40 protein-coding genes and 1 pseudogene (1 of these 41 cut by a window edge) are annotated in these 43,366 nt (G+C 69.9%); 15 read left to right on the top strand and 26 right to left on the bottom strand.

All coding sequences use genetic code 11. The features are described 5' to 3' along the window. Positions 1-94: 94 nt before the first annotated feature. Positions 95-1,096 (bottom strand): stage II sporulation protein M, encoded by a 1,002-nt coding sequence (locus tag ACIQ6S_RS05870; protein WP_397607536.1) that lies wholly within the window; start codon positions 1,094-1,096, stop codon positions 95-97. Beyond that, positions 1,089-1,796 carry an RDD family protein gene (locus ACIQ6S_RS05865; protein WP_397607535.1) on the bottom strand — a complete coding sequence of 236 codons (708 nt, stop codon included), beginning with the start codon at positions 1,794-1,796 and terminating at the stop codon, positions 1,089-1,091. The genes ACIQ6S_RS05870 and ACIQ6S_RS05865 overlap by 8 nt, the downstream gene beginning before the upstream one ends. 155 nt (positions 1,797-1,951) lie before the next feature. Between ACIQ6S_RS05865 and ACIQ6S_RS05860 the strand changes: the two genes are divergently transcribed. Beyond that, complete coding sequence (locus tag ACIQ6S_RS05860; protein WP_397607534.1) at positions 1,952-2,470, top strand: hypothetical protein; 519 nt, start codon at positions 1,952-1,954, stop codon at positions 2,468-2,470. Between the two features lie 15 nt (positions 2,471-2,485). Here ACIQ6S_RS05860 and ACIQ6S_RS05855 read toward each other — a convergent pair whose 3' ends face one another. From ACIQ6S_RS05855 to fliE, 8 genes and pseudogenes are all read right to left on the bottom strand, one after another. Then, positions 2,486-3,346 (bottom strand): polysaccharide deacetylase family protein, encoded by an 861-nt coding sequence (locus ACIQ6S_RS05855; RefSeq protein WP_397607533.1) that lies wholly within the window; start codon positions 3,344-3,346, stop codon positions 2,486-2,488. A 26-nt stretch (positions 3,347-3,372) separates the two neighbouring features. Then, on the bottom strand, positions 3,373-4,620 hold the full coding sequence (locus ACIQ6S_RS05850; RefSeq protein ID WP_397607532.1) for a flagellar hook-length control protein FliK: 1,248 nt from the start codon (positions 4,618-4,620) through the stop codon (positions 3,373-3,375). Beyond that, complete coding sequence (fliJ, locus tag ACIQ6S_RS05845; RefSeq protein ID WP_397607531.1) at positions 4,617-5,063, bottom strand: flagellar export protein FliJ; 447 nt, start codon at positions 5,061-5,063, stop codon at positions 4,617-4,619. The genes ACIQ6S_RS05850 and fliJ overlap by 4 nt, the downstream gene beginning before the upstream one ends. Then, a pseudogene (locus ACIQ6S_RS05840) lies at positions 5,060-6,417 on the bottom strand (FliI/YscN family ATPase); the annotation flags it as partial. The pseudogene ACIQ6S_RS05840 and the gene fliJ, both read right to left, overlap by 4 nt. Before the next feature lie 3 nt (positions 6,418-6,420). After that, positions 6,421-6,996: a FliH/SctL family protein gene (locus ACIQ6S_RS05835; protein WP_397607530.1), complete on the bottom strand. Its 576-nt coding sequence runs from the start codon at positions 6,994-6,996 to the stop codon at positions 6,421-6,423. Beyond that, entirely contained in the window at positions 6,993-8,000 is a 1,008-nt protein-coding gene (gene fliG / locus ACIQ6S_RS05830; protein WP_397572254.1) for a flagellar motor switch protein FliG, read from the bottom strand. The genes ACIQ6S_RS05835 and fliG overlap by 4 nt, the downstream gene beginning before the upstream one ends. Then, the gene (fliF, locus tag ACIQ6S_RS05825; protein ID WP_397607529.1) at positions 7,993-9,762 is read right to left on the bottom strand and encodes a flagellar basal-body MS-ring/collar protein FliF; all 1,770 of its coding nucleotides are present in this window, start codon (positions 9,760-9,762) and stop codon (positions 7,993-7,995) included. The genes fliG and fliF overlap by 8 nt, the downstream gene beginning before the upstream one ends. Before the next feature lie 16 nt (positions 9,763-9,778). Next, the gene (gene fliE, locus ACIQ6S_RS05820; RefSeq protein WP_397607528.1) at positions 9,779-10,171 is read right to left on the bottom strand and encodes a flagellar hook-basal body complex protein FliE; all 393 of its coding nucleotides are present in this window, start codon (positions 10,169-10,171) and stop codon (positions 9,779-9,781) included. 110 nt (positions 10,172-10,281) lie between these two features. On the opposite strand from fliE, the gene cls reads away from it, so the two are divergent. Both cls and ACIQ6S_RS05810 read left to right on the top strand, forming a co-directional pair. Continuing rightward, positions 10,282-11,751 carry a cardiolipin synthase gene (gene cls / locus ACIQ6S_RS05815; protein WP_397607527.1) on the top strand — a complete coding sequence of 490 codons (1,470 nt, stop codon included), beginning with the start codon at positions 10,282-10,284 and terminating at the stop codon, positions 11,749-11,751. A gap of 61 nt (positions 11,752-11,812) precedes the next feature. Then, the gene (locus ACIQ6S_RS05810; protein WP_397572251.1) at positions 11,813-12,058 is read left to right on the top strand and encodes a hypothetical protein; all 246 of its coding nucleotides are present in this window, start codon (positions 11,813-11,815) and stop codon (positions 12,056-12,058) included. Here ACIQ6S_RS05810 and ACIQ6S_RS05805 read toward each other — a convergent pair. Together ACIQ6S_RS05805 and ACIQ6S_RS05800 are read right to left on the bottom strand one after the other, a co-directional pair. Next, positions 12,007-12,117 carry a DUF2256 domain-containing protein gene (locus tag ACIQ6S_RS05805; protein WP_397607526.1) on the bottom strand — a complete coding sequence of 37 codons (111 nt, stop codon included), beginning with the start codon at positions 12,115-12,117 and terminating at the stop codon, positions 12,007-12,009. The genes ACIQ6S_RS05810 and ACIQ6S_RS05805 overlap by 52 nt on opposite strands. Before the next feature lie 37 nt (positions 12,118-12,154). Continuing rightward, complete coding sequence (locus ACIQ6S_RS05800; protein ID WP_397607525.1) at positions 12,155-15,019, bottom strand: diguanylate cyclase; 2,865 nt, start codon at positions 15,017-15,019, stop codon at positions 12,155-12,157. A gap of 94 nt (positions 15,020-15,113) precedes the next feature. On the opposite strand from ACIQ6S_RS05800, the gene ACIQ6S_RS05795 reads away from it, so the two are divergent. Further along, positions 15,114-15,902 carry a pyridoxine 5'-phosphate synthase gene (locus tag ACIQ6S_RS05795; RefSeq protein WP_397607524.1) on the top strand — a complete coding sequence of 263 codons (789 nt, stop codon included), beginning with the start codon at positions 15,114-15,116 and terminating at the stop codon, positions 15,900-15,902. Between the two features lie 96 nt (positions 15,903-15,998). Here the strand turns inward: ACIQ6S_RS05795 and ACIQ6S_RS05790 are convergent, their stop codons facing one another. The 12 genes from ACIQ6S_RS05790 to dnaA all read right to left on the bottom strand — a co-directional run bounded on the left by ACIQ6S_RS05790 (position 15,999) and on the right by dnaA (position 30,035). Continuing rightward, positions 15,999-16,439, bottom strand: coding sequence for an ExbD/TolR family protein (locus ACIQ6S_RS05790; RefSeq protein WP_397607523.1), 441 nt, complete (start codon positions 16,437-16,439; stop codon positions 15,999-16,001). A 3-nt stretch (positions 16,440-16,442) separates the two neighbouring features. Beyond that, positions 16,443-16,859 carry a biopolymer transporter ExbD gene (locus tag ACIQ6S_RS05785; RefSeq protein WP_297865588.1) on the bottom strand — a complete coding sequence of 139 codons (417 nt, stop codon included), beginning with the start codon at positions 16,857-16,859 and terminating at the stop codon, positions 16,443-16,445. A gap of 32 nt (positions 16,860-16,891) precedes the next feature. Next, a complete protein-coding gene (locus tag ACIQ6S_RS05780) occupies positions 16,892-17,554 on the bottom strand; it encodes a MotA/TolQ/ExbB proton channel family protein (protein ID WP_397607539.1) in 663 nt (220 codons plus the stop codon). Positions 17,555-17,731: 177 nt separating this feature from the next. Continuing rightward, positions 17,732-18,394: an energy transducer TonB gene (locus ACIQ6S_RS05775; protein WP_297865587.1), complete on the bottom strand. Its 663-nt coding sequence runs from the start codon at positions 18,392-18,394 to the stop codon at positions 17,732-17,734. A 104-nt stretch (positions 18,395-18,498) separates the two neighbouring features. Further along, positions 18,499-19,782: a tetratricopeptide repeat protein gene (locus tag ACIQ6S_RS05770; RefSeq protein ID WP_297865586.1), complete on the bottom strand. Its 1,284-nt coding sequence runs from the start codon at positions 19,780-19,782 to the stop codon at positions 18,499-18,501. A 160-nt stretch (positions 19,783-19,942) separates the two neighbouring features. Then, the gene (locus ACIQ6S_RS05765) at positions 19,943-20,914 is read right to left on the bottom strand and encodes an alpha-L-glutamate ligase-like protein (RefSeq protein ID WP_397607522.1); all 972 of its coding nucleotides are present in this window, start codon (positions 20,912-20,914) and stop codon (positions 19,943-19,945) included. Between the two features lie 3 nt (positions 20,915-20,917). After that, on the bottom strand, positions 20,918-22,534 hold the full coding sequence (locus ACIQ6S_RS05760; RefSeq protein WP_397607521.1) for a UUP1 family membrane protein: 1,617 nt from the start codon (positions 22,532-22,534) through the stop codon (positions 20,918-20,920). A gap of 85 nt (positions 22,535-22,619) precedes the next feature. Next, on the bottom strand, positions 22,620-23,414 hold the full coding sequence (locus tag ACIQ6S_RS05755; RefSeq protein WP_397607520.1) for a lysostaphin resistance A-like protein: 795 nt from the start codon (positions 23,412-23,414) through the stop codon (positions 22,620-22,622). Next, positions 23,414-25,879, bottom strand: a complete 2,466-nt coding sequence (gene gyrB, locus ACIQ6S_RS05750; RefSeq protein ID WP_397572241.1) for a DNA topoisomerase (ATP-hydrolyzing) subunit B — start codon at positions 25,877-25,879, stop codon at positions 23,414-23,416. Before gyrB ends, ACIQ6S_RS05755 begins: the two co-directional genes overlap by 1 nt. A gap of 256 nt (positions 25,880-26,135) precedes the next feature. Beyond that, positions 26,136-27,230: a DNA replication/repair protein RecF gene (recF, locus tag ACIQ6S_RS05745; RefSeq protein ID WP_397607519.1), complete on the bottom strand. Its 1,095-nt coding sequence runs from the start codon at positions 27,228-27,230 to the stop codon at positions 26,136-26,138. 123 nt (positions 27,231-27,353) lie between these two features. Then, a complete protein-coding gene (gene dnaN, locus ACIQ6S_RS05740; protein WP_397572239.1) occupies positions 27,354-28,454 on the bottom strand; it encodes a DNA polymerase III subunit beta in 1,101 nt (366 codons plus the stop codon). Positions 28,455-28,688: 234 nt separating this feature from the next. Then, positions 28,689-30,035, bottom strand: a complete 1,347-nt coding sequence (gene dnaA, locus ACIQ6S_RS05735) for a chromosomal replication initiator protein DnaA (protein ID WP_397572238.1) — start codon at positions 30,033-30,035, stop codon at positions 28,689-28,691. 178 nt (positions 30,036-30,213) lie between these two features. Between dnaA and rpmH the strand changes: the two genes are divergently transcribed. The 4 genes from rpmH to mnmE all read left to right on the top strand — a co-directional run bounded on the left by rpmH (position 30,214) and on the right by mnmE (position 34,144). Further along, a complete protein-coding gene (gene rpmH, locus ACIQ6S_RS05730) occupies positions 30,214-30,354 on the top strand; it encodes a 50S ribosomal protein L34 (protein ID WP_297865578.1) in 141 nt (46 codons plus the stop codon). A gap of 32 nt (positions 30,355-30,386) precedes the next feature. Continuing rightward, positions 30,387-30,884, top strand: coding sequence for a ribonuclease P protein component (rnpA, locus tag ACIQ6S_RS05725; RefSeq protein WP_397607518.1), 498 nt, complete (start codon positions 30,387-30,389; stop codon positions 30,882-30,884). Between the two features lie 4 nt (positions 30,885-30,888). Further along, entirely contained in the window at positions 30,889-32,655 is a 1,767-nt protein-coding gene (gene yidC, locus ACIQ6S_RS05720) for a membrane protein insertase YidC (RefSeq protein ID WP_397607517.1), read from the top strand. 100 nt (positions 32,656-32,755) lie between these two features. After that, positions 32,756-34,144: a tRNA uridine-5-carboxymethylaminomethyl(34) synthesis GTPase MnmE gene (mnmE, locus tag ACIQ6S_RS05715; protein WP_397607516.1), complete on the top strand. Its 1,389-nt coding sequence runs from the start codon at positions 32,756-32,758 to the stop codon at positions 34,142-34,144. Between the two features lie 39 nt (positions 34,145-34,183). Here the strand turns inward: mnmE and phhA are convergent, their stop codons facing one another. Then, entirely contained in the window at positions 34,184-35,074 is an 891-nt protein-coding gene (gene phhA, locus ACIQ6S_RS05710; RefSeq protein ID WP_397607515.1) for a phenylalanine 4-monooxygenase, read from the bottom strand. Between the two features lie 126 nt (positions 35,075-35,200). Here phhA and ACIQ6S_RS05705 point away from each other — a divergent pair, with 126 nt between their 5' ends. The 5 genes from ACIQ6S_RS05705 (at position 35,201) to ACIQ6S_RS05685 (ending at position 40,797) form a co-directional block, all read left to right on the top strand. Continuing rightward, on the top strand, positions 35,201-35,647 hold the full coding sequence (locus tag ACIQ6S_RS05705) for an Lrp/AsnC family transcriptional regulator (RefSeq protein WP_397572233.1): 447 nt from the start codon (positions 35,201-35,203) through the stop codon (positions 35,645-35,647). An 81-nt stretch (positions 35,648-35,728) separates the two neighbouring features. Beyond that, a complete protein-coding gene (locus tag ACIQ6S_RS05700; protein WP_397607514.1) occupies positions 35,729-36,406 on the top strand; it encodes an ABC transporter ATP-binding protein in 678 nt (225 codons plus the stop codon). Then, on the top strand, positions 36,390-38,327 hold the full coding sequence (locus tag ACIQ6S_RS05695) for an HlyD family secretion protein (RefSeq protein ID WP_397607513.1): 1,938 nt from the start codon (positions 36,390-36,392) through the stop codon (positions 38,325-38,327). Before ACIQ6S_RS05700 ends, ACIQ6S_RS05695 begins: the two co-directional genes overlap by 17 nt. Beyond that, a complete protein-coding gene (locus tag ACIQ6S_RS05690) occupies positions 38,324-39,544 on the top strand; it encodes an efflux RND transporter periplasmic adaptor subunit (RefSeq protein ID WP_397607512.1) in 1,221 nt (406 codons plus the stop codon). The genes ACIQ6S_RS05695 and ACIQ6S_RS05690 overlap by 4 nt, the downstream gene beginning before the upstream one ends. After that, on the top strand, positions 39,541-40,797 hold the full coding sequence (locus ACIQ6S_RS05685; RefSeq protein ID WP_397607511.1) for an ABC transporter permease: 1,257 nt from the start codon (positions 39,541-39,543) through the stop codon (positions 40,795-40,797). Before ACIQ6S_RS05690 ends, ACIQ6S_RS05685 begins: the two co-directional genes overlap by 4 nt. A 3-nt stretch (positions 40,798-40,800) precedes the next feature. On the opposite strand, the gene ACIQ6S_RS05680 is transcribed toward ACIQ6S_RS05685, so the two are convergent. Further along, positions 40,801-41,592 carry a rhomboid family intramembrane serine protease gene (locus ACIQ6S_RS05680; protein WP_397607510.1) on the bottom strand — a complete coding sequence of 264 codons (792 nt, stop codon included), beginning with the start codon at positions 41,590-41,592 and terminating at the stop codon, positions 40,801-40,803. Between the two features lie 87 nt (positions 41,593-41,679). On the opposite strand from ACIQ6S_RS05680, the gene ACIQ6S_RS05675 reads away from it, so the two are divergent. Both ACIQ6S_RS05675 and ACIQ6S_RS05670 read left to right on the top strand, forming a co-directional pair. Beyond that, on the top strand, positions 41,680-42,828 hold the full coding sequence (locus ACIQ6S_RS05675) for a GGDEF domain-containing protein (protein WP_397607509.1): 1,149 nt from the start codon (positions 41,680-41,682) through the stop codon (positions 42,826-42,828). A 101-nt stretch (positions 42,829-42,929) separates the two neighbouring features. Beyond that, positions 42,930-43,366 carry the start of a diguanylate cyclase gene (locus ACIQ6S_RS05670; RefSeq protein ID WP_397607508.1) on the top strand. The gene runs 718 nt beyond the window's last position, so only the first 437 of its 1,155 coding nucleotides appear in the window; its start codon is at positions 42,930-42,932; the stop codon falls past the right edge of the window.

Below are 43,366 nucleotides of genomic sequence, written 5' to 3'. Positions count from 1 at the left end.
CCCGACCCAGACTCGCGCGTGTTGGCGTGCCAAGGCGATGCCGAGATCGACGGCCTCCCAAGAGGTGCGCGCGCGCAGCGCGATGCCGAGGCGGTCAATCCGCATCGCTGCGCCCTCGCCCGCCCATCGCGAGCCACCAGAAGATGGCCGCCCACAGCGCCGCCGCCAGCGGGAAGCGCACGAGATCCGGCAGGTCCGACTTCGACGACCAGAAGGCCTCGATGAAGGCCGCCAGCAGCAGCATCACGAACACGCCGAGGCAGAGCTTGGCGCCGTCGCGGCCAGCCTCGACCAGCGCATCGCGGCGGCGCAGCCGGCCCGGCGCGATCAGCGATAGCCCGATGCGCAGGCCCGCGCCACCGGCGATGACGATGGCGGTGAGCTCCGGCGCGCCATGGGTGACGACGAAGCGCCAGAAGGTGTCGCCGTAACCGGACACGTGCAGGTGCCCGGCGACGCCGCCGATCATCACGCCGTTGAACACCATCACGTACAGCGCGCCGAGGCCCGCCGGCAGGCCGGACGCAAAGCTGCGGAAACCAATGCTGATGTTGTTCATCACGTAGTAGCCGAACATCTGGAAGTCGCCATCGGCACCGCGATCGCGGCCGAAGCGCTCGGCGGCTGGGTCGTAGATGGCCTCCATCTGCGCCAGCATCGAGGCGTCGAACAGCAGCCACGCGGCGTCCGGGCGGTACTGCAGCAGCGTGAACACGCCCACCAACGGCACGAGGAACAGCGCCGCCGAGAGCGCCATGCAGCCGGCGTGCTTGCGCACGAGGCGCGGGAAGCCGGCCAGCACGAAGTCCCAGGCCGCGCGCCAGCGCGGGCGCGGCGGGCGATACAGCTGGCGGTGGCCGCGTTCGACCAGCCCCTGCAGCGGCTCGACCACGGCCGGGCTGTAGCCGCGCTGCTTCGCCAGCGCCAAGTGCTGGCACACGCGGCGGTAGCGCGCGGGGAAATCGGCATCGGCGAGCACGCCCGCCTCGGGCGGCGGGCGCTTCAGCGGCGCATCGGATTCGCGACGGTCGAGCCAGTCGGCGAGCTGCGCCCATTCCCCAGCGTGGTGGGCGACGAAGGGCTCCTGCCTACGCATCACCCGCGCTCCGTCCAGCCAACCAGCGCGCCGCCGCCAGCACGCGCTCGCGCGCCGCGTCGCCCTGCAGGCCGGTCACCGGCGAGAGGTGCTCGCAGAGTTCGTTCTGCCGCGCCACGCTCAAGGCACGGCTGCGCTCGCCGAAGGCCACCAAGGCCTGCTGTTCCTCGACACCCAGCGGCACCGGCCAGCGCTGCACCTCGCCGGGCGGCAGCACGCTCGGGCGGCGCGGCGGATCGACATAGACGACGACGGTGTCAGCCACGAGATCGCCGAGGCGGCGCGAATGCGCGTCGGCCAGCATGCTCACCAACCCCGCGCCGTAGAGCACCGGCAGCATGTCGACCGTGCGCAGGAAGTTGCGCGTGATCGAAGCCAGCCAGCCCACCGGCGCGCCGTCGCCGCGCAGCACGCGCAGGCCCAGCGCACGCTTGCCGGGCGTCTGCCCGTGCCAGAGCACTTCGAACAGGATCGGGTAGCCCCAGGTCAGCACGAACAGCAGCAACAGCATCACGCCGGCGCCGGTCTCGCCAGCGATGCCGAGCACCGTCGCGGCGCTGAAGTACACCGTGCCGCGCACGGCGAGGTCGATCAGCCAGGCCAGCGCGCGCGGCACCGCACCGGCGGCGCGCAGCACCAAGGCCACGCCTTCCGGCGTTTCAACCTGGCGGAGGGTGTCGAGCGGGGGGGCTTCACTCATCGCGGCGTCCGGGGCGATGAGGGAGCGGGAGGGAGCGGGCGGTCCATCGAAAGCGGAGTGGGGGGGTCGTCGGGACTGTAGCAGCCAGCCCGCCAACGCGCAGGTCTGGGGCACACTGTGGCGCCTTCGCTTGCTGCCGCGAGATCCTGCCGCCCATGAGCCCCGAGCATTACGTGGAACGGCTCGCACCGTTCATCCTCATCAGCGAGGTCGATGACGGGCGAGCCTTCGCCGAGCACATCTTCCAGCGCAAGTTCCGCCAGTCGGCACCGGATTTCCCGCATCACATCGTGGCGTTCTACCGGCACACCGAGCACCACCTCGTGCCCCTGTCCTACGTCCACTTCCGCCCTTGGCGCGACAACTTGATGCTGGCTGGCGGCGGCTGCACCGATGGCCGCGGCTTCGCGCTGATGAGCGAGGCCGAGCGCGCGCTCGTGAACGAGGCGGGCGGCCTGTTGGCCCACACCCAGCTGTTCGGGTTCCGGAAGTTCGCCGACCGCTGCGACGCCTTCGGCGGCTATTGCGGCGACGCGCGGGCTTCGCAGGTGCATGCCAGCGTCGGCTACGAGACCACGCATCACCCGCACCTCATCGTGAAATGGCACAAGCCGCTGAGCGAAGAACGCCGCGCGGCCATCGTCCGCGAGCTTCACGCCATCGGCCCGTTCTAGCCGACCCTTGGCCGATCAATCGGCCGTCAGCAGGGCCTCGAGCTCCGCGGGGCTTTTCCAGTGCCAGCGGCACACGGAACGCGGCAATGCCCAGCGGTCGCTGTCGGGGCGCACGCGGCCGGTCTCCGTCGTAAACGCCGCTTCAAGGCCCAGTTCCGGGCCGCGGCGCGGCAGATAGGTCGACCGCAGGAACTCCGGCACATGGCCGAAGGGATAGGCGAAGCAGGTCGGCCGCTGCCCCAGCGCTTCGGCGAGGAAAGCCTGGGCCTGCGCGATCTCGTAGTCCGCCTTGGCCTCGTCGTCCACGGCGAAGAAGTCGCCGCGCGAAAGCGGCAGCGCCTCCTCCGGCGGCAGGATGGGATGGTTGTGGTCCCAGCTGTGGTTGCCGAACACCATGTGGCCGGTGCCCTGCGCCGCCGCCCACCAGTCGCTGTCGAGGTCGTTGCGGTCGAACAGGCAATGGCGGTCCATGGCGGCGCGCGCCTCGGGTGAGGCGATCAGGAAGCTGGTGAGGCTGGCCTGGGAACGCGAGGCCGGGTCTTCATCGATCCAGGCCTGCAGAACACCCAGCAGCGACGGTTGCGGGCCGTGGGCGCCGTACTCGCGGCCGGGCAGCGCATCGAACGCGGTGCCGTCGTCGCAGGTGAGGGCCACGGCGCCATCCAACGTCGACCAGTCGCGACGGCCGAGCAGTGCATCGACGACGGTCTGCAATGGCAGCACGCGCAAGCCCAAGTGCGCGATGACCTCCAAGTCTTCGCGCAAAGCGACGTGGTCGTTCTGGGCGTAGTCCGGGCCGTCGATCAGACCGGCATGGTAAGCGAGGATGTGCATGGGCAGTGCGCAGAACGGCTTCAGCCCGGATTGTAAGGGCATAGGGCTCGATGACCCCCGCCCCAATGTCAGGCGTAGAGATCCAGAACGCCCCGACCGACTCGACCCACGATCACGTTCGACTCGCGCTGGGTGCCGGCAAGCACGATCGCGTCGCCCTCATCGTCGCCTGCGAAGCCATTCGCACTCTTCGGCGCGTCCTCGTTCGACGACTGCGCGTGCTTCTGCCCGACGTCGGCCTGCCCCAGCTGCAGGCCCTGCTGCGCGAGCATTTCGCGCAGCTTCGGCAGGGCGTCCTGCAGGGCCTGGCGGGTGTCCTGCTGGGTGGCGGTGAAGCCGAGCTCGACGCGATCGCCGTCGAGCTTCAAACGGATCTCGACCGGGCCGAGGCCATCGGGGCTGATGCGCAGCGTGGCTTCGCCGCCCTGCTGCTCGGCGATCCACTGCAGGCGCGCGCCCACCTCTTCGGCGAAGCGCGGTGAGGGCAGCGGCACCGGCGCCGGGAAGGCCTGGGCGAGATCAAGCTTGTGCAGAGCCGGCGTAGGCGACGTCGGCGCAAGCGGCGCGGCGTCCGGCGCCCGCTCGAGGCCCAGCGTTTCAGTGAGGGCGGTGAGCGCCGACGTATCGCTGTCGTCGGCCACGGGCAGGCGCAGCGTGGCCGGCTGGCGCGCCAGCGCGGCAGCCAAGGCATCGGGGCCGGCGGCGTTCGCGAGAGGCATGGGCATCGCGGCGGCGGCGCCCACCGTGGATGCCACGCCTTTGTCGAGCGCGAGCCCGGTGGCGGGCGAGGGGCTGGCGCTGTCCGGCAGGCGCGAATCGACGGCTTCGGGGAGCAGGGCGCTGAGCGCAAAACCACGCGCCGAGGCCAGCGTCGATGCCGCGGCCTGCGCGCACGCTTGGGCAGCGAGCACGGGGCTACCGGGAAACAGTGAGGACAGGCCCGGCGGCGGCCAACCGGGTGCCGGCGCCGCGGCGTCCAGGCCGGCATCGCTGGGCGTTGCCGGACTCGCGCTCGCATCCAAGGTGGAAAGTGTCGTCGCCAATGTCGTGGGGAGCGCCGTCGCGATCGCAGCGGCCGCAGGAAGCGTCGGTACCGGCACTTCGGGCAGCGCCTGCAGGACAGGCATCGCGCCCTCGAGCGCGCTGGCGGCGAGCGCATCGAGGCTCGCCGCGGCTTCATCCAGCACGGCAGCGAAGCCGCCCGTCGCGGCATCAATCGTTGCGCCGGTGCCGTCGGCCAGCGGCCCATCGGCAAGGGCGGGCATCGGCGTCGTCGAAGGCGCGCCGAGCGCGGCGGAGAAACTGGGCAGCGTCATGGCGTGTCCTTGGTCTGGCGTTCGCGGTGCGCGCGGGCACCGAGGTCGTCGAGCACGCTCTGGTCGCGGCGCTCCTCGGCCTTGAGCTCGACGCTGCGGTAGCTCGCCGAAAGCTTCTCCAGCACCAGCTTGTCGCGGCTGGCGAGCAGCAGGCGCGTGCGCTCGATGGACAGCGCCTCCTCGCTGGTGGCGATGTGCTTCTGCTGCGTCACCACCGCGTCGTCGATCTTGGCGAGGAAGGCGGCGCGGTTGAGCAACTGGCTCGCCGAGACGGCGGTGCCGGGCACCGGCGGGGCTTCGTACTCACCGCGGAAGCGTTCGAGATCCCCTAGGCGCTGCGCCTGCTGCTGGTGCGCCTGCACGCGCTTGGCGAGCTCCTTGGCGAGCGCGTCCTCGCGGCTCTCGGCACGGCGGATCAACGGGTCGAGGCGCTTGGAATTCACGGACTGGCCTCCAGCAGCTGGGCCAGCGCGGCCTTGCTCGATTCGAGACTGGCGCCTTCGTGCACGTCCTGGCCGAGGAAGGCTTGGATGGCGGGCCAGCGGGCGATGGCTTCGTCCACCAGCGGGTCGGCGCCGCGCTGGTAGGCGCCGATGGCGATCAGGTCGCGCTGCGCGGAATACGCCGCCATCAGCCGCTTCAAGCGGCGGATGCGCTCGCGGGTGGCGAGGTCGGCGATCTCGGTGACGACGCGCGACACCGAACGCTCGATGTCGATGGCCGGGTAGAGGCCGGAATCGGCGATGCGTCGATCGAGCACGATGTGGCCGTCGAGGATGGCGCGCGCAGCGTCGGCGATGGGTTCCTGCTGGTCGTCGCCTTCGGTCAGCACGGTGTAGAACGCGGTGATCGAACCGCGCCCGGCCGGGCCCATGCCGGCGCGCTCCACGAGCGCTGGCAGTCGCGCGAACACCGACGGCGGGTAGCCGCGCGTGGTGGGCGGCTCGCCGATGGAGAGGCCGATCTCACGCTGCGCCTGGGCGAAGCGCGTCAGCGAATCCATCAGCAGCAGCACGTTCAAGCCCTGGTCGCGGAAGTGCTCGGCGATGGCGGTGGCGCGCAGCGCGCCATGGATGCGCGCCAGCGGCGGACGATCGGCGGGCGAGGCGACGACGACGGCGCGCTTCAGGCCGGCGGGGCCGAGCGTGCTCTCGACGAAATCGCGCACTTCGCGACCACGTTCGCCGATCAGCCCGACCACGACGACATCGGCCTGCGTGTACTTGGTCATCATGCCCAGCAGCGTCGATTTACCCACGCCGGAGCCAGCGAACAGGCCGACGCGCTGACCACGGCCGATGGGCAGCATCGCGTTGATCGCGCGCACGCCGACATCGAGGCCCTGGGTGATCGGTTCGCGAGCGAGCGGGTTCAGCGGCACGCCGGTGAGCCCGGTGTAGCCGTCGGGGCGCGGCTGCGGCCGGCCGTCGAGCGCATGGCCATCGCTGTCGATGACGCGGCCGAGCAGGCCCTCGCCCACCGCCACGCGCCCGCGCGCCCAGCCCGGCACCACGCGCGCGCGCGGCAGCAGGCCGTGCAGGTCGGTGGTGGGCATCAGGAAGGTCTTGTCGCCAGCGAAGCCGACGACTTCCGCCTCGACGAACTGGCCCCCCTGGGCTTCGATGCGCACGGCGGAGCCGAGCGGCACTTCGCAGCCTTCGGCTTCCAGCGTGAGCCCGACGGCGCGACGCAGCACGCCTTCGCGCACAGTGCCCAGGCGATCGAGCTGCGGTTCGAGCGTGGACAGACGCGCCGCGAGCCGAGCGTCGCGCGAGGCCAGCAGTTGGCCGGTGGCGGTGCTCATGCGCCGCTGCCCATCGGATTGAGCACGGCCGCGAGCGCCGCCTGCAGGCGCGAATCCGTGCGTGCGTCGATGCGCACGCCGTCGCCATGGATGCGCACGTCGCCGCGCGCCAGCTGCGCGTCGGTGATGACGCGGGCATCCGGCCACTGCGGCAACCAGGGCTGCAGCACCTTGGCGTCCTCGGGATGCACGCGCAGTTCGATGTCGCGCTGGCCGGGGCCGACCGCATCGATGGCGGTGCGCACCAGCTGCGCCAGAAGCTCCGGATCGGCCTCGTAGGCGCGGCCGATCAGCGCACCGGCAATGCGCACGGCCATCTGCCCGAGCGCTGCATGCACCTCGTCATCGAGGCGCCCGAGCGGCCGTGCCATGGCTTCGACGACGCCTTCGATCTGCGCGACCAGCTTGCGCACCTCGGCCTCGCCGGTCTTCATGCCTTCGCGGCGACCGGCCTCGAAACCTTCCTTGCGCGCGGACTCTTCGATGCGCTGCAGCTCGTCGATCGAAGGCGGCTTGGGCGGCGGCGGCGCGTCGAGCGCCGGCACGCGCCAGAGGGCGGCGGCGTCGCTCACACGAACTCCTCTTTCGCACCGCCGAGGCTGATGGTGCCTTCGTCAGCAAGACGCCGGACGATGGCGAGGATTTCCTTCTGAGCGCCCTCGACATCGCTGAGCTTGACCGGGCCGCGATCGTCCATGTCCTCCTTGAGGATGGCGGCGGCGCGCTGCGACATGTTCTTGAGCACCTTCTCCTTGACCTCGGGCGAGCCGCCGCGCAGGGCCAGCGGCAGGCGGTCGCCGGGCACTTCGCGCAGGATGGCCTGCATCGACTTGTCGTCGACGCCGGCGAGGTCGTCGAACACGAACATCAGGTCCTGGATCTGGTCCGACAGCGCCTGGTCGACCTTGCCGATGGCGCCGAGGATGATCTGGTCCTGGCCGGTCTCGACGAAGTTGAGGATGTTCGCCGCGGTCTTGATGCCGCCGATGGTGGTGGCCTTGCTGTTCTGCGAACCCGCGAACTGCTTCTCCATCACCTCGTTCAGCTCGTTCAACGCTACGGGCGGCACGTTGTCGAGCGTGGCCACGCGCAGCACCACGTCGGCACGAACGCGCTCGGGGAAACTCTTCAGCGTCTCGGCAGCCTGGTCGGGCTCGAGGTGTGACATGACGATCGCCATGATCTGCGGATGCTCGTTGCGGATCAGGTCGGCGATCGCGCGCGGGTCCATCCACTTCAGCATCTCCATGCCGGAGCTGTTGCGCCCGAGCAGGATGCGGTCGATGACGCTGCCGGCCTTGTCCTCGCCGAGGGCCTGCACCAGCACCTTGCGCACGTAGTCATCGGCACCGACGCCGACCGACGTCTGCTTGTCGAGCGCCGTGGCGAACTCGCCGACCACGGCCTCGATCTGCTCGCGCGAGACGGCACCGACGCCGGCCATGGCCTGGCCGACCTTCTGCACTTCCTTCGCCGACATGTGCTTGAGCACCTCGGCGGCTTCGACCTCGCCGAGCGAAAGCATCAGGATCGCGGCCTTCTCGACGCCGCTGAATTCGCTCTTCTTGTCAGGCATCGTTCGCCATCCATTCCTTCACGACCTGGGCGACGCGGCGCGGATCCTCTTTGACGGCATTGCGCGCGTACTCGATCTTGCCTTCGATGCTGGTCGGCGGCGCGAATCCGGCGCCGGCCTGCCCGGGCAGCGCGAGCGCCGTGCCGGGAGCCCCCGGCGGCAGCGCAGCCTGCCCCGCGGCACCGGCGCTGCCGGGCAGCAGCGGGGTGCCATCGGCAGCATACGCCGGGCTGTTCTCGTCGGCGTTACGGACGGGAACGGCCAGCAGCTGCTTCATCGCCGGGCGGATGACCATGAAGATCAGCAGCAGCACCAGCAGCGCGCCGATGGCGATGCGGCCGATCTGCCACACCAGCGGGTTCTCCCAGATCGGGGTCGCGATGTCCTCGAGCGGCTCGGGCACGACGAAGGGCGCGTTCACCACGGTGACGACGTCGCCGCGCTGCTCATTGAAGCCGACGGCCTGCTTCACCAGCGCCTCGATGCGGCCGATCTCATCGGCGCTGAGCGCACGGAACGGCGCGGGCTCGCCCTCGGGGGCTTCTTCGCCTTCCGCCAACGGGGCCGGCACGTTCGGCACGTTGTCGAGCACGACGGCGACGGTGATGCGCTTCACGCGGCCCACCGGCTGGCGGGTGTGGGTGAGGGTGCGGTCGAGTTCGAAGTTGCGCGTGCGGCTGCTCGCCGCCTCGCTCGCGCCGCCATCGACCGGCGCGGCATTGCCGGCGGCCGCAGTGGCATCGGCCGCGCCGGTCGCGGGGTCGGCGGCGGGGTCCGCCGGAGCGGCCGCATCGGGGCCCGGCGGCGTGTTGCTGGTGGCGCCCGGCACGCCGCGGTCGGCGGCCTCGGCACGGCGCTCCTCGCTCACCTGCTCGCTGCGCAGCTGGCCGGATTCCGGCGTGTAGATCTCGCGCGCTTCCTCGACGGTGGCGAAGTCCATGTCGATCGCCACTTCGCTGCGTACGCGGCCCACGCCGACCAGGGGTTCGATCAGGCTAGCGACCTTCGCCGACAGCGAGGATTCCTTCTCGCGCGTCAGGGCGAACTGCTCCGCGCTGATGGCGTTTGCGGAATCCGGGGCGTCGCGGGTGAGCAGGCGGCCGGATTCATCGACGACGGTGACGCGATCCGGCGTGAGGTTCGGGATGCCGTTGGCGACGAGATGCTGGATGGCCTGCACTTCGTCGGGCTTCATGAAGCGGCCGGGCAGCAGGCCGATCACCACCGAGGCGGCCGCCGGCTGCTGCTGGCGCGTGAATGCCGAAGGCCGCGGCAGGGCGAGGTGCACGCGCGCCTCGCGGATCGGCCGCAGCTGCTTGATGGTCTTGGCGAGCTCGCTTTCGAGCGCGCGCTGGTAGCGTGCGGTTTCGACGAACTGGCTGACGCCGAAGCCGGGATCGCGCTCGATCAGGGCCATGCCGGGGCCATCACTGCCGCTCAGGCCCGCGGTGGCCAGCGCCATGCGCGCGTCCTGCAGGCGCTCACCGGGCACCTGCACGTCGCCAGTGGCGGCATTGATCTCGACGGGGATCTGCGCGCCGCGCAGGGCATCGGCGAACTCGGCGGCGGTGGCCGCATCGACGCCGCTCTGCACCGTGACGAGCGCCGGCTTCTGCAACCAGAAGAAGGCCCACAACCCGCCGGCGATCGCCAGCGTGAGCAGGCCCATCGTCCACAGCTGGCGCATCAGGCCGGCCTGGCCGATCTGGGCGATCAGGCCGGGCGGGGGCGATGGGGATTGCGGGACGACAACGGCATTCATGGGTTCGGTCCGTGCCTTACAGCGGCATGTTCATAACGTCTTGGTAGGACTGCACCAACCGGTTGCGCACCTCGACCGTGGCCCGGAAGGCGACGCTCGAGGCCTGGGCGGCCACCATCACGCGGGCGAGGTCGGCTTTCGGATCGCCGCGCTCGAAGGCGGCCTGCAGGTCGCGGGTTTCGGCCTGCAGGCTGTTCACTTTCTTCAGGGCGTTGCCGAGGGCGTCGCCGAAGCTCGGCGCACCGACCCCGGCGGCTCCGCCGGCGCCAGCGGGCGCATTCGTTCCCCCGACGCCGCCGACACCACCGACACCGCCAGCGGCACCCAGGCCGCCGCCCGGCAGGGCTTGGCCCACCTGGCTCTGGTAGCTGCGGATCTGGCTCAGGACGGAGGAGATGGCGTCGGACATGGGAGCGGGCGTCGGGCCACGGACGGTCAGGTGCCGGGAAGGGTGCAAGCCCCGTGCCATGGCCCGGGGCGGCCCACCGGCGGGTTTCCGCCGCATGCGACCATGCGCGCATGGATGCGTTCGCCCAGCCCCCCGTCGTCGATGCCGCGCTGGCGACGCTCACCCGCACGCTGGGCACCCTCGAGGGCTGGTTGACGTCGCCGTGGCTGGGCCTGGCCTGGCTCGGCTACGTGCTGGTGCTCGCCGCCTGGATCATCCGCCAGCGTCGCGAGCCGGTGGCGACCCTCGCCTGGCTGCTGGCCCTGGCTTGGCTGCCCGTCCTCGGCTGGGCCGTTTACTGGTGGCTGGGCCCGCAGCGCATCCACCGGCGCAAGCTGAAGCGCCTGCGCGCCCGGCTGGCGCTGGCGGCAGCGCGCCTCCCGCCCTGCGGCGACCCCTCTGAGGAAGGCCAGGAACGGCTGATCGAGGCGGCCACCGGCCACGCGCCCACCCGCGCCACGTCCATCGACCTGCTGACCGGGGGCGAACGCACCTTCGACGCGCTGTTCGAGGCCATCGAGGCGGCCCGCGAGTCGGTGCACCTCGAGTACTACATCTACGAGCCGGACAGCGTCGGCACCCGCCTTCGCGACCTGTTGGCGGAACGGGCCCGCGCCGGCGTGCAGGTGCGCCTGCTCATCGACGGCCTCGGCTCACGGAAGTGTTCACCGCGCTTCCTGCAGCCGCTGCGCGAGGCCGGCGCCGAGGTGGCGTGGTTCCACCCGCTGAAGCTTGGCCACGTGCTGTGGCGCCCCACGCTGAACCTGCGCACGCACCGCAAGATCGCCGTCATCGACGGCCGCACCGGCTTCACCGGCGGCGTGAACATCAGCGACACCCAGAGCGAGCGCGCGTCCGCCGCCGCCTTCCACGACCTGCACCTGCGGATGGAAGGCGAAGTGGTGCGCGCGCTGCAGCTGGCCTTCGCGGAGGACTGGCACTACGCCACCGGCCGCACGTTCAGCGAAGCCATGCACTGGCCGCCCTTGCCGATCGGCGACGTGCGCTGCCAGCTCGTGCCGTCCGGGCCCGACAACCCGCTGGCCCCGATCCACCGCGTGCACGTCGAAGCCCTGCACAACGCCAAGCGCCGCGTCTGGCTGATGACGCCCTACTTCGTTCCGGATGCCGCCGTGCTGCTGGCGCTGACGTCCGCCGCGCTCAGCGGCCTCGACGTGCGCCTGCTGCTTCCGCGCCGCAACGACAACCGCCTGGTGCGCGCGGCCGCGCGCAGCTTCTACCCGGAGCTGCTCGAAGCCGGCGTGCGCGTGTTCGAATTCCAGCCGCGCATGCTGCACGGCAAGGCCCTGCTGGTGGACGACGAGATCGCCCTGATCGGCAGCGCCAACGTCGACCCGCGCAGCTTCTGGCTGAACTTCGAGCTGTCGGTGCTGGCCCGCGATGCCCGCGTCGCGGCGCGGCTGGCGGCGCGGATCTCGGAAGACCTCGAGCAATCGAAGGAAGTGCCGCGCGGCTGGCAGCCGTCCGGCCTGCAGGCCTACACCGACAGCGCCGCGCGACTGCTCGCCCCACTGCTCTGAGGGCGAAGGGCATCGGCGGCGCGCGCTAGACTCGGCGCCGAATCCCCTCGGAGCGCCGACGATGGCGTGGTTGATCCTGCTGGCCGCCCTGGCCTGTTTCGCGATGGCGGTGCTGCTGCCGGTCGGCACCGGCGTGGTGCTGCTGCTCCTGCTTGCCGCGCTGGCCTTGCTGCTGCTCGGCACCACGCGCCTGCTGCGCGATCGCGCCGAGGCCACGGGCCGCGCGCAGTCGCGGATGCTGGACGACGCCGAAATTCAGCGCGTGCGCGAGGCGCTCGACGCGCGGCGGCAGGCGTCCGAGCAGTAAACGACGCGATCCCAGTCGCGATCCCATTTCTTCCGCCAGTCGAAGGGGCGCTGGCACACCGGACAGACCTTGCTCGGCCGGGCCGGGCGGCGCGACTCACGTGTCGGCACAGACCACCCGGTTGCGGCCCTGGCGCTTGGCCTCGTAAAGCGCTTGGTCGGCGCTCCGCATCAGCGAGGAAGGCACGTCCGTCGCGCTGGGCCAGGCCACCGCCACGCCGACGCTCACCGTGACCCCCGTACGGGCGCGCTCCACCGCGTCGCGCAGCAGCTCCGCACGACGCGCCGCGGCTTCCAGCGTCGCGCCCGGAAGCAGGAGGGTGAATTCCTCGCCGCCGTAGCGGGCGAGGATTTCCACCGGCACGCTCAGGTCCGTGCGCAGCAACGCCGCCACTTCGATGAGCACGCGGTCGCCCTCGAGGTGGCCGTGGTGGTCGTTGTAGCGCTTGAAGTGGTCGACATCGATCATCAGCGCCGCCAGCGGCAGGCCCTGCTCGGCGCAGCGCGCCCACTCGCGGCCCAATGCCTGCTTGAGGGCGCGCCGGTTGTGGGTGCCGGTCAGCGGGTCTTCCACGGCCATTTCGGCGAGGCGCACGTTGGCGCGCTCTAGCTCCAGCGTGCGGTCGGCGATGCGCTGCTCGAGCTGGCGGTTCTGCCCCTCGACTCGGCGCACGCGGCGCCGTCCAATCACCCGAGACACCCACACCGCCAGCCCGACGAGCGCCAGCAACAGCAGGCCGCGCAACACCGGTTCCTCGAACCAGCGTGGCATCACCAGCAGCCGCACGCGCAAGGGCTCGATCCGTCGGCCGCTCGGGAGCTGGCCTTCCACTTCGAAGAGATATTCGCCCGGATCGAGGCCGCGGATGGTCAGGTCGCGGTCGGACCAGTCCGAAACGGTCGGAGCGATCTGCGAGAGGCGGTAGCGGAACCGCGCGCCGGACTCGAGCGTGCCGAGGGTGAAGCGCAGGCGCAGCGGTTGGCCGGAGAGGATCGTCAGGCTGTCGCGTTCGATCTCCCCGGCGCGCAGCTCGCCATCGTCGCCCTGCACAAGCAGCTGGTCGAAGCCCACCGCCAGGTCGGGCATGGGCAGCACGGGTCCCTCGGGGGCGTACTGCAGCACGCCGTTCCACACCGGCACACGCAATACGCCACCACGGCTCACGCGCGGTGGGCCGAATCCGGTGCTCGACCAGCCGCCGATCTGCACGCGTTCCCATGCCATCGTCGACGCCGGACGGCGCATCAGGTCGCGCGGTGTGTACGCGAAAAGGCCCATGGTCGTCTCGATCACGCTGAGCTTGCCGGGCTGCACGAGTTCGGCGATCCACTCCGGTGTCTCGGAGAATTCGAAGCGCGCGCCAGCGGGATCGAAACGATAGGTCGCGCCCTTGGCCCAGGCACTCATTTCGCCGTCGATGAAGAACAGCTTGGGGCGATCCTCGCCGTCGATCGGAAGGCCTTGTTCCTCACCGAAGGCATCGGCGGCCACGCGCTCGCGGGCGACGAGATCGAGTCGCCAACGCTGCGGTGGACCGCGGTCGTCGCTCAGCCAGAACTCGCCCTCGGCGGTCTGGATCACGTCGATGATCGCCATGCCCTGCAGCGGCCAGCGGGCGGCGATCGTCCAAGCGCCCTCATCGAAAGCCAGCAGGAAGAACTCCCTGTCCGTGTAGGTGATCGCCAGATCGGTGTGGTTACGGACGAGCTGCGGGGTATAGACCGTTTCTCCCGCATGCAGGGTGCGCGGCTCGCGCGACCCCGGCTTCAGCTCGATCAGGCCCTCGCGATGGCCCACCAGCATTGCGCGCTCGTCCGCCATGAGGCCATAGCCCTCAAGCTGCACGAAGGGCATGCGCTCGGAACGCACGCTGCCGGCGCCATCGTCGGTCATGCGGAACAGGCCGCGGGCCGTGGTGATCCACAGCGCGCCGTCGAACTCCGTCGTGTCACTCACCAGGCCGCGCACGCCATGGCTGGCGTCGAGGATCGACCAGGCCGACGGCATGCTGAGTCGCACAATCTCGGTGTCGGTGACGGCCCACAACGTCCCCTCGCTGTCGCGCGCCAGATCCGCGACCGACTGGTCGGCGATCTTCACGCGCTGACGCAAGCGCATGCCCGCATCCACCACGATCACCTCGCCATCGAGCGTCGAGAACGCGAAGCCCCCGCCATCCAGCGGCACCGTGACGTAGACGGACAATTCGCCATCAGGCCAGGCGAGGGCGCGCTCCACGCCGCTGTCGTCGAGGCGCCACACGCCGTCGCCGGCGACGACGAAGCGGCTGCCGCCCCAACCCACGATGTTGGACACCGGCATGCGCCGGAAGGCTTCGCCACCCGGCACCAGTTGCAGCTTGCCGTCGCGCAGCCAGCCGAGGCCGCGATCCTGGATGCGCGCGTAGAGGTCGCCGCCGAAGGCGATGACGCTGCGCATGTCCGGGCCCATCGGCCAGCTTCGCGTCGGCGCGCCGTTCGCCGGCATCAGGTGCAGGAAGTTCTGCGACTGCACGTAGATGCCCTCGGGCGTCTGCAGCATCTCCCAGACCGGGCCGAGGCGGCGGTCGGCTTCCGGCAAACCGCTGCTGGCGAGCAGGTCGACGTAGCGATAGCCGCGGACCGGGTCGAGTTCGAGGCGGCCGTAGGTGTCGTTGCCACCCACCATGATGGTCCCGTCCGGAAGACGTCGCACGAGGGTGGCATTAACGCCGATCGGCAGCGGCACCGTCGTCCATTCCGCACCGTCGTGCACGAGCACGCCGTCCTGCGAAGCGACGTAAATCTTTCCGGGCGCGGCTGCCACCGACCACAGCGAGGGCGCGGCCCGGTACTGATCGGGGCCAATGCGCTGGCTGATCGGCACGCCGGCCAGCCCCGAGGCCTGCACGAGCGCCGACGCCGCCAGCGCGAACGCCGACACGAGGAGGGTGTACCAACGCAGCGGAGGCCGGAGGGTCATCCCCGCATTATGGCCTCCATGCGGCGCGGCGCGCGGGTGGGCTTGCCCTCGGACTGAGGCGACGGGCACGCTTCGAGGCTCAAGAAGGCCCGCCATGACCCTGCTCAGCGTCAACGTCAACAAGATCGCGGTGCTGCGCAACTCGCGCGGTGGCCGACTGCCAGCTCCGGTGGACGAAGCCCTGCGCTGCGTCGCCGCCGGCGCCCGCGGCATCACCGTGCATCCGCGCCCGGACCGCCGCCACATCACCGCGGAGGACGTCGCCGCCATCGCGGCCGCATTGCCGGCCGGCGTGGAGTTCAACATCGAGGGCAACCCGTTCGCGCCGCCGCGCGAGGGCTACCCCGGTCTGCTCGCGCTGGCTCGCGCCACCCGGCCCGCCCAGGTCACCTTCGTCCCCGATGGCGACGGCCAGATCACCTCGGACCACGGCTTCGACTCGACAGCGCTGCCGGTGACGATGGCCGCGCAGATCGCCGCGTTCAAGGCGGTGGGCTGCCGGGTGTCGCTGTTCGTCGACGCTGGCGAGGTGCATTTTGAAAGCCTGCGCGCCGCCGGTGCCGATCGCATCGAGCTTTACACCGGCCCGTATGCGGAAGCGCATGAGGGGGCGCACGGGAGTGCGGCGAAGGGAAATGGCGAAGCCGCTGGCCGAGCCTTCAGCGATGCCTTGGCCGCCTGCCGGCGAAGCGCCGAGGCGGCGCAGGCGATCGGCCTCGGCGTCAATGCCGGCCACGACCTTTCGCAAGCCAATCTCGGCGCCTTCCTCGCCGGCGTGCCCGGGGTGCTCGAAGTCTCCATCGGCCATGCCTTGATCGCCGAGGCGCTGGTCGACGGGCTCGCCGAGACCGTGCGCCGCTACCGGGCCATCACCGGCGGCTGAGGCACCAACCGCGCCTTCGATGTCCGGAAACGACAACGCCGCCCGAAGGCGGCGTTGCGTTGGGCGAAGGCCGGCGCCGGGCCGGCATCGCCCGGATTACTGCGCGACCTGGTCGACGAACGCGATCTTTTCCATCTGCGCGTTCTTGGCGCGGGCGAGCACTTTCGCCAGCACCTCGTACTCGGCTTCGGCATCGACCTCGATCTCGAGCTTCGGCTGCTCTTCCGGCTTCAGCACCTGGGTGCGCACCTGCGTGATGTCGGCGAACTGGTCTTCCAGTGTCGCCATCGGAGCCGGCGTGCCGTTGATCAGGATGTCACCCGACGACAGGATCTGCAGCTTGACCGGATCCGGCGGCGGCGTGGCCGGCGGCGGCGGCGGATCGCGCATGCGCTGCGGCAGCGTGACGTTGATCTGCGAGGCCGGCGTCGGCGCCGTCACCATGAAGATGATCAGCAGCACGAGCAGGATGTCGATCAGCGGCACCACGTTCATGTCGGACTTGGGGCCGGAACCGCCCCCTGCGGAAAACGCCATGGTTCAGTTCCCCGATTCCGGTTCGGACACGAAGTTGATCGAACGCATGCCGGCCACGCGAACGCGGGTGGTGACGTCCTGGATCAACGCATACTTGGTTTCGCTGTCGGCGCGCAGCAGCACGTCCGGCTGCGGCTCCTTCTGCGCCTCGACGGCGAGGCGGGTGTCCAGCATCTCCTTGCCGGCCAGGGCCTCGTCGGCCCAGAAGATCGTGCCGTCCTCGCGGACGGAGAGCGTGATCGGCGGCACCTTGGGCGCCGGCGGACGTGCGTCCACCGTCGCTTTCGGCAGCTCCACTTTCACGTTCTCGGAAACCGAGGCCGTGACCATGAAGATGATCAGCAGCACCAGCATCACGTCGACGAGCGGGACGACGTTCGGTTCGGTGAAACCGCCGTCCGTGTCAGAACTGAAGGCCATAGAGGATCTCCGCGGAGAGGGGGGTCAGCCCCTCAGCGCTTGTCGCCGCCCACGCGGGCGCCGGTGGCGAAGAAGTCGTGCAGGTCGTGCGCGAACGCGTCGAACTGGCCGATCAGCTTGCGATTGTTGCGGTTGAAGTAGTTGAACGCGATCACCGCCGGGATGGCGACGAACAGACCGATGAAGGTCATGATCAGCGCCTCACCGACCGGACCGGCGACAGCCTTGATCGAGCTCTCGCCCGAAGCCGACAGGCCGACGAGGGCCATCAGGATGCCCCACACGGTGCCGAGCAGGCCGACGAACGGCGCGATGGCGCCCGTCGTGGCGAGCCAGCTCTGGCCGTCTTCGAGCGAACCCGACTCGCGGGCCACGGCCTGGCGCAGGGCGCGGTCAATGAACTCCGAACGGTTCAGGGCTTCCGACAGGCGGCCTTCCGACTTCTGGTGGTGGGCGGCGGCCTGGGCGCAGTCGAGGGCGATCTTCGAGAACGGCTCCCAACCCGGCTGCTCTTCCATGAAGCGGATGGCTTCCTGGGCGTTGCTGGTCTGCCAGAACGCGGAGGTGACGGCGCCGGCACGGCCGTTGATGCGGGCGTACTTGATGGCCTTCATGATCGTGTAGTACCAGGCGACCATCGACATGATCACCAGGGCGGCGAACACCGACCAGTTGACGACGCCCATGTGGGCCATGGCGTTCTGCACGCTGAAATCAGCGACGTCCTGCTGCACCGTCTGGGCGGTGCCTGCGGCGGGCGCGGTCAGCGCCACGTTGGTCGCGACCGGGGCCGCCGCCGGAGCAGCAGCAGCGTCCGTCGCCGGCGCGGTGTTGGTGTTGTCCTGCAGCATGAGTGGATACCTTCGGTTGGATTAGCAGGGAGGAGTGAAATTGACTGGCACCAGGACGGCGCCACCGACCGCCTGGCCATTGCGCAGGCCGGCGTTGAAGCGCCAGCGGCGTGCGGCTTCGACCGCGGAGCGATCGAGGTTGCGGCTACGGCTGGACTTCTCGACGGCCACGTCCTGGACGGCACCGGCCGCGTCGATGATGACGCGCAGCATGACCTCGCCACCGATACAGCGGCGGGCCTCCTGCGGCGGGTAGCGCGGCGGGTTCAGGCGACGGCCCGAGATGTCCTCGGACGGCGCGAAATCCGCGGGCGGCGCGGGCGGCGCGGGCGGCGACGGCGGCGGGGCCTCGACGTCCAGCGCATTGGCGTCGTCGAACACGACCGGCGGTTCTTCCGGCGGCGGCGGGACCGGCGTCGGGGTGACCGGGGTCTGCACGATCTTCTGTACGACCTTCGGCGGTTCCGGCGGCGGCGGCGGCGGCGGCGGGGGCGGGGGCGGCGGTTCGATGAAGTTCACGTTGACCACGCGTTCTTCTTCTTCCTCGGCCGCAGCATTGTTGATCGGCACGAGCAGCGCCAGACCACCCGCGGCGTGCAGGGCGATGGCGAAGGCGATACCGATCGTCCGCGGCCAGCTGAACGGCGCGGGGACTTTGGTGCCGTAGATTCGATTGTCCGTCATGCGTTGGACCGGCTTGGATGGGACCCCGCGCTGGGCGGGTCAATAATAGTAAGGGATCGAAGCGACGCTGGATACCGCCTGAAGGCGGGCAAAACGTGAAGGGCTCAGCGGAGCTGCGAAAGCATGCGATTGGCCTGCTCGCGCGTCTCGGGGTACTTCGCGGCTTCCTGCAGCGCAGCACGGACGGCCGGGCGGTTGTCGAGCTCATTCTCCGAGCGCGCGATCACCATCCATGCCTCGCCGGGCTTGGCCACGCCCTTGGCAAGGGCGGCCTTGGCGGCGTCGCGGGCTTCCGCGTCACGTGCTTCACTGGAAAGCACCTTGGCGTAGTTCAGGGCCGTCTCGCCCTTCGGGTCGAGTGCCGCGCCTTCCTTGTAGGTGTTGATGGCGAGTTCCATGTCCTCGGCGAAGTACGCCGCCTGGGCCAGCGCGTTCAGCGTCGGCAGGTCACGGCTGAGGATGCCCTTCGACAGGCCCTCGTTGATGACGGCGATGACTTCCTTCTCCTTGCCGTCGATATTGAAGTACAGCGCGTAGAGGTTCTGGTAGTCGCGCGCTTCCGTCAGCAGGCCGCGGCTGCGCGCGCCTTCGATGGTGGCGATGGCCTTGTCCGCCTGCTCGAGGTCGATGTATGAGGAGGCGAGGGCCAGGATCAGGCGCTTGTCGTCCGGCTGCAGGGCGACGAGGCGCTCAAGGGCCTGGGCCGCTTCCGCCGGCTGCTCGGATTCGGTGTGCGCCGAAGCGAGCAGGCGCAGCCACTCCGGCTTGGGCGTCGGCGTCAGGGCGATGGTGCGCTTCAGCGCCTCGATGGCCTGCGGGTACTGCTCGGACTCGTAGTAGGCGCCGGCAAGCGCGAAGTGGAAGTCCGGGTTGGTGGTCTTGGTTTCCTCGATCAGCCGCGCGAAGAGCGGGATGGCCTTGTCGGACTGCTCGTTCGACAGGTAGGTGATCGCGAGGTTCTGCATCGTGCCGTAGTGCTGCTCGTTGTCGAGCCCGTTCTCGGCGATCGCGCGCTCCATGTAGGCGATGCTCGCGGGGATGTCGTCGAGCTCGCCGGCGGCGCTGCCCGCCACCTGGGCGGCCACCGACTTCTCGTAGGCGTTGGCGCGTTCGTTGGCCAGCACCGCCTCGGCCAGTTCACGCGCCTTGGCCGGATCGCCCTTCTCGTTCAGCGCCGCGATCATGTCGTTGAGCTGGCGCTGCAGGCCGCGCGAGACCTTGCCTTCCTCGACGACGCGGGTGGCATCCGGGAAGAACTTGGCCGGGGCCTCTTCGGCGCCACGGTCGCGGTCGCGCGCGTCGCGCGGCATCTGCGCATCCACCGGCATCGCCGCGAACGCAGCGGTGAGGACGGCGATGCCAAGCAGGACGGTACGGGTGGCGGCCATTGAAAACTCCGGGCGCGGAAGCAAGGCTGGCGAGGGTAATGCCTAGGGTGCCGCAGGCTCAAGGGAACCCGGCGTGAATCGTGGCGTGCGTCGCCGCGCTGTCACCGCGAACAAACACGACGTTAACGAATCGGCGCCACCGCACGGTGGCGTATCGGCCTCAGCCCGTGGTCGGGAAGTTCGCCACGGCGAAGGCCACGCGCTCGGCCGGGTCCTTCGACAGCGTCCCGGCCGCCTGCAGGGCTTCGATTTTCTCGAGGCGCGGCTGCAGGCCGTTGGCGTTCGCCATCTGGATGGCGAGGCCGGGGCGCGCGTTCAACTCGAGGATCATCGGTCCGTGGTCCTTGTCGAGCACGAAATCGACACCGATGTAGCCGAGGCCGGAGAGCTCGTAGCAGCGTGCCGCCATGTGCAGCAGGTCGTCCCAGCGCGGGATCTTCAGGCCGACGATGCTGTGCTCGGTGTCGGGATGGTCGCGGATGATCTCGGAGCCCCAGACGCCGCGCTTGGTGACGCCGGTCGGCAGGTCGATGCCGACGCCGATGGCGCCCTGGTGCAGGTTAGCCTTGCCGTCCGAAAGGCGCGTGGGCAGGCGGATCATCGCCATCACCGGGTAGCCGAGGAAGACGATGATGCGGACGTCCGGCACGCCCTTGAAGCTGACGCGCTCAAAGATCGGGTCGAACTGCACGCAGTACTCGACCAGCAGGTGGTCGGGCTGGCCGCCGAGTGAGAAGAGGCCGGACAGTCCGTTCGAGAGGTGGTGCTCGAACTCCTCGCGATTCATCAGCGAACCGTTGGCCCGACGGTACTTGTCGCCGCGGCGGCCGTGGATGACGAGGATGCCGTCGCCGCCGGAGCCATGCGCCGGCTTCACGACGAAGCTCTCGCGGTTCTTGATCTTCTCGTGCAGTTCGGCGATTTCGTGCTCTTCCCGAACCACGGCGTAAAGCTCGGGCACCGGGAGCCCGGCATCGATGGCCAGCTTCTTGGTGATCAGCTTGTCGTCGACCCGCGGGTAGAACTTGCGTGGGTTGTGCATCAGCACGTAGTGGGCGTTGCGTTGGCCGATGCCGATCAGCCCGATCTTGCGCAGGCGGCGCGCGATCTCGATGGGGTTCCAGAGCGCCATGGCTCAGGCCTTCGGGGCGTCGCCGCCGGCCGGGGCCGGAGCAGGCGTCGGCGCGATGGGATCGGCCTCGCGAGCCAGGGCGCGGAAGCGGAACAGCTCCATCAAGCGGTAGCCGGAGTAGCGGCCGAGCAGCAGCGCGGCGGCGAACAGGTACAGCAGGAACTCCGGGTACACGTAGATCAGGTGTTCGAGGCGGTCCCAACTCATCACCAGGTAGGCCAGCGCGGCGACGATGATCGTACCCACGCCTTCCTTGATGGCGGTGCCGGCGCCGCGCTCGTCCCAGGCCACCGACATGCGCTCAATGGTCATGGCCATGATGACCATCGGGAACAGGGCGACGGAGAGGCCGACCTCGAGGTCGAGGCGGTTGGCGATGACCGAGATCAGCGCCATCAGCAGCACGACGAGGATCAGGATGGCGGTGAGGCGCGGCACCAGCAGCAGGCGCAATCGCTCCAGGTAGAAGCGCACCAGCAGGCCGGCGCCGACCACGAGGACGAACAGGGTGATGCCCGCGACCAGGGCCGTCTCGCGGAAGGCGAGGGCCACCAGCACCGGCATGAAGGTGCCGTAGGTCTTGATGCCGATGATGTTGCGCAGGATCAGCATCATGAAGGCGCCGATCGGCACGAGCAGCAGGACCTTGTAGACCTCCTGCGCCTGCAGCGGCAGGGAGAGCAGGGACCAGCGGATGTAGTTGGCGTCCTGAACCTCGAGGCGGCGCTGCGCCATCGCCATCGCGTCGGCGAGGTTGTAGCTGACGGTGTACATCAGCGAGGGCGTGGCGTCGCTGTCCATCGCCAGCAGCGGCTCAGGCGAGACGTTCCAGAGCAGCAGGTCCTTCGGCAGGCCTTCCGCGGCAGTGCGCGGGTCGAGCAGGCGCCACTCGGTACCGGTGTGGACCAGCAGCCAGGTCTCGATGCGCGCCGTGCCCTCGACGCCGCCTTCCGGCAAGCGCAGCGCGTGCACGAGGCGCGCCGGGATGGTGCGGATGGCGAGCAGGTCGACGAGGAAGCGGGTGCGCAGTTCCTCGTCGATGCCGGCACCGGCATCGGCGCGGGCGTAGCGGTCGAGCAGCAGCTGCGCGCCCTCGTCCGGGGATTCGTTGAGGCGACGGATCAGTTCGCGCGAGAACGTGGTGACGTCCGCAGAGCGCTCGCGGACCTCGTCCAGCAGCTCCTGGGCCGCGGCGGCATAGGGCTCCTCGAGCTCGGGCGGCGTGAGCAGCTCGGGCTGAAGGTCGGGAAGCAGGGTCTCGTCTTTCAGCTGCGAGCGGACGACGGTGGCGCGGTAGTAGAGGTCCTGCTCGCCGACGGCGTTGCGCGTGGCCCACTGCACTTCGCGGCCCTGCGGCTCGCGCTCGGGGATCTTGGAGTAGCCACGGGCGACGAAGCGCTCGTCGAGGACGATCCAACCCGGCGTGAGGAAGGGCAGCTGCAGGGTGAGCGCGTTGGCACGTCGCTGCGGCTGGTATTCGACATGGGCCTGCACCGACCACACCTGCACCGACTCGTCCGGCTGCAGCGGGAACTTCAGCACCTGCCATTTGTAGACGATGGCCGAAGTGGCCAGGGCGATGATGGCGAAGGCGAGAAGGTAGAGGTGGCGCTTGCTCATTCGGCGTTCCGAGGCAAAGGTCCGCACCACCGGAGGGCGCGGCAGAGCGGCAGTGTAACCGAGTGCCCGAAGGCCGCCGACGGTGTCAGCGGCTGCCGATCGCCAGCGTCGCGATGCCGAGGGCGTTGATGATCGCGTGGCCGAGGATCGGGGCCTCGATGCGCCCGGTTCGCAGGTAGAGCTGCCCGAGGACGCCGCCGATCGCGGCATAGGGCACAAGCATCAGCAGCCACACCAGCAGGTCGCGTTCTCCGGGCAGGGGCTGGTGGAGCAGCGCGAACAGCGTGCTGCTCAGCACCAGGCCGAGCAGGGGCCGGCCGGCTTGGGCGAAGCGATGAAGGCAGACGCGGCGGAACAGGAGCTCCTCGCCAACCGGTGCGGCGATCACCACCATCAGTGCCGTGAGCAAAGGGCTGGCGTTGTACGCGCTGAGAACGGGATCGATGTTCGTGCCCATGACCTGCAGGCCGAAAAGGCCCACGAGGTGGTAGTAGCCGAAAGCAAGCGCTTGGATGGCGACCGCCGCGAGCACGATCGTGGCGAACAAGCCTCCCGTCCACGGGCGCGGTGCGGAAGGAAGGCGACGACGGTGCAGAAGCCACAGCGTCACGCCCGCGCCCAGGGTGGCAAGCAGCGCAAGCGGGATGAGGATCGCCGGCATACCAGCAATACCGGGCCCCGGGGGGCCCACGTCGACGCCGGCGGTGCGCAAGCCACCCAGCATCAAGCCGATGATCAGGCTGCCGGCAAACACCACGGTGACAGCGATGACGGCGTCGAGAAGCGTCGCGCCGGATAGGCGCCAGAGCGAGGCGGACGTCGGGCGGGGCTCGTCCAACGGCGCCGACGGCTGGCCTGCGTGATCGGGCGCGGCAGCCATCAGACGTCGAGGTTGCCGACTTTCAGCGCGTTGTCCTCGATGAAGGCGCGGCGCGGTTCCACCACGTCGCCCATCAGGGTCGAGAAGATGGTGTCAGCGGCGATCGCGTCTTCGATGCGCACCTGCAGCAGGCGGCGCGTTTCCGGGTTCACCGTGGTGTCCCAGAGCTGCTCGGGGTTCATTTCACCGAGGCCCTTGAAGCGCTGGATGGTGCGGCCCTTCTTGGCTTCCTCGAGCAGCCAATGCTGCGCTGCGGCGAAATCGCGCAGCGGCAGCGACTTGCCACCACGGCTGACGGTTGCACCGTCACCCAGGGCGAGTTCGGCGAGCTTGGCCGCGGTGTCGGTGAGGGCCTTCAACTCGCCGTGCAGCAGCTGCGCGGCGGCGATGGTCTGGCGGCTCGACAGGCCGTGGTGCTGCTTGTCGACATGGATGGCGCCGGGCGTGTCACCCGCCTCGGCCTGCGCGCTCAGCACGTAGCGCGGCTTGCCGAGGCCGGACGCTTTCAGCTTCGCGTTTTGTGCATCGCACCATGCGGCCAGCTTCGCGGCATCGGCGAAGGTCTCGGCCGTCAGCGGCTCGGCCTGGTAGATGGTCTCGAGCACCGCGCCGTCGACGCGATGGCGGTGGCGTTCCACGGTCTCCTGCGCGGCGGCCACGGCCTGCATCAGCGCCTCGAGCGCGGTGTCGCGCACCGGCGGTGCGCCGGCCGCCGGAACCAGCTCGGCGTTCTCGATGGCATTGGAGATCAGGTACGCGCTGAGGGCGTGATCGTCCTTGATGTAGAGCTCGGTCTTGCCCTGCTTGATCTTGTAGAGCGGCGGCAGCCCGATGTAGATGTGGCCGCGCTCGATGAGCTCCGGCATCTGCCGGTAGAAGAAGGTCAGCAGCAGCGTCCGGATGTGCGAACCGTCCACGTCGGCGTCGGTCATCAGGATGATGCGGTGGTAGCGCAGCTTGTCCGGGTTGTACTCGTCCTTGCCGATGCCGGTGCCGAGCGCCGTGATCAGCGTGCCGACTTCCGCCGAGCCCAGCATGCGGTCGAAGCGCGCGCGCTCGACGTTGAGGATCTTGCCCTTCAGCGGGAGGATCGCCTGGGTCTTGCGGTTGCGGCCCTGCTTCGCCGAGCCACCCGCCGAGTCACCCTCGACGATGAAGAGTTCGGACAGCGCCGGGTCCTTTTCCTGGCAGTCGGCCAGCTTGCCCGGCAGGCCGGCGATGTCGAGCGCGCCCTTGCGACGCGTCAGGTCGCGGGCCTTGCGCGCCGCTTCGCGCGCGCGCGCGGCATCGACGATCTTGCCGGTGATGGCGCGCGCTTCGTGGGGGTTTTCCTGCAGGAACTCGTCGAGCTTCGCGGCGAAAATGGCATCGACGACCGGGCGCACGGCCTCGGTGACCAGCTTTTCCTTGGTCTGCGACGAGAAGCCCGGGTCCGGCACCTTCACCGAGAGCACGGCGATCATGCCCTCGCGCATGTCGTCGCCCGACATCGCGATCTTGGCCTGCTTGGCGATGCCGCTCTTCTCGATGTAGCGGGTGAGGGTGCGGGTCAGGGCCGAGCGGAAGCCCGTCAGGTGCGTGCCGCCGTCCTTCTGCGGGATGTTGTTGGTGAAGCAGTAGATCGTCTCGTGGTACGCGTCGCTCCACTGCACGGCGCAGTCGACCACGATGCCGTCCTGCTCGCCGCTGATCGAAATGACGCTGGGGTGCAGCGGGGTCTTCAGCTGGGCGAGATGCTCGACGAAGCTGCGGATGCCGCCTTCGTACTCGAACAGGTCGCGCTTGCCCTCGGGACGCTCGTCGACGAGCTCGATCCGGACCCCGGAGTTCAGGAAGGACAGCTCGCGCAGACGGCGCGCGAGGATGTCGTAGTGGAACTCGGTGTTCTGGTTGAACGCCGTGACCGACGGCCAGAAGCGGACCTCGGTGCCGCGCTTCTCCGAGGGCTCCAGCTGCTTCAGCGGGTACACGGGCTCGCCGTGACGGTACTCCTGCTGGTAGTGGTGGCCTTCGCGCCAGATGTCGAGCAGCAGCTTCTCGGACAGCGCATTGACGACGGACACGCCGACGCCGTGCAGGCCGCCCGAGACCTTGTAGCTGTTGTCGTCGAACTTGCCGCCGGCGTGCAGGACGGTCATCACCACCTCGGCGGCGGAGATGTCGCGCCCCTGCTTCTCGCTTTCCTTGGCGTGGCGGCCGACGGGGATGCCGCGGCCGTTGTCGGACACCGACACCGAGCCGTCCTCGTGGATCGTGACCAGCACCATGTTCGCGTGGCCGGCCAAGGCCTCGTCGACCGAGTTGTCGACGACCTCGAACACCATGTGGTGCAGGCCGGACCCGTCGTTGACGTTGCCGATGTACATGCCCGGACGCTTGCGGACGGCCTCCAGGCCTTCCAGGGCGGTAATGCTGTTGGCGTCGTAGGTCGGGGTGGCCGGGGTGCTGGGGGTCTGTTCCGTCATGCTCTGCGGCTGCGTTGCGGGCGGCCGATGGCGGTGTAGCCAACGGACGCCGAGAAGAGGCCAGCCGGGTGCCCATGGAGCAGGGCAGGGCGTCGGCAGCGGCGCGGGCGTGGACCCGGGACGGCCGGCGCAGGGCCGGGCTGGAACCGCTCGATTATAGGCGTTCCCGGGGGGTGAAGGCGGCTGGTGTTCCACGTGGAACCCGTGATCCTCCGGGGTGTCCGCTCGCCGTACCGCGGGGCACCCAAGGCACCCCTCAGGAGCCGATATCGGTCTCGATCTGCCCGCCGTGTTCCACGTGGAACAAACCCCAGTCCGGCGTTCGTTCGGCCAAATCTGGGTCCCATCGGGTACCGCTCACCAAGGTCTGGCACCCGGTGACACCCACCCACTCCAGCACCGCGGCCTGCCGACCTGGGTCCAGCTCCGCCTGAAGATCATCGAGGAGCAGTAGGCTCCGCTCGCCCGACCAACCGCGAAGGGCCTCGGCTTGGGAAAGCACCAGCGCCAAGGCCACCAACTTGGACTGACCCCGCGACAACTGGCCGGGATCCACGCCGCAGGGCTGCCCGAGGTCGACGTCGGCGCGCTGCGGACCGATGGTCGTATAGCCCAACTCCCGATCGCGAGACCGGTTGAGGAGGAGCAAGTCCGTCAGCATCGCCTCCGACTGCCGCCAACCCGGTCGCAGCTGCAGCTCCGGCGGTTGTAGTCCCAGGGCCAGGGTGGGCCAGACGCGATCGAGCCCGGGTTGCCACAGTCCCAAGGCCGTCGCCCGCTGGGCGGCCAGGCCTTCCGCCATCAAGCCCATCTCGCGTTCCCAGGGGTCGAACTCCGCATCCGGGGCTCCGGAACGAAGCAGGGTATTCCGCTGCTTCAGGGCTCGCCCGTAGCGCCGGGCCAGCTCCGCAAAGCGTGGTTCCACGTGGAACGCCAGCCAATCCAGAGCCCGGCGCCGCTCTTCGGCCGGCCCGGTCACCACTTGCGAGGACTCGGGATGGAAACAAAGAACAGGAAACGGGGCGGCCAGCTCGCTCAGGCTAGCCACCGAAGCGCCATCCAGCCGCGCCTCCCAGCGGTCTCCCGCGTGGCGGAGCCCGGACACCCGACTCCGGCCCGCATCGTCGGTCCAGCGCGCCACCACCTCCAGCGCCGCCTCACCCTGCTGCACCAGCCCATCGGCCACACGACCCCGGAAGCTGCGCCCGAACCCCAACAAGCAGAGGGCCTCGAGCACGCTGGTCTTTCCGGCGCCATTCGGCCCCACCAGCCACGCACCAGCGCTGGGCAACGCCAACGAGACCGAGCGCAGGCAGCGGAGGCCGCGGATCTCGACCGAATCAACGCGCACGATCCGCCCTCAGCCGACTGAAGGTCTGGCCGATGGCCCGCGGACGCAACGAACGACGCCCCACAGCACGACGCCCGGAAGAACCGGGCGTCGGGGCGTTCTCCGCGGCGGCAAGGCGGCCGGTCACAGGCGCAGCGGCATCACCACGTGGCGGCTGCGATCGCTGTCCTTCTCACGCACCAGCACCGAGGAATTGGCGTCACGGAGGTTCAGGACGACCGACTCGCCCTTCAATGCAGCAAGCGCATCCAGCAGGTAGGTGACGTTGAAGCCAATAGCCAGACCGTCGATACGGGTGTCGACCTCGAGCTCTTCGTGGGCCTCTTCCTGCTCCGGGTTGTGCGCGACGATGCGCAGCAGGCCCGGTGACGCCTCGAGCTTCACGCCACGGAACTTCTCGTTCGAAAGGATGGCCGCGCGCTGCAAGGCCGAGCGCAGCACTTCGCGGTCCAGCTCGACGGTCTTGTCGGCGCCGATCGGGATCACCGCTTCGTAATCCGGGAAACGGCCGTCGATCAGCTTGGTGGTGAAGCTCACGTCCTCCCGGCGCAGGCGCAGGTGGTTGCGCGCCAGCTCGAGCTCCACGAGGCGGTCGCCGCCTTCGAGCAGACGCTGGAGCTCCAGAACGCCCTTGCGCGGCACGATGATCTGGCGCTTGGTGCCGGTGCCACCGGGCAGGGCGGCTTCGCAAAGCGCCAAGCGATGGCCGTCGGTGGCCACACAGCGCAGCGAATCCCCGCGCAGGTCGAACAGCAGACCATTGAGGTAGTAGCGGACGTCCTGCTGCGCCATGGCAAAGGCGCTGCGTTCGATCAGGTCCTTCAGCAGGGCTTCGGAGAGCGACACGCGCTCGACGCCTTCGAGGGCATCGACGGACGGGAAGTCATTCGCCGCCAAGGTCGCCAGGGTGAAGCGGCTGCGACCGGCCGACACAGTGGCCTTGTCGCCGCTGACGACCACGGTCACGCGGCAACCGTCCGGCAGGGCACGGACGATCTCGAACAGCTTGCGCGCCGGGATGGTGGTCTCGCCGTCCTCGGCGTCCTCCACCACGGCCCGCGCCACCATCTCGACTTCCAGATCGGTGCCGGTGAGCGACAGCTCGACGCCGCGCACTTCAACCAACAGGTTCGACAGGACGGGGAGGGTCTGGCGGCGCTCCACCACGCCAACCACTTGCTGGAGGGGCTTCAGAAGGGCTTCGCGTGACAGGGAGAAGCGCATGCGGTCGGGGCCTATTTCCGTCGTTGGATAAATCTATCAATGGTGGTGGTAGAGGCCGGGGAAAACGCTGAAGAACTTTCCAAAGCCTTGATTCTGTTCAACTTTATCGAGGAAACGCTGTGGGGAACCGGAAGAACAACCGTGTGGATAACGGTGGGCAACGCAGACGGCCTTCAAGTTGTCCCACGTTGTCCACAGGCTGTGCACGGCCTGTCGACGGCGTTTCCCGCTCCCTCACTCCGTCAGCTTTCGCACCAGCTTGTCCCAGTCCTCGCGCAGCTTGCCGTCGGTCTGCATCAGGTCGCGGATCACCCGGCAGCCATGCAGCACCGTCGTGTGGTCGCGGCCACCGAAGCCATCGCCGATCTCCGGCAAGCTGTGCTCGGTGAGCTCCTTGGCCAAGGCCATCGCCACCTGGCGCGGGCGCGCCAGCGAGCGGGTCCGGCGCTTGGACAGGAGGTCCGCCACGCGCAGCTGGTAGTAGTCTGCCACGGCCTTCTGGATGTTCGGGATGGAGATCGCCTGCTGCTGCGCGCGCAGCAGGTCGCGCAGCGTTTCCTGCGCGAAATCCACCGTGATGGGCTTGCCGAGGAAGTTGGCCCGGGCCGCCAGCGTATTGAGCGCGCCTTCGAGGTCGCGGACGTTGGAACGCATGCGCTTGGCGATCACCAGCGCGACCTCGTCAGGCAGCGCCACGCCGCGCGCCTGGGCCTTGGCCCCGAGGATGGCGGCACGGGTCTCGAAGTCCGGCGGCTCGATCGCCACCGACAGGCCCCAGCCAAGGCGCGACTTCAGCCGCGGCTCGAGGTTCTCGACTTCGCGCGGGTAGCGGTCGCAGGTGAGGATGATCTGCTGCTTGCCGTCGAACAGCGCATTGAAGGTGTGGAAGAACTCCTCCTGCGTGGTGTTCTTGCCGGCGAAGAACTGGATGTCGTCGATCAGCAGCGCGTCCACCGTGTGGAACTGGCGCTTGAACTGGTCCATCGACTTCTCCTGCAGCGCCTTCATCATCGCGGAGAAGAACTGCTCGGAGCGCAGGTACAGCACGCGCATGCCCGGGTTGAGCTGGCGCATCAGGTTGCCGGCGGCGTGCATCAGGTGCGTCTTGCCGAGGCCGGTGCCGCCGTACAGCAGAAGCGGGTTGTAGGCGCGGCCCGGGTTCTGGGCCACCTGGAGGGCCGCCGACTTGCCGAGCTGGTTGCTGCGGCCCTCGACGAAGTTCTCGAAGGTGTACGCCGGGTCGACGTTGCTCGGGAGCTCGGGAAGGGCGGCACGCAGGGCCGCGGCCGCCGTTGGCGCCGGCGGGGCGGTGCCCGGCTCGCGGCCGGCCGCCGCGGGACGCGGGGCGCTGCCGACCGTCACCTGCACGCTCAGGGGTTCGCCGGCGTAATGGGCCAGCAGCTCGCGGATGCGCCCCAGGTAGCGCTCGTGCACCGTGTCGACCACGAAGGCATTCGGCGCATAGAGCGTGAGGCCGTCGGCGCGGACGTCGGCATGCAGCGGTTTGAGCCAGGTCTGGACGTCTTCGGCCGGAAATTCGGCTTCAAGACGCTCGAGACAGCGGGGCCAGGCGGATTCCATGGACAGTTTCAGTGGCGTATAGCCCACCCCCGCCTCCGTGGGGACGCGGCTGTGGATAAGTGGGATGGGTCGGCAGCATAGCGTCGCCGCCCCGGCCCGCCAAGCGCGGCGTCGCTTGACGGAGGCGGGTCCGGCGCGTAATCTCCCGCCTCTTTTCTTCCACCTACCGAGGTGACCCATGGCCACCAAGCGCACCTACCAGCCCAGCAACCTCAAGCGCGCCCGCGACCACGGTTTCCGTGCCCGCATGGCGACCGTCGACGGCCGCAAGATCCTCTCGCGCCGCCGCGCGAAGGGCCGCAAGCGCCTCTGCGCCTAAGCGATCCGGCGTCATCGACCGGCGCGCGCGGCGTGAGCGCCCGCTTTCCGGTCGAGGTTCGCGTCCGCACCGGGCGTGACTACCGCGACGCCTTCGCCGACAGCCGGCGCGTGAGCACGCGCCACTTCAGCCTCCATCTGCGCCTGCGCGATGGGGGCTTTTGTCGTTTGGGGATGGCGGTCAGCCGCAAGGTCAGCCCGGATGCGGTGGTCCGCAACCGCATCAAGCGCCAGGTCCGCGAGAGCTTCCGCCTCCGCTACCGCGAGTTCCCGGCCGGCGATTGCATCTTGGTCGCGCGGTCGGGCGCCGGGGCGTTGGACAAAGCCGCGCTCCGCAAGGACCTGGCCCTCCTCTGGGACCGACTGATCGCGTTGCCGCCGTCATCGCCCACCGGCACAATCCCTCGCCGTGACGCGGCCGCCGGGCTTGCTTCCGCGACGCCCGCACCCACCTCCCCTTCCGATACTCCTTCCTTATCCGCCCCCGAGGGCGCCCCTGCCCCGCGCCCCACGGCGTCGCCGGGCGAGTGAACGCATGAACCAGAACCGCGCTTTCCTGTTGTTCGCCTGGGTCGCCGTCGCGATCCTGCTGGCTTTCGAGTGGACCCGCTTCAGCACCACGCCGACGACCCCGCCGCCGGCGCCGGTCGCCGCTGTGGTCGCGGACGCCGGCAGCGCCGGGCTCCCCAGCCTGGCCGATGCGCCGAGCGCCGCCCCTGCGGCCGCACCGACGGCCGATGCCGCGTCGGGCTTGCCCACGGTGGCCGATACACCCCAGGCCACGCCCGTCGTCGCGGCGACGCCTGCCCCGGCCGCCGATGCGTCGGCTGCCACCGTCGAGATCCTCACCGACGTGCTGCGCCTGCGGGTTGATTCGGTGGGCGGCACGCTGGTGTTCGCCGAGCTGCTCGCCTACCCGCTTGACCAGGAGAACCCCGAGAAGGGCAACGTCATCCTGTTCGACCGCGAGCCCTCGCGCTTCGAGATCGCTCAGACCGGCTGGCTCAGCACGGCCACCGCGCCCGGTGCCGACGCGCGCTACGCCTTCGAGACCCCGGCTTCGACGCTGACGCTCGCCGAGGGCGCCACGTCGATCGAGCTGCCCCTGATCTGGCGTGACGCCGCCAGCGGCCTGACGGTCCGCAAGATCTACACCTTCACCCGCGGCAGCTATGCCATCGGCGTGCGCCATGAGCTGGTCAACGAAGGCAGCGCCGCGTTCACCGGCAACCTCTACCAGCAGCTGCTGCGCGTTCCGCCGCCGCCGCCGGCCAAGACGGCGATGTTCACCAATCCGGAGAGCTTCAGCTTCGTCGGCTCCGCCTGGTACAGCTCGACCGACCACTTCGAGAAGCGCCGGTTCGAGGACTTCGTCGAGGACGGCACGCTGGACAAGACCGTCACCGACGGCTGGATCGCGATGCTGCAGCACCACTTCGTGTCGGCCTGGGTGCCGCCGAAGGGCCAGCCGCAGGTGTTCTCGCTGCACGCCGTCGACGGTGGCCGCTTCGCCGCGCGCAGCGTCGGCCAGGCCGTGACCGTGCCGCCTGGTGGCAGTGATCTCGTGGAGCTCTCGCTGTGGGTCGGCCCGAAGCTTCAGGGCCCGATGGAAGCGGTGCACCCCTCGCTGCCCTTGAGCCTCGACTACGGCATCTTCAGCTTCCTCGCGCAGCCGTTGTTCTGGGTGCTGAACTGGCTGCATGGCCTGTTCGGCAACTGGGGCTGGGCGATCATCGGCATCGTCGTGATCCTCAAGCTGCTGCTCTACCCGGTGTCGGCGAAGCAGTACCAGAGCATGGCCCGCATGCGCGCCGTCGCGCCGCGCATCGAGCAGCTCAAGGAGCGGTACGGCGAAGACCGCATGAAGTTCAACCAGGCGATGATGGAGCTGTACCAGAAGGAGAAGATCAATCCTCTGGGCGGCTGCCTGCCGATGCTGGTGCCGATCCCGATCTTCCTCGCGCTCTACTGGGTGCTGCTGGAGTCGGTGGAACTGCGCCAGGCGCCGTGGATGCTGTGGATCGACAACCTCACCGCGCCCGATCCGCTCTTCATCCTGCCGGCGCTCAACCTCGCGGTGATGTGGGGCACGCAGAAGCTGACGCCCAGCCCCGGCATGGACCCGATGCAGAAGAAGGTCCTGCAGTGGATGCCGGTGATCTTCGGCGTGATGTTCGCCTTCTTCCCCTCGGGCCTCGTGCTGTATTGGCTCACCAACGGCGTGCTCGGCCTCGCCCAGCAGTGGTGGATGACGAAGCGCTACGGTGGTCCGACGACCCCGGTGGTCGCCAAGGCGAAGTGATCCGGGGCGCGCATCGCGAACCACCGACGAGGCCCGCGCAAGCGGGCCTCGTCGCATTCGCGCGCTCCTCCGCCCTCGTCGCCGCGCTAGGCTTCGTGCCATGAGCGAACGCGACACCATCGTGGCCGTGGCCACCGCGAACGGCGCCGCCGGTATCGGCGTGGTGCGCCTGTCCGGGCCGCGCGCGAAGCCCATCGCCGAGGCGCTGTGCGCGACGGAACGACCCTTCGTGGCGCGACAGGCCCGCTACGCCCGCTTCCACGATGCGGGCGGCGAGGTGATCGACGATGGGCTGGCGATCGCGTTCGACGCGCCGCGCAGCTTCACCGGCGAGGACGTCGTCGAGCTGCAGGGCCATGGCAACCCGCGCTTGCTTGCGCAGGTGGTGGCGCGCTGCCTCGCGCTTGGCGCGCGCGCGGCGCGCCCCGGCGAGTTCAGCGAACGCGCCTTCCTCGAGGGCAAGCTCGACCTCGCGCAGGCCGAAGCCGTCGCCGACCTGATCACCGCATCGTCCGATGCGGCCTTGCGCGCCGCCCGGCGCTCGCTGGACGGTGTCTTCAGCGCCCGCGTCGACGAACTGGTGGAGGCGCTCACCCTGCTGCGCGTGCACGTCGAGGCGGCCATCGACTTCCCCGAGGAGGAGATCGATTTCCTCGCCGCCCCCGAGCTGGCCGCGCGGCTGGCGCGCGTCGAGGCGCTGCACGGCGCGCTCCATCGCGATGCGGCGCGCGGCGTGCGACTGGTCGACGGCCTGCACGTGGTGATCGTCGGTGCACCAAATGCCGGGAAGAGTGCGCTGATGAACGCGCTGGCCGGCACCGAGCGCGCCATCGTCACGCCGATCGCCGGCACCACCCGCGACGTGCTGCGCGATGTGGTGCGCATCGACGGCGTCGAACTCACCTTGGTCGACACCGCGGGCTTGCGCGAGACGCAGGACGTCGTCGAGGCCGAAGGCATCCGTCGGGCCCGTGCCGAAGTGGCGAAAGCCGACCTCGTGCTGGCCGTGCTGGATGACCGCGAGGCCGAGGCCGCGATGGCGCGACTCCGCAATGAGCTCGCTGTGCCGTCGACGACGCCCGAGGGCCGCCCGCCGTCGCAACCCGCGATCCTGTGGCTGCACTCGCACGCGGATCTCACCCACGCTGCGAACCGCGAGGACCACCGCGACGACGGCCATCACCTGTGGATCGATACCCCGCGCGGCATCGGCCTCGACCGGCTGCGTGCCGCGCTGCGCGATGCCGCCGGTGCCGGCGAAGGCGCGGACAGCGGCGGCGCGTTCTCGGCACGCGCTCGCCACGTCGACGCCATCGTCCGCGCCGGTACGCACTTGGTCGACGCCGCGATGCAATTGCGCGCGCGACAAGGCGAACTGGCGGCGGAGGACCTGCGTCTCGCTCAGGATGCGCTGGGTGAGATCACCGGGCGGGTCAGCAGCGATGCGCTGCTCGGGCGGATCTTCAGCAGCTTCTGCATCGGCAAATAAGCGGCGTCGCGCCGCGTGCCGTTTACGGGAGCGTCCGCGTCAGACGTCGCCGTCGTTGCTCCAGCCTTCACCGCTGCCGCGGCTGAACACGCGGTCGGTGGCCAGCACCTCGCCCGCAGGCAGGGTCGGCTCGTTGGTAAGCCGCGCGTAGATCGGCGCGAAGTCCGGGCGCGTCGCGTCCATCAGCTGCTGGTAGCTGTCGATGACGAAGTAGGTCTTCTGGTAGGTGTCGATGCGGTAGCGCGTGCGCATGATCCGCTCGAGGTCGAAGCCGATGCGGTTCGGCGCCGGGCTGTCGAGGCAGTGGATCGACTCGCCCTTCGAGCTGAGGATGCCGGCGCCGTAGATGCGCAGGCCGGCGGCGGTGTTGATGAGGCCGAATTCCACCGTGTACCAGTACAGGCGTGTCAGCTGCGCCAGCGCCTCGGGCCCGAAGCCATGGGCGCGCACGCCGCCCTGGCCGTAGGCCTGCATGTAGTCGGCGAACACCGGGTTCATCAGCAGGGGCACGTGGCCGAACAGGTCGTGGAACAGGTCCGGCTCGCTGAGGTAATCCAGCCGCTCGGGGGTGCGGATCCACCAGGTGACCGGGAAGCGCTTGTTGGCGAGGTGCTCGAAGAACGTGAGCTCGGGCAGCAGGCCTTCCACGCCGATCAGCTCCCAGCCGGTGCGCGCGCGCAGCATGCGGTTGAGCTCGTCGAACTTCGGGATGCGGTCCTCGCCCATGCCCATGGCGTCCTGCGTGCGCAGGAATTCCTCGTCGGCGCGGCCCACCAGCAGTTCGCGCTGGCGGCGGAACAGCTGCGTCCAGACCGCATGGTCGGTGGCGCTGTAGGTCGACCAGGGCTGCTCGATCACCGCCGTGGTGTAGACCGGCACGCTGCCCTTGTCGGTCTGCAGGTGTTCGACGCGGCGGGGCTGGGCGTTCATGGCGGGTGACCGGAAGCAGGGGCGCCTATTGTGGCGCCGCACGGGCGCAACAGGCTTGCGAAGTTGCAGGAATCGGCCCCCATTGAGCAATAATCGTGCGCACGGCTTGGCAATGAGGAAACGAACATGCAGACGACGACGCTCGACCGCACCGACCTCGCCCTGCTGCGCGCCCTGCAGGGGGAGGGGCGGTTGAGCAATGTCGAGTTGGCCGAACGCGTGAACCTCTCGCCTTCCGCCTGCCTGCGCCGCGTGCAGCGGCTCGAGGCGGACGGCGTGATCACCGGCTACCGCGCCGAGGTTGATCCCTCGAAGCTGGGCCTGAACCTGCGCGCCTTCGTGCGCGTGCAGTTGAAGAGCCACGGTGCCGCCGACATCGCCCGCTTTGCCGAGAGCATCAACGGTTGGGACGAAGTGGAGCGCTGCCACGCGCTGACCGGCGACATGGACTACCTGATCGAAGTGCGGGTGCAGGACCTCGAGCACTTCTCGCGTTTCCTGCTCGACCGCCTGCTGGCCGGTGGGCAGGTGGCCGACGTCAATTCGAGCTTCGTGCTGCGGGCGGTGAAGTGAGCGGTCGGGCATGACTTCCGGCACCCCTCGCTTGTTCGGCGCGCTGCGACCATCACGGGCCTCCGCGCATCCTCCCCCGGAATGATCGAACTCAAGGACATCGCGCGCCGATACCGCACCGGCGGGCAGACGGTGAACGCCCTGGACGGCGTCGACCTCACCATCGAACGCGGCGAGTTCGTGGGCGTCACCGGGCCGTCGGGCTCGGGGAAGTCGACCCTGCTCAACGTTCTCGGCTGCCTCGACCGCCCCGACGCTGGCCACTACCTGCTGGAAGGCACGGATGTCGCCGGCCTCGATGACGGCCAGTTGAGCGACCTGCGCAACCGCCGCATCGGCTTCGTATTCCAGAGCTTCCACCTGATGCCGCGGCTGACGGTGCTCGAGAACGTGCTGCTGCCGATGCGCTTCTCGCGCACGCCTTTCGCCCACGACGTCGAAGCGCGCGCCCGTGAGCTGTTGGAGCGCGTCGGCCTTGGCGCACGGATGGCCCATCGGCCCTCGGAGCTCTCGGGCGGTCAGATGCAGCGCGCGGCGATCGCCCGCTCGCTGGTGCTCGACCCGGCCCTGCTGCTCGCCGACGAGCCCACCGGCAACCTCGATTCCAAGAGCGCGGCCGACATCCTCGCGCTGCTGCATGAACTGCACGCCGCGGGGCAGACCGTGGTGATGGTGACCCACGACCTGGCGCTGGCCGCCAGCCTGCCGCGGCAGGTGCGCATGAAGGACGGCAAGGTGGACGATGACCAGCGCCAGTAGGTCCCTGCTCCTCGCGATGGCGGCCCTGCTGCACACGGCCCCCGTCCATGCGCAGGCCGACGCGGCTGACGACGCGCGCCGCGTGATGCTCAGTGGCGTGGTGCGCTCCTCGGACGCCGAGACCATCTACGCGCCGATGTCGAACAGTTCGCCCGTCGTGCTGCGCCAGCTCGCCCCGGACGGCGTCGCCGTGAAGCCCGGTGACGTCCTCGTGCGCATCGATCCGGGTGCGGCCACCGCGCAGATCAACGCGCTGAAGACGCAGATCGCGCTGGCCAAAGCCCGCATCGACAAGGAGCGCGCCGAGCTCGACGTGCGCCGCGTCGACGCCGCACTCGCGCTGGTCGACGCCGAGGCCGCGCTGGCCAAGGCCGAAGTGGATGCGGCGATCCCGGCCGACTACCTCGCGCGCATCGATTACGACCGCTACCAGGGCGAAGCGGAGCGCGCCCGCCGCGAGATCGTGCTGAAGCGCCAGGAGCTCGCCAGCGCCGAAGCCGGGGTGCAGCGCCGCGCGCGCGACGGCGCGCTGGAAGTGGCCCAGCTCGAGGCCGACCTCGTGTTCGCCGAGCGGCAGATCGCCCGCGCCGAGCAGCGCGCCACCCGGGCCGGCACCGCGGTGTTCGGCTTCCATCCGTGGAATGGCCAACGTTTCGAAGTCGGGGCTTCGGCGAATCCCGGCATGGCCATCGGCGAAGTGGTGGGTGCCGGCGAGCTCGCCGTGCGCGCGTGGGTGCTCGAGGTCGATCGCCCTGGCCTGCGGTCCGGCCAGCCGGTGCAGGTGCGCTTCGATGCGCTGCCCGGGCGCACGCTGGCCGGGCGCATCGCCAGCATCGCCGGTGCGCCGGAGCCGAAGGCCGAGTGGGGCAGCGGCCGCTACTTCACCGTCGACGTCACACTTGAGGCGTCGGCCGGCCTGCCGCTCAAGCCCGGCATGAGCGCGCGCATCGAAGCCGGTGGCCCGCCGCCTGCGACCGCGTCGAACGCCGCGCCGCGCGCCGCCGTTGCGGGGAGCACCGCGGGCACGCTGCGCCTTGAGGGCGAGATCGCCGCGGCCCGCAGCGATGCCATCGCACCGCCGGCGGTCGAGAACCAGTGGCAGTACCAGGTGACGCAGATGGCGCCCGACGGTTCGCGGGTGAAGGCCGGCGACGTGGTGGTGGCCTTCGATGGCGCGGAAGTGCAGCGCCGCCTGCAGGAGGCCGAGAGCAAGCGGCGCGAGAAGCGCAGCGAACGCGAGCGCCTGCTGCTCGACCTCGCGGAGCGCGAACGCACCGAAGCGCTCACGCTCGAGGAGCAGCGCGCCGAGCGCATCAAGGCCGAGCGCAAGACCGAACAGCCGGCCGAGCTGTTGCGCTCGGTCGAGTACCGCAAGCTTGTTATCGATCGCACCCGCGCCGAGCAGCGCGATGCGCTGTTCGAGCAGCGCTACGCCGCCGGCCGCGCCCAGCGCGCCGCGGAACGCGTGCTGGTCGAGGCCGAATTGGCCCAGCTGGAGACCGAAGTGGCGACCCTCGGCCGCGCGGTCACCGAGTTGCAGGTGAAGGCGCCGCGCGACGGCATCCTCGTCCTGCGGACCGGTTGGCGCGGCGAGCGCTTCGAGGTCGGCAGCCAGGTGTTCATCGGCCAAGCTGTGGCCGAGATCCCCGACCCGGCGACGCTGCTCGTGCGCGCCACCGCGCCGGAGCGCGAGCTCATGCGCCTCGCGGTGGGCGCCAAGGCGCGCGTGCGCGTCGAAGGCGGCGCCGGCCGGCAGATCGACGCGCGCGTGACGCGCATCGGCAGCGCCGTGCGCAACAAGTCGCGCCGCCAGCCGATTCCGGTGATCGATGTCGAACTCTCGCTCGAGGGCGATACCGCGGGCTTGCGTCCCGGCCAGGCGGTGGGTGTCGAACTCGAAGCCACGGAGGCCGCGCCATGACGCGCTCCCTCCGCCTCGCAACGTTGTTTGCCGGTCTTGCCGCGCTGTCCGCCTGCGGCGACGCGCCGGAGGCGACCCCGGCGCTGGAAGTGCTGCAGCCCGCGCCGCTCGAACTCTGGGTGGAGGCCTCGGGCGAGCTCAAGGCGGCGAAGGCCACCAAGCTCGTCGTGCCGGGGCAGAACTGGGCGCAGCGCCAGCTGGTGTGGATGGTGCCCGACGGTAGCCCGGTGAAAGCCGGTGACGTGGTCGCGCGCTTCGGTGCCGAGCAGACGCAGCTCGAACTCGACAAGGCCCTGTTGAACCTCGAGCGCAATGCGCTGTCGCAGGCCTCCAAGCAGGCGGAGCTCGAGATCGGCGTGGGTCGCCTCGACGTCGACATCGCCCAGGTGCAGAGCCAGCTCGCCATCGCCTCGCGCTATGCCCAGGCCGACTTCGCGGCCATCGCGCGCAACGTGGTCCTCGACGCCGTGGCCGACGAGCGCTACCTCGGCGAGAAGCGCGAGGTGCTCGACTGGCGCAAGGACCAGAGCGCCGAGCGCGGCGGGGCCGAGCTGCAGGTGCTTTCCGCGCAGCGCGACACCGTGGCGATGGGCGTCAAGACGCGCGAGGACGACCTCGGCGCGCTGGAGCTGCGCGCGCCGCACGACGGCGTGTTCGTGCTGGCCACCAACTGGGGCGGCGAGAAGCCGCAGATCGGCGCGCAGATGTGGGCGAGCAATGACCTCGCCACCCTGCCGGACAGCCGCAGCCTCGAAGTCGAATTGAGCCTGCCGCAGATCGAGGCGCAGGTGCTGGCCGTCGGGCAGGCGGTCGAACTGCACCCCGCGGGTCGGCCGGAAGAGGCCTTCGAAGCGCCGATCAGCTGGCTGGCGAGCGCGCCGCGCGCGACCTCGCGCAACAGCCCGATCAAGTACCTCGCCTTCAAGGTCGCGGTGCCGACCGACATCGGCGCCCGGCACGCGTGGGTGCCGGGCCAAGCGTTTCAGGCGCGCGTGCGGCTGAAGTCGGCCGAGGCCGCCCTGAGCGTGCCGAACCTCGCGGTGCGCAGCGACGCCGGCCAGACCTCGGTGCGCGTCTGGGTGGACGGTGAAGCGCAATCGCGGCCGGTCACGCTGGGCGTGCGCGGACCGGCACGCTCGGAAGTGCTCGACGGCCTCGCGCCCGGCGACGCCGTGGTGCTGGCCGAGCCCGAACCGGCCACGGAGGCCACGCCGTGATCCGTCGCGAGATGCTGTTCGACCGCCTCGGCTGGCGCGAAGCCTTTGACGAGCTCTCGCGGCGCAAGCTGCGCAGTGGCCTCACCCTGCTGGGCCTCGTGTTCGGCGTCGGCGCCATCGTGGCGATGCAGGCCGTGGGCGAGGGCAGCCGTCGCGAGGCGCTTCGGCTCGTGGAAGGCCTCGGGCTCAACAACCTCGTCGTCGAAGCCAGTGCACCGACCGATGAAACCGCGCTGCGCGAACTGCGCGAACGCAGCCTCGGCCTCACCCGCGCCGACGCGGCCGCAGCGCTCGCCGTGGTGCCGGGGGCGCAGTCGAGTGCGGCCGAGAAGCGGCTGCGCACCGATGCGGTGGCCAGCGACCATGCGGCCTCCGACGCGCAGGCCGTCGGCGTGACGCCCTCGTTCTTCGCCCTCTCCTCGCTCGAGGTGGCCACGGGCCGGGCGCTGGAAGACTCGGACGAACGCCGCATCGCGCCGGTGGCGGTGCTCGGCCACCAGGCGGCACGCACCCTGTTCCCGGAAGGCGAGGCCGTCGGCCAGCTGGTGAAGGTGAACCACGTGTGGCTCGAGGTGGTGGGCGTGCTGGTCGATCGCGACCTGTCCGCCGAGGCCTTCGAAGGCGTGCAGCTGGGGCTTGAGACCAACCGCGTCTATGTGCCGCTCTCCACCGCGCTGACGCGATTCGCCAGCCCACCGCTGCAGGACGAGCTCGATCGCCTGCTGGTGCGCCTCGAATCGCCGGAAGGCATCGAGGCCGGAGCGCGCACGCTCTCGGCCCTGCTGCGCGAGCGCCATGCCGGTGCCAATGACTTCCGCCTCGTGGTCCCGGCTCAACTGTTCCGCCAGCACCAGCAGACGCAGCGCATCTTCCGCGTGGTGATGGGCGCCATCGCCGCGGTGTCCCTGCTCGTGGGCGGCATCGGCATCATGAACATCATGCTGGCCAACGTGCTGGAGCGGCGCCGCGAGATCGGCCTGCTGCGTGCGCTGGGCGCGCGCCAGGAGGACATCGTCGCGCGCTTCCTGCGCGAGGCCGCCGCGATCTGCGCCGCCGGTGCCGTGCTTGGTCTGGTGTTCGGTGCGCTGCTGGCCTACGCCATCGCCGCGCTGGCCGGTTGGCAGGTGGCCTGGGCCCCATTGCCGGTGCTGGGCGCGGTATTCGCCTGCACGGTCGTCGGCCTCGGCTTTGGCGTGTACCCGGCGCGACAGGCCGCGCAGCTCGACCCGATCGCCGCGCTGCGGACCGACTGAGCCTCAGCGCGGGCCGTCGTCGGGCCGCCGGAACGGCAGCACTGTGCCGCGATCGTCCGGCCGCTCGGGCCGCACCCACAGCACCGGCACCTCGCGCGGGCGCTCGGGTTCGTAGGCGGCCTCGTCCAGGGCTTTCGCCTCGGAGAGCGCTTCGGCCTGCAGCTCCTCGATCTCCCACGAATACAGCTTGCGCGGCGGTGGCGGGTCGCGGTGGCGCCAGACGTAGGCCGCGATGATCCCGGCCAGCGCGCCACCCGCGTGCATCTCCCAGCTGATCCGCCACTCGTGTGGCAACACTGTCAGCAGCATGCCGCCGAACAGCATCATTGCGATCATCGCCGCCACCACGGCCGGGCGGTCGCGGCGCAGCAGGGCCAGCGTGAACAGCGCGAAGAACAGGCCGTGCACCAAGCCCGAGGCGCCGAGGTGCACCGAGGGCCGGCCGATGAACCAGGTGAACACGCCGGCGCCCACCCAGGCCGCCAGCACGATGCGCCAGGCCGAGCGCGGGTACACCGTGCCCACCAGCGTGCCGAGCACCACGAGGCCCAGCGCGTTGGAGAACAGGTGGCCCCAGTCGGCATGCAGCAGCGGGGCCGTCACCAGGCCGACGAGGCCGGGCCCGGTCAGCGGCACCACAGCCCACGACGAGAGCGCGGGCCAGGCGATGGTGGCGATCTGCACGAGGCCCAGCAGCACCACGAACAGCAGCCAGCCGAACAATTGAGCGCGGACCCGCGCGCCTTGGGCGCGAGCCTGTCCGACCAGGTCGGGTGCGGTGACAAAGGTGTCCATCCCGCGAACATGGGGGCGGTCCCATCGGGGACAAGCGGCGCGGCACGCCCACCGGGCCTATCATCGTGCTTCTCCGGCGAGGCCCGCATGGAACTCGATCTGCGCACCATCGCCGTGCTGTCCACGGTGCTCAGCGTCCTCACCTTCATCGCCCTGGCCGCGGTGATACGCGACTTCCCGCGGGAGTCACGGGAGGAGCTGCGCTACTGGACCCTCGGCATCGGCCTGCTGGCCACCGGCTGGATGTTGATCGCGGCGCGTGGGCACGTCCCCGACGTGGCCTCGGTGGTACTGGGCAACCTCGCCCTGTTCCTCGGCTTCCAGAGCCTGCTTTTCGCACTCCGCGCCTTCCTTCGCCTTCCGGTGCTGCGCTGGCGCGATGCGCCGCTGCCACTGCTGCAGGTGGCGGTGAGCGTCGTTTTCTTCTGGATCTGGCCCAGCCTGACGGCGCGCCTGGTGCTGGGGGCGTTGCTCGTCGCCGCGGTGCTCGCCGAGTCCGCCCGCGTGCTCTGGATCCACGCGCCGCGTCCGCAGCCCATGGCCTACCACGTCGTCGGCGTCTCGATGGTGGCCGCCATGCTCATCCTGCTGGCGCGCGCCGTCGTGCAGATGAGCGCTTGGGGCGTCGACCACATGATGCAGGCCTCGGTGATGCAGAGCCTCGTCTTCACCTTGTCCAACCTTGCTCCGCTGGTGTCGACGCTGGGCTTCCTGCTGATGATCAACGAGCGCCTGCAGCGCGAACTTCATCGTCTGGCCATCGCCGACCCACTGACCGGGCTGGCCAACCGGCGGGAGCTCCAGCGGAGGGGCGACGCCCTGCTGCTCGAACCCGGCCGGAAGGTCGCCGTCGTCGCCATCGATGCCGACCACTTCAAGCACATCAACGACACCCGTGGGCACGAGGCCGGCGATACCGTGCTCGTCGCACTGGCCGAGCGCCTGCGTCATGCGACACGCGCCGAGGACGTGGTCGCCCGGCTCGGTGGCGAGGAGTTCGTGCTCCTGATGCCTGATACCAGCCTCGAGGAAGCGCATCGACGCGCCGAGGCCTTGTGCCGCGACATCGCCGAGACGCCGGTCGTTCTTGAGGATGGCCCCTTGTCGGTGACCGTCTCGGTCGGCGTGGTGGAGCGCGGCGACGCGGGCACGCTCGCCGGGCTGCTGCACGCCGCCGACCAGGCGATGTACGCCGCCAAGGCCGCGGGCCGCAACCGCGTGGTCGCCGCGGGCTGAGGGCCGCGTTCACCCTCCGGCAAGGGCCCCGACGCCGGCGCTGGCGGCGGGCGCCGCCCACCCCCACAATCTCGCAGCCCGCTCGCGGAAGGATCTGCTGATTGGCCCTTGACCTGATGACGCTGATGCTGGTGTCCACGGTGCTGTGCTTCATGACGGCACTGCTGCTGGCCTATGTGCGCAGCGGGTATCCGCCCCGCTACCGCCTTCTGCTCCGCGTCTGGGCCGAAGCCCTTGTGCTGCAGGGGCTGGGGTGGTTGGCTTTCGTGCTCCGCGGCACCGTGCCCGATGTCGTCTCCGTCATCTTCGCCAACGTGCTGCTGCTGGCGGGCATGCAGCGCATCAACCACGCCTTCCAGCTCTACTTCGAGCACCCGATCCCGTGGCGGCGCGATGCCGGACTGATGGCCGTGGCGGTGCTCTTCCTCGTCGTGGTCCAGTGGGGCTGGCACGACGTCTCCGTCCGCATCATCGGCATGACCCTGATGCTGGCCTGGCCCTTGGTCCACGGCCTCGTCCTGATCCGTCGCCATGCGCG

It is taken from the genome of Silanimonas sp., assembly GCF_044377035.1.
GTDB lineage: Bacteria > Pseudomonadota > Gammaproteobacteria > Xanthomonadales > Xanthomonadaceae > Silanimonas.
This window is presented reverse-complemented; position numbering and strand designations above follow the sequence as displayed.

What these genes read in the sequence shown, in the direction of transcription:
- ACIQ6S_RS05800 (WP_397607525.1), bottom strand. Translation starts at nt 15,019, where the DNA reads ATGACCCTCCGGCCTCCGCTGCGTTGGTACACCCTCCTCGTGTCGGCG.
- ACIQ6S_RS05760 (WP_397607521.1), bottom strand. Translation starts at nt 22,534, where the DNA reads ATGAGCAAGCGCCACCTCTACCTTCTCGCCTTCGCCATCATCGCCCTG.
- ACIQ6S_RS05700 (WP_397607514.1), top strand. Translation starts at nt 35,729, where the DNA reads ATGATCGAACTCAAGGACATCGCGCGCCGATACCGCACCGGCGGGCAG.
- dnaN (WP_397572239.1), bottom strand. Translation starts at nt 28,454, where the DNA reads ATGCGCTTCTCCCTGTCACGCGAAGCCCTTCTGAAGCCCCTCCAGCAA.
- ACIQ6S_RS05865 (WP_397607535.1), bottom strand. Translation starts at nt 1,796, where the DNA reads ATGAGTGAAGCCCCCCCGCTCGACACCCTCCGCCAGGTTGAAACGCCG.
- ACIQ6S_RS05690 (WP_397607512.1), top strand. Translation starts at nt 38,324, where the DNA reads ATGACGCGCTCCCTCCGCCTCGCAACGTTGTTTGCCGGTCTTGCCGCG.
- mnmE (WP_397607516.1), top strand. Translation starts at nt 32,756, where the DNA reads ATGAGCGAACGCGACACCATCGTGGCCGTGGCCACCGCGAACGGCGCC.
- ACIQ6S_RS05675 (WP_397607509.1), top strand. Translation starts at nt 41,680, where the DNA reads ATGGAACTCGATCTGCGCACCATCGCCGTGCTGTCCACGGTGCTCAGC.
- cls (WP_397607527.1), top strand. Translation starts at nt 10,282, where the DNA reads ATGGATGCGTTCGCCCAGCCCCCCGTCGTCGATGCCGCGCTGGCGACG.
- phhA (WP_397607515.1), bottom strand. Translation starts at nt 35,074, where the DNA reads ATGAACGCCCAGCCCCGCCGCGTCGAACACCTGCAGACCGACAAGGGC.
- dnaA (WP_397572238.1), bottom strand. Translation starts at nt 30,035, where the DNA reads ATGGAATCCGCCTGGCCCCGCTGTCTCGAGCGTCTTGAAGCCGAATTT.
- ACIQ6S_RS05765 (WP_397607522.1), bottom strand. Translation starts at nt 20,914, where the DNA reads ATGGCGCTCTGGAACCCCATCGAGATCGCGCGCCGCCTGCGCAAGATC.
- ACIQ6S_RS05795 (WP_397607524.1), top strand. Translation starts at nt 15,114, where the DNA reads ATGACCCTGCTCAGCGTCAACGTCAACAAGATCGCGGTGCTGCGCAAC.
- ACIQ6S_RS05680 (WP_397607510.1), bottom strand. Translation starts at nt 41,592, where the DNA reads ATGGACACCTTTGTCACCGCACCCGACCTGGTCGGACAGGCTCGCGCC.
- yidC (WP_397607517.1), top strand. Translation starts at nt 30,889, where the DNA reads ATGAACCAGAACCGCGCTTTCCTGTTGTTCGCCTGGGTCGCCGTCGCG.
- ACIQ6S_RS05695 (WP_397607513.1), top strand. Translation starts at nt 36,390, where the DNA reads ATGACCAGCGCCAGTAGGTCCCTGCTCCTCGCGATGGCGGCCCTGCTG.
- ACIQ6S_RS05770 (WP_297865586.1), bottom strand. Translation starts at nt 19,782, where the DNA reads ATGGCCGCCACCCGTACCGTCCTGCTTGGCATCGCCGTCCTCACCGCT.
- fliG (WP_397572254.1), bottom strand. Translation starts at nt 8,000, where the DNA reads ATGCCTGACAAGAAGAGCGAATTCAGCGGCGTCGAGAAGGCCGCGATC.
- ACIQ6S_RS05775 (WP_297865587.1), bottom strand. Translation starts at nt 18,394, where the DNA reads ATGACGGACAATCGAATCTACGGCACCAAAGTCCCCGCGCCGTTCAGC.
- ACIQ6S_RS05855 (WP_397607533.1), bottom strand. Translation starts at nt 3,346, where the DNA reads ATGCCCTTACAATCCGGGCTGAAGCCGTTCTGCGCACTGCCCATGCAC.
- ACIQ6S_RS05755 (WP_397607520.1), bottom strand. Translation starts at nt 23,414, where the DNA reads ATGGCTGCCGCGCCCGATCACGCAGGCCAGCCGTCGGCGCCGTTGGAC.
- ACIQ6S_RS05810 (WP_397572251.1), top strand. Translation starts at nt 11,813, where the DNA reads ATGGCGTGGTTGATCCTGCTGGCCGCCCTGGCCTGTTTCGCGATGGCG.
- ACIQ6S_RS05790 (WP_397607523.1), bottom strand. Translation starts at nt 16,439, where the DNA reads ATGGCGTTTTCCGCAGGGGGCGGTTCCGGCCCCAAGTCCGACATGAAC.
- ACIQ6S_RS05780 (WP_397607539.1), bottom strand. Translation starts at nt 17,554, where the DNA reads ATGGCCCACATGGGCGTCGTCAACTGGTCGGTGTTCGCCGCCCTGGTG.
- rpmH (WP_297865578.1), top strand. Translation starts at nt 30,214, where the DNA reads ATGGCCACCAAGCGCACCTACCAGCCCAGCAACCTCAAGCGCGCCCGC.
- fliF (WP_397607529.1), bottom strand. Translation starts at nt 9,762, where the DNA reads ATGAATGCCGTTGTCGTCCCGCAATCCCCATCGCCCCCGCCCGGCCTG.
- fliE (WP_397607528.1), bottom strand. Translation starts at nt 10,171, where the DNA reads ATGTCCGACGCCATCTCCTCCGTCCTGAGCCAGATCCGCAGCTACCAG.
- ACIQ6S_RS05850 (WP_397607532.1), bottom strand. Translation starts at nt 4,620, where the DNA reads ATGACGCTGCCCAGTTTCTCCGCCGCGCTCGGCGCGCCTTCGACGACG.
- ACIQ6S_RS05705 (WP_397572233.1), top strand. Translation starts at nt 35,201, where the DNA reads ATGCAGACGACGACGCTCGACCGCACCGACCTCGCCCTGCTGCGCGCC.
- gyrB (WP_397572241.1), bottom strand. Translation starts at nt 25,879, where the DNA reads ATGACGGAACAGACCCCCAGCACCCCGGCCACCCCGACCTACGACGCC.
- ACIQ6S_RS05785 (WP_297865588.1), bottom strand. Translation starts at nt 16,859, where the DNA reads ATGGCCTTCAGTTCTGACACGGACGGCGGTTTCACCGAACCGAACGTC.
- ACIQ6S_RS05860 (WP_397607534.1), top strand. Translation starts at nt 1,952, where the DNA reads ATGAGCCCCGAGCATTACGTGGAACGGCTCGCACCGTTCATCCTCATC.
- ACIQ6S_RS05870 (WP_397607536.1), bottom strand. Translation starts at nt 1,096, where the DNA reads ATGCGTAGGCAGGAGCCCTTCGTCGCCCACCACGCTGGGGAATGGGCG.